This window comes from Rhizobium sp. CFBP 8762 (genome assembly GCF_014841565.1).
Lineage (GTDB): Bacteria > Pseudomonadota > Alphaproteobacteria > Rhizobiales > Rhizobiaceae > CFBP-8762.
This window is the reverse complement of sequence record NZ_JACYUD010000009.1, coordinates 171,006-222,202: the sequence shown is the minus strand read 5'-3', so window position 1 is coordinate 222,202 and position 51,197 is coordinate 171,006. Positions and strand designations below refer to the sequence as shown.

Annotated in this window: 53 protein-coding genes and 1 tRNA gene (1 of these 54 only partly in view); 33 read left to right on the top strand and 21 right to left on the bottom strand. The window is 57.3% G+C overall.

From position 1 onward, the window contains the following. Positions 1-158: 158 nt before the first annotated feature. From IFT84_RS19385 to IFT84_RS19370, 4 genes are all read right to left on the bottom strand, one after another. Positions 159-692 (bottom strand): DUF4142 domain-containing protein, encoded by a 534-nt coding sequence (locus IFT84_RS19385; protein ID WP_192122250.1) that lies wholly within the window; start codon positions 690-692, stop codon positions 159-161. 37 nt (positions 693-729) lie between these two features. After that, positions 730-1,947 carry an alpha/beta hydrolase gene (locus tag IFT84_RS19380; protein ID WP_197975606.1) on the bottom strand — a complete coding sequence of 406 codons (1,218 nt, stop codon included), beginning with the start codon at positions 1,945-1,947 and terminating at the stop codon, positions 730-732. An 80-nt stretch (positions 1,948-2,027) separates the two neighbouring features. Next, positions 2,028-2,822: an SDR family NAD(P)-dependent oxidoreductase gene (locus IFT84_RS19375; protein WP_192122249.1), complete on the bottom strand. Its 795-nt coding sequence runs from the start codon at positions 2,820-2,822 to the stop codon at positions 2,028-2,030. Positions 2,823-2,891: 69 nt separating this feature from the next. After that, positions 2,892-3,893: an LLM class flavin-dependent oxidoreductase gene (locus tag IFT84_RS19370; RefSeq protein ID WP_192122248.1), complete on the bottom strand. Its 1,002-nt coding sequence runs from the start codon at positions 3,891-3,893 to the stop codon at positions 2,892-2,894. A 146-nt stretch (positions 3,894-4,039) separates the two neighbouring features. Between IFT84_RS19370 and ruvC the strand changes: the two genes are divergently transcribed. From ruvC to IFT84_RS19345, 5 genes are all read left to right on the top strand, one after another. Further along, complete coding sequence (ruvC, locus tag IFT84_RS19365; protein ID WP_192122247.1) at positions 4,040-4,552, top strand: crossover junction endodeoxyribonuclease RuvC; 513 nt, start codon at positions 4,040-4,042, stop codon at positions 4,550-4,552. A 1-nt stretch (position 4,553) separates the two neighbouring features. Continuing rightward, positions 4,554-5,174, top strand: coding sequence for a Holliday junction branch migration protein RuvA (gene ruvA / locus IFT84_RS19360; protein WP_192122246.1), 621 nt, complete (start codon positions 4,554-4,556; stop codon positions 5,172-5,174). After that, the gene (gene ruvB, locus IFT84_RS19355) at positions 5,171-6,211 is read left to right on the top strand and encodes a Holliday junction branch migration DNA helicase RuvB (RefSeq protein ID WP_192122245.1); all 1,041 of its coding nucleotides are present in this window, start codon (positions 5,171-5,173) and stop codon (positions 6,209-6,211) included. Before ruvA ends, ruvB begins: the two co-directional genes overlap by 4 nt. 106 nt (positions 6,212-6,317) lie before the next feature. Further along, positions 6,318-6,536, top strand: a complete 219-nt coding sequence (locus IFT84_RS19350; RefSeq protein WP_192122244.1) for a DUF2945 domain-containing protein — start codon at positions 6,318-6,320, stop codon at positions 6,534-6,536. Continuing rightward, positions 6,533-6,865 (top strand): hypothetical protein, encoded by a 333-nt coding sequence (locus tag IFT84_RS19345; protein WP_192122243.1) that lies wholly within the window; start codon positions 6,533-6,535, stop codon positions 6,863-6,865. The genes IFT84_RS19350 and IFT84_RS19345 overlap by 4 nt, the downstream gene beginning before the upstream one ends. A gap of 16 nt (positions 6,866-6,881) precedes the next feature. Here the strand turns inward: IFT84_RS19345 and IFT84_RS19340 are convergent, their stop codons facing one another. The 3 genes from IFT84_RS19340 to IFT84_RS19330 are packed head-to-tail and all read right to left on the bottom strand — an operon-like array spanning position 6,882 to position 9,807. Then, a complete protein-coding gene (locus IFT84_RS19340) occupies positions 6,882-7,772 on the bottom strand; it encodes an NAD-dependent epimerase/dehydratase family protein (RefSeq protein ID WP_192122242.1) in 891 nt (296 codons plus the stop codon). Beyond that, positions 7,769-8,590, bottom strand: a complete 822-nt coding sequence (locus IFT84_RS19335; RefSeq protein WP_192122241.1) for a glycosyltransferase — start codon at positions 8,588-8,590, stop codon at positions 7,769-7,771. Before IFT84_RS19335 ends, IFT84_RS19340 begins: the two co-directional genes overlap by 4 nt. Beyond that, positions 8,587-9,807: an NAD-dependent epimerase/dehydratase family protein gene (locus tag IFT84_RS19330; RefSeq protein WP_192122240.1), complete on the bottom strand. Its 1,221-nt coding sequence runs from the start codon at positions 9,805-9,807 to the stop codon at positions 8,587-8,589. The genes IFT84_RS19335 and IFT84_RS19330 overlap by 4 nt, the downstream gene beginning before the upstream one ends. Before the next feature lie 90 nt (positions 9,808-9,897). On the opposite strand from IFT84_RS19330, the gene ybgC reads away from it, so the two are divergent. Continuing rightward, positions 9,898-10,344: a tol-pal system-associated acyl-CoA thioesterase gene (ybgC, locus tag IFT84_RS19325; protein ID WP_192122239.1), complete on the top strand. Its 447-nt coding sequence runs from the start codon at positions 9,898-9,900 to the stop codon at positions 10,342-10,344. Here ybgC and ligD read toward each other — a convergent pair. After that, positions 10,331-12,910: a DNA ligase D gene (gene ligD / locus IFT84_RS19320; protein WP_192122238.1), complete on the bottom strand. Its 2,580-nt coding sequence runs from the start codon at positions 12,908-12,910 to the stop codon at positions 10,331-10,333. The two genes, ybgC and ligD, sit on opposite strands and share 14 nt — an antisense overlap. 299 nt (positions 12,911-13,209) lie before the next feature. Here ligD and tolQ point away from each other — a divergent pair, with 299 nt between their 5' ends. The 16 genes from tolQ to IFT84_RS21360 all read left to right on the top strand — a co-directional run bounded on the left by tolQ (position 13,210) and on the right by IFT84_RS21360 (position 32,828). Continuing rightward, positions 13,210-13,929, top strand: a complete 720-nt coding sequence (gene tolQ, locus IFT84_RS19315; protein ID WP_192122237.1) for a protein TolQ — start codon at positions 13,210-13,212, stop codon at positions 13,927-13,929. 32 nt (positions 13,930-13,961) lie between these two features. Then, complete coding sequence (tolR, locus tag IFT84_RS19310) at positions 13,962-14,408, top strand: protein TolR (RefSeq protein WP_192122236.1); 447 nt, start codon at positions 13,962-13,964, stop codon at positions 14,406-14,408. 11 nt (positions 14,409-14,419) lie between these two features. Further along, on the top strand, positions 14,420-15,502 hold the full coding sequence (locus IFT84_RS19305; RefSeq protein ID WP_192122270.1) for a hypothetical protein: 1,083 nt from the start codon (positions 14,420-14,422) through the stop codon (positions 15,500-15,502). A gap of 58 nt (positions 15,503-15,560) precedes the next feature. Next, on the top strand, positions 15,561-16,862 hold the full coding sequence (tolB, locus tag IFT84_RS19300) for a Tol-Pal system beta propeller repeat protein TolB (protein WP_192122235.1): 1,302 nt from the start codon (positions 15,561-15,563) through the stop codon (positions 16,860-16,862). Positions 16,863-17,019: 157 nt separating this feature from the next. Continuing rightward, the gene (pal, locus tag IFT84_RS19295) at positions 17,020-17,559 is read left to right on the top strand and encodes a peptidoglycan-associated lipoprotein Pal (RefSeq protein ID WP_192122234.1); all 540 of its coding nucleotides are present in this window, start codon (positions 17,020-17,022) and stop codon (positions 17,557-17,559) included. Positions 17,560-17,703: 144 nt separating this feature from the next. Continuing rightward, positions 17,704-18,684 (top strand): tol-pal system protein YbgF, encoded by a 981-nt coding sequence (gene ybgF, locus IFT84_RS19290; protein ID WP_192122233.1) that lies wholly within the window; start codon positions 17,704-17,706, stop codon positions 18,682-18,684. Next, the gene (gene tilS, locus IFT84_RS19285) at positions 18,659-19,999 is read left to right on the top strand and encodes a tRNA lysidine(34) synthetase TilS (protein ID WP_342212894.1); all 1,341 of its coding nucleotides are present in this window, start codon (positions 18,659-18,661) and stop codon (positions 19,997-19,999) included. The genes ybgF and tilS overlap by 26 nt, the downstream gene beginning before the upstream one ends. Before the next feature lie 110 nt (positions 20,000-20,109). After that, complete coding sequence (ftsH, locus tag IFT84_RS19280) at positions 20,110-22,044, top strand: ATP-dependent zinc metalloprotease FtsH (RefSeq protein WP_192122232.1); 1,935 nt, start codon at positions 20,110-20,112, stop codon at positions 22,042-22,044. Positions 22,045-22,269: 225 nt separating this feature from the next. After that, positions 22,270-23,622: a phosphoglucosamine mutase gene (glmM, locus tag IFT84_RS19275; protein WP_192122231.1), complete on the top strand. Its 1,353-nt coding sequence runs from the start codon at positions 22,270-22,272 to the stop codon at positions 23,620-23,622. Between the two features lie 118 nt (positions 23,623-23,740). Continuing rightward, positions 23,741-24,583 carry an outer membrane protein gene (locus IFT84_RS19270; RefSeq protein ID WP_192122230.1) on the top strand — a complete coding sequence of 281 codons (843 nt, stop codon included), beginning with the start codon at positions 23,741-23,743 and terminating at the stop codon, positions 24,581-24,583. Between the two features lie 139 nt (positions 24,584-24,722). Continuing rightward, entirely contained in the window at positions 24,723-25,457 is a 735-nt protein-coding gene (locus IFT84_RS19265; protein WP_244651296.1) for an outer membrane protein, read from the top strand. A gap of 80 nt (positions 25,458-25,537) precedes the next feature. Further along, complete coding sequence (locus tag IFT84_RS19260) at positions 25,538-26,125, top strand: LysE family translocator (RefSeq protein WP_192122229.1); 588 nt, start codon at positions 25,538-25,540, stop codon at positions 26,123-26,125. Between the two features lie 136 nt (positions 26,126-26,261). Continuing rightward, complete coding sequence (locus IFT84_RS19255; protein ID WP_192122228.1) at positions 26,262-27,440, top strand: phosphoserine transaminase; 1,179 nt, start codon at positions 26,262-26,264, stop codon at positions 27,438-27,440. A gap of 74 nt (positions 27,441-27,514) precedes the next feature. Then, positions 27,515-29,110 carry a phosphoglycerate dehydrogenase gene (serA, locus tag IFT84_RS19250; RefSeq protein ID WP_192122227.1) on the top strand — a complete coding sequence of 532 codons (1,596 nt, stop codon included), beginning with the start codon at positions 27,515-27,517 and terminating at the stop codon, positions 29,108-29,110. Between the two features lie 235 nt (positions 29,111-29,345). Continuing rightward, the gene (locus IFT84_RS19245) at positions 29,346-30,656 is read left to right on the top strand and encodes an adenylosuccinate synthase (RefSeq protein ID WP_192122226.1); all 1,311 of its coding nucleotides are present in this window, start codon (positions 29,346-29,348) and stop codon (positions 30,654-30,656) included. A 57-nt stretch (positions 30,657-30,713) separates the two neighbouring features. Continuing rightward, positions 30,714-32,828, top strand: a complete 2,115-nt coding sequence (locus IFT84_RS21360; protein ID WP_197975605.1) for a hypothetical protein — start codon at positions 30,714-30,716, stop codon at positions 32,826-32,828. Between the two features lie 162 nt (positions 32,829-32,990). On the opposite strand, the gene rpoH is transcribed toward IFT84_RS21360, so the two are convergent. After that, positions 32,991-33,896, bottom strand: coding sequence for an RNA polymerase sigma factor RpoH (gene rpoH, locus IFT84_RS19235; RefSeq protein ID WP_192122225.1), 906 nt, complete (start codon positions 33,894-33,896; stop codon positions 32,991-32,993). Positions 33,897-34,109: 213 nt separating this feature from the next. Beyond that, complete coding sequence (locus IFT84_RS19230) at positions 34,110-35,141, bottom strand: RluA family pseudouridine synthase (protein WP_192122224.1); 1,032 nt, start codon at positions 35,139-35,141, stop codon at positions 34,110-34,112. Positions 35,142-35,184: 43 nt separating this feature from the next. Here IFT84_RS19230 and IFT84_RS19225 point away from each other — a divergent pair, with 43 nt between their 5' ends. Next, positions 35,185-35,586 carry a hypothetical protein gene (locus IFT84_RS19225; RefSeq protein ID WP_192122223.1) on the top strand — a complete coding sequence of 134 codons (402 nt, stop codon included), beginning with the start codon at positions 35,185-35,187 and terminating at the stop codon, positions 35,584-35,586. Continuing rightward, entirely contained in the window at positions 35,583-36,407 is an 825-nt protein-coding gene (locus IFT84_RS19220; protein ID WP_192122222.1) for an RNA methyltransferase, read from the top strand. Before IFT84_RS19225 ends, IFT84_RS19220 begins: the two co-directional genes overlap by 4 nt. Positions 36,408-36,505: 98 nt before the next feature. Here the strand turns inward: IFT84_RS19220 and IFT84_RS19215 are convergent, their stop codons facing one another. Both IFT84_RS19215 and IFT84_RS19210 read right to left on the bottom strand, forming a co-directional pair. After that, entirely contained in the window at positions 36,506-37,681 is a 1,176-nt protein-coding gene (locus IFT84_RS19215; protein ID WP_206757421.1) for a hypothetical protein, read from the bottom strand. A gap of 56 nt (positions 37,682-37,737) precedes the next feature. Then, complete coding sequence (locus tag IFT84_RS19210) at positions 37,738-38,328, bottom strand: DUF1134 domain-containing protein (protein WP_192122220.1); 591 nt, start codon at positions 38,326-38,328, stop codon at positions 37,738-37,740. Positions 38,329-38,566: 238 nt separating this feature from the next. Here IFT84_RS19210 and chpT point away from each other — a divergent pair, with 238 nt between their 5' ends. After that, the gene (gene chpT / locus IFT84_RS19205) at positions 38,567-39,211 is read left to right on the top strand and encodes a histidine phosphotransferase ChpT (RefSeq protein ID WP_192122219.1); all 645 of its coding nucleotides are present in this window, start codon (positions 38,567-38,569) and stop codon (positions 39,209-39,211) included. A 98-nt stretch (positions 39,212-39,309) separates the two neighbouring features. Then, entirely contained in the window at positions 39,310-39,672 is a 363-nt protein-coding gene (locus tag IFT84_RS19200) for a response regulator (RefSeq protein WP_192122218.1), read from the top strand. Between the two features lie 323 nt (positions 39,673-39,995). Here IFT84_RS19200 and ctrA read toward each other — a convergent pair whose 3' ends face one another. Beyond that, the gene (gene ctrA, locus IFT84_RS19195) at positions 39,996-40,694 is read right to left on the bottom strand and encodes a response regulator transcription factor CtrA (RefSeq protein WP_192122217.1); all 699 of its coding nucleotides are present in this window, start codon (positions 40,692-40,694) and stop codon (positions 39,996-39,998) included. Positions 40,695-41,133: 439 nt separating this feature from the next. Here ctrA and IFT84_RS19190 point away from each other — a divergent pair, with 439 nt between their 5' ends. After that, the gene (locus IFT84_RS19190) at positions 41,134-41,484 is read left to right on the top strand and encodes a flagellar export protein FliJ (protein ID WP_192122216.1); all 351 of its coding nucleotides are present in this window, start codon (positions 41,134-41,136) and stop codon (positions 41,482-41,484) included. 309 nt (positions 41,485-41,793) lie between these two features. Here the strand turns inward: IFT84_RS19190 and sciP are convergent, their stop codons facing one another. After that, entirely contained in the window at positions 41,794-42,069 is a 276-nt protein-coding gene (sciP, locus tag IFT84_RS19185) for a CtrA inhibitor SciP (protein WP_192122215.1), read from the bottom strand. A gap of 350 nt (positions 42,070-42,419) precedes the next feature. Between sciP and IFT84_RS19180 the strand changes: the two genes are divergently transcribed. From IFT84_RS19180 to IFT84_RS19170, 3 genes are all read left to right on the top strand, one after another. Continuing rightward, positions 42,420-43,133 carry a helix-turn-helix transcriptional regulator gene (locus IFT84_RS19180; protein ID WP_192122214.1) on the top strand — a complete coding sequence of 238 codons (714 nt, stop codon included), beginning with the start codon at positions 42,420-42,422 and terminating at the stop codon, positions 43,131-43,133. A gap of 129 nt (positions 43,134-43,262) precedes the next feature. Continuing rightward, on the top strand, positions 43,263-44,459 hold the full coding sequence (gene mnmA / locus IFT84_RS19175; RefSeq protein WP_192122213.1) for a tRNA 2-thiouridine(34) synthase MnmA: 1,197 nt from the start codon (positions 43,263-43,265) through the stop codon (positions 44,457-44,459). A gap of 217 nt (positions 44,460-44,676) precedes the next feature. Next, positions 44,677-44,753, top strand: a tRNA-Met gene (locus IFT84_RS19170). An 11-nt stretch (positions 44,754-44,764) separates the two neighbouring features. Here IFT84_RS19170 and IFT84_RS19165 read toward each other — a convergent pair. Both IFT84_RS19165 and IFT84_RS19160 read right to left on the bottom strand, forming a co-directional pair. Further along, a complete protein-coding gene (locus IFT84_RS19165) occupies positions 44,765-44,953 on the bottom strand; it encodes a hypothetical protein (RefSeq protein WP_192122212.1) in 189 nt (62 codons plus the stop codon). A 94-nt stretch (positions 44,954-45,047) separates the two neighbouring features. Continuing rightward, positions 45,048-45,311: a hypothetical protein gene (locus tag IFT84_RS19160; protein ID WP_192122211.1), complete on the bottom strand. Its 264-nt coding sequence runs from the start codon at positions 45,309-45,311 to the stop codon at positions 45,048-45,050. Positions 45,312-45,434: 123 nt separating this feature from the next. Between IFT84_RS19160 and IFT84_RS19155 the strand changes: the two genes are divergently transcribed. Together IFT84_RS19155 and IFT84_RS19150 are read left to right on the top strand one after the other, a co-directional pair. Continuing rightward, positions 45,435-45,653 (top strand): hypothetical protein, encoded by a 219-nt coding sequence (locus IFT84_RS19155; protein WP_192122210.1) that lies wholly within the window; start codon positions 45,435-45,437, stop codon positions 45,651-45,653. A gap of 270 nt (positions 45,654-45,923) precedes the next feature. Next, positions 45,924-46,883: a sensor histidine kinase gene (locus IFT84_RS19150; RefSeq protein ID WP_192122209.1), complete on the top strand. Its 960-nt coding sequence runs from the start codon at positions 45,924-45,926 to the stop codon at positions 46,881-46,883. On the opposite strand, the gene IFT84_RS19145 is transcribed toward IFT84_RS19150, so the two are convergent. Then, positions 46,822-47,421 (bottom strand): DNA-3-methyladenine glycosylase, encoded by a 600-nt coding sequence (locus IFT84_RS19145; RefSeq protein WP_192122208.1) that lies wholly within the window; start codon positions 47,419-47,421, stop codon positions 46,822-46,824. The two genes, IFT84_RS19150 and IFT84_RS19145, sit on opposite strands and share 62 nt — an antisense overlap. Positions 47,422-47,484: 63 nt before the next feature. Here IFT84_RS19145 and IFT84_RS19140 point away from each other — a divergent pair, with 63 nt between their 5' ends. Then, entirely contained in the window at positions 47,485-48,789 is a 1,305-nt protein-coding gene (locus IFT84_RS19140) for a glucoamylase family protein (protein ID WP_244651294.1), read from the top strand. 34 nt (positions 48,790-48,823) lie between these two features. On the opposite strand, the gene IFT84_RS19135 is transcribed toward IFT84_RS19140, so the two are convergent. The 4 genes from IFT84_RS19135 to IFT84_RS19120 form a co-directional block, all read right to left on the bottom strand. Then, a complete protein-coding gene (locus IFT84_RS19135; protein ID WP_197975604.1) occupies positions 48,824-49,063 on the bottom strand; it encodes a hypothetical protein in 240 nt (79 codons plus the stop codon). Between the two features lie 117 nt (positions 49,064-49,180). Next, on the bottom strand, positions 49,181-50,104 hold the full coding sequence (locus IFT84_RS19130) for a hypothetical protein (RefSeq protein ID WP_192122206.1): 924 nt from the start codon (positions 50,102-50,104) through the stop codon (positions 49,181-49,183). Between the two features lie 246 nt (positions 50,105-50,350). Further along, entirely contained in the window at positions 50,351-50,725 is a 375-nt protein-coding gene (locus IFT84_RS19125; RefSeq protein WP_192122205.1) for a hypothetical protein, read from the bottom strand. Beyond that, positions 50,722-51,197, bottom strand: the end of a protein-coding gene (locus tag IFT84_RS19120) for a cbb3-type cytochrome c oxidase subunit I (protein ID WP_342212893.1). The gene runs 1,606 nt beyond the window's last position; the window shows 476 of its 2,082 coding nt (coding positions 1,607-2,082); its start codon lies off the right edge, out of view; its stop codon occupies positions 50,722-50,724. The genes IFT84_RS19125 and IFT84_RS19120 overlap by 4 nt, the downstream gene beginning before the upstream one ends.

The window sequence follows — 51,197 nt, the reverse complement described above, 5'->3', positions numbered from 1 at the left end:
CATGTCGATCGGTCGACGCAAATGGGCGCAAGGGTTCTGATCAATGACGGTTGGTATTAGAGCATATTCCGACCGGAGTGAAACGAAGATCGACAAGAATATGCACCAATATCATGATGTTAAAGCGCCGATCTGATACAATCAGATCGGGAAAAGCTCTAATGTTTCGCAACGAGTTCCGTTACATGCTTCATGTGGATTTCCAGCGAGGGTAGGGTCTTCTTGGCGAAGGCGACAACCTGCTTGTCATCTCCGGAAGCGATATAGGTGCGGAACAGGGCAACAGCTTCCATGTGGGCCTGTGCCTGCATGTCAATATAGAGGGCATCGAAATCAGCACCGTCAACGGCTTCAAGCTGTTTGATCATGGCGTCGTGCTTGGGGGCCAGCATTGGCGCTGGCGCATCCATCTTCGACGCGCTCAACGCCGTCTTGAGGTCGGCATCGGCCTTGGTGTGGTCCTTGATCATCTGATCTGCGAACATCTTAACGTCATCCAGCGATGACTTCTGCTTGGCAAGTTCGCTGGATTTGATCTCGAACGCATTCGAGCTCATCACAGTTTTTGCGAAGTCTGCCGTGTCCACTTTCATCATGGCCTTGGCGGAATCAGCGGGCTTGGCATCCTTGGCCTGCACAGCGCCGGACATAAGGGCGGCTGCCAGCAAAGCGGGGGCGATTACTTTATACATGAGGGTCTATCCTTGTGTGTTCAATTGCTTGCCGGTTTTACTTTGCAAAAGCAGCCTTGAGATCGGCAACAGCCGCATCTGTTGCGGTTTTTGCTTCCTGCACAACCTTGCCCATGCCGAAGAACTCATGCGTGACGCCCGCATAATTGATGGCATTGACGGTAACGCCTGCGGCCTTCAGCTTGTCAGCGTAAGCCTGACCTTCGGAGCGAAGCGGATCGATTTGCGCCGTGATGACAGTTGCCGGTGCTACGCCCGCAAGATCATCACGACCGACGAGGTCGATGCGAGGATCCGATGTTTCGTCCTTCGAGGCAAAAACATGGGAGATGAACCACTCCATATCCTTCTTGCCCAGAGGTGCCGCATCGGCATTCTCGACATAGGAAGGGGTGTTGGTGTCATTGCCTGCAATCGGGTAAACCAGCAACTGGTGGACCGGCTCGGTCGCCTTCAGCTTTTTCGCCATCAGAGCTACGTTTGCAGCAAGGTTGCCACCGGCGCTTTCACCGGCAACGGCAATCTTCTTTGCATCGCCATTCATAGAGTGGATGTTTTCAACGATCCACGCGTAGGCACTCCAGGCATCTTCATGCTGGGCCGGGAACTTGTGCTCCGGTGCGTGACGATAATCGACCGATACGACGATGGCATTGGCACCGAGCGACAGGGCGCGCGGCGTGGAGTCATACACGTTGATATCGGCCACAACCCAGCCGCCGCCGTGGTAGTAAACAACGACGGGGAACGGACCCTTGCCTTCGGGCATGTAAACGCGAGCCGGAACGCCACCGGACTTTGTCGGAATGGTAACATCCTTGGTCGCGACCTTGGACTCAGGTGCGGCAGGAATCTTTCTGTCACGCTGCACGCCACGGGCGGCATCGGCAGGGGATGCCTGGTTGCGGGCTTCCGGTACGGTCAGCGTGTTGAAGGGCTTTGAACCGAGCGAATTCAGCTTGTCGAGCACAGCCTGCATATCGGCGTTCGGCTTGACATCCATGGCTGCGTCGGAGGCAGGGGTCTGGGCCGCTGGGGTGGTGGAAGCGGCAGGCGCTGTTGGCTCCGCGGCGGGGGCTGGTGTCGTTGGTGCCGGGGTGTTGTCAGCGGGCGCTGCCGGGGTCTGCATTTCGGTTGGTGCCGGAGCGGTGGTTGCCGGGGCTGTTTCCTGCGCAAACGCGGGCATAACAGCGAGCGATAACGGCACGACGGTTGCAATGAGGTAGGCAGTGCGGCGGGAGACTTTACCAGTCATTTCAATGTCCTCTAAAGGTGATGTGTGGCCTTCAAACCCGCCGGATTCGTCTTTGTTCCGGCAGGTTGTGCGCGTAAAAATTATTTGTCACCGGAACCGGGCTCGGACATTTTGCGGTGCTGCTCTGCCAGCACGCCGGACGGCGTAACATTGGCAAGCGTGGTCATGACCTTGTTTTTCCAGCCGCTGACGACATCGCCTTCACCGTTCAGCATGGCCTCGAATCCGGCCTTGGCGACATCTGCGGGGTCGTCCTTCTTGTCCTGTGCCACCTTGGTGTCGAGCATGTCTGCGCGCTCAAAAAACTTTGTGTCGGTAGCACCGGGCATCAGGCAAGTGACAGTCACATCGGTTTCTTCCAGCTCATTGCGAAGGGCGAACGAGAAACTGTTCAAAAAAGCCTTGGATGCGTTGTAGACCGCTTGAAACGTGCCGGGCATCAACCCTGCGATAGAGCCTGTGATGAGAATGCGTCCCGCGTTTCGTGCGCGCATGTCGTTGCCGATCTTGTGGATCAACGCGATCGTGCCGACGATGTTGGTGTCGATCACATGTTTGGCCTGCGTCAAATCCTGATCCAGAAAACCATGACCCAGACCATGACCGGCATTGGCCATCAGCACATCCACAGGCCGGTCGATATCGGTCACGAAGTCATAGAAGGATTCGACCCCTTCCAGCGTCGAAAGGTCGGTCTGCATGGCCTCGACACTGGCGCCGAGTGCGCGAAAGTCATCGACAGCCTGCTTTATGTCGGGGTCGTCGGCGGCCAAAATTAAATCATAGCCTCGCTCGGCGCTGATTTTAGCAAGCTGGTAGCCGATGCCGGAGGAAGCGCCGGTGATAACGGCGAGGGGGCGTTCTAAACTGTCCACGGGGTGAAATCTCCGATTGAATGAATCGGAGTTTTAAGCCGTGAGCAGTCTTTAAGTTCCCGGTCTGTTTTAGGCCGCCTTCGACAATTGTTGCTGTGCCTGCGCAAACAACTGCACCGACCGCAGCCGTGCCTCCAGATCGTAGATCGGCATGGAGATGATCAGTTCATCGGCCTGTGTTTCCGCCAGAAAGCCATCGAGCTTTTCGGACACAGTGGCTGCGGAGCCAACCATGGCGTAGCTCATGGCGTGGTCCACAAATCCCTTCTCCATCTCGGTCCAAAGCCCGATCATGGTTTCGACAGGGCGTGGAAACTGTCCGCGTGCGTTGCGTCGCAGCGCGACGAAAGACTGCTGCATGGAGGTAAACTGGTGCTCGGCTTCCGCGTCTGTATCGGCGGCGACGCCCATCACGCCTACCATGGCGTAGGGTTCTGGCAGATACTGCGAGGGGGTAAACCGCTCCCGGTAAATGTCCAGCGCGCTCATCAACATATCCGGCGCAAAATGCGATGCGAAGGCAAAGGGCAGGCCCAGCATACCAGCAAGCTGTGCGCTGTAATGAGAGGAGCCAAGCAACCAGATCGGGATATGCGTATCAGCACCCGGAACTGCAATCAGTGTCTGCCCCGGCTGCGTGCTGCCGAGAAGCATTTGCAACTCAACAACATCATTCGGGAAATGCTCGGCACCGGCTTCCATATTGCGGCGCAGTGCCTGTGCGGTGCGCATGTCCGTGCCGGGTGCGCGGCCAAGACCAAGGTCGATTCGGCCCGGATACAGCGCTTCCAGCGTACCGAACTGTTCGGCAATTACCAGCGGCGAGTGGTTGGGCAGCATGATGCCGCCGGAGCCGACACGAATGGACTGCGTGCCCGCAGCCGCGTGCGAAATCACCAGCGATGTTGCCGCACTGGCAATACCTTTCATGCCGTGGTGCTCGGCCAGCCAGAACCGGTTATAGCCGTTGGCCTCCGCTTCCTGCGCCAACCGGCGTGATTCATTCATGGCTTGTCCAGGCGTGCCGCCGTCGACAATATGAGACAAATCGAGAATTGAAAACGGAACCATAGCGAAGCCTGACATTATACGTTCGGGGTTGGCTCTATGTAATCACGCGGAACTCGAATCCAACCCGTGAGAGAAAACTTGGTTCCTGTTTTTGTTTTGTTCACTTTTCACTGGCAGCTTCCGGTCAACAGCACTAATCTGAAGGCATGTCTAATATGATTCGCATCATCGGTATTGATCCGGGGCTTCGTCGCACTGGCTGGGGCGTGATCGAGAGTCTCGGCAATTCGCTGCGGTTTGTTGCTTCGGGCACGGTCACGTCCGATGGTGAGATGGATCTGGCCTCGCGCCTCTGCCAGTTGCATGATGGGCTGGCCGACGTAATCCACGCGCACCAGCCGCATGAGGCGGCCGTAGAGCAGACCTTCGTCAACAAGGATGCCGTGGCGACGCTGAAACTTGGACAGGCCCGGGGTATCGCCATGCTGGTTCCGGCCCGCGCTGGTCTGCTGGTGGCGGAATATGCGCCGAATGCGGTGAAGAAAGCTGTGATCGGCGTTGGTCATGGCGACAAGACGCAGATACACATGATGTTGAAGGTGCTGATGCCGAAAGCCACCTTCAAAGGAAATGATGCGGCGGACGCATTGGCCATTGCCATTTGCCATGCGCATAACAGGCAGGGGCTGGCAGGCCGTCTGGCAAAACTGGCAGGGTAACATGATCGGAAAACTCAAAGGCACCATCGATGAGATCGGCGAGGACCATGTGGTTCTGGATGTGCACGGCGTGGGCTATGTCGCCTACTGCTCATCGCGCACGCTCGGCAAACTCGGGCAGGCGGGCGAGGCGGCGGTGCTGTTCATCGAGACCTATGTGCGGGAAGACCAGTTCCGCCTGTTCGGGTTTTTGAGCGCGCTGGAGCGTGAGTGGTTTCGCCTGCTGCAAAGTGTGCAGGGTGTGGGTGCCAAGGTGGCGCTTGCGGTTTTGTCCACGCTGACGCCGGGTGAACTGGCCAATGCGATTGCACTGCAGGACAAAACCATGGTGTCGCGCGCACCGGGCGTTGGCCCAAAGGTTGCCATTCGCATCGTTACAGAACTGAAAAACAAGGCCCCCGCCTTTGCCGGAGAGCATAGCGCTAGCATTGGTCTGAAGCAGGAACTGGGCGAGGGCGTAGCATCCGCACCGGTCGCCGATGCGGTTTCGGCCTTGACCAATCTCGGCTATTCCAGAGATCAGGCGGCCAACGCCATTGCGGCTGCGCTGAAAAATGGCGGAGAAAATGCGGATAGCGCCCGGCTGATCCGACTGGGCCTCAAGGAACTGTCCAACGTATGAGTGACGAAAACAGACTGATTGCGCCGGAAAAGCGCGGCGAAGACATGGATATGACGCTGCGCCCGCAGACGCTGGATGATTTTACCGGCCAGGCGGAGGCGCGCGCCAACCTCAAGATTTTCATCGAGGCTGCGAAAAATCGCGGCGAGGCGCTGGACCATGTGCTGTTCGTCGGCCCGCCGGGTTTGGGTAAAACCACGCTGGCGCAAATCATGGCAAAGGAGTTGGGTGTTAATTTCCGCTCCACCTCTGGCCCGGTAATTGCCAAGGCGGGCGATCTTGCAGCGCTTCTCACCAATCTGGAGGAGCGTGATGTTCTTTTTATCGATGAAATTCATCGGTTGAACCCGGCGGTGGAGGAAATTCTCTACCCCGCCATGGAGGATTTTCAGCTTGATCTGATTATCGGCGAGGGACCGGCAGCACGTTCGGTCAAGATCGACCTGTCAAAATTTACTCTCGTAGCCGCCACCACCCGCCTTGGGCTATTGACGACGCCTCTGCGTGACCGGTTCGGCATTCCCGTCCGGCTGAATTTCTATACGGTCGAGGAGCTGGAATTCATCGTGCGGCGCGGGGCGCGGCTGATGGGGCTGGGCATGACGGACGATGGCGCGCGTGAAATTGCGCGCCGTGCGCGTGGCACACCGCGTATCGCCGGACGTCTGCTGCGCCGTGTGCGGGATTTTGCCGAAGTCGCCCGCGCCGAAGCGGTAACGAAAACCATAGCGGATGATGCCCTGACGCGGCTGCTGGTGGACGGCATGGGTCTCGATCAGCTTGACCGGCGTTACCTGTCGATGATCGCCCATAATTTCGGCGGCGGCCCGGTCGGCATTGAAACCATCGCAGCCGGACTGTCCGAGCCGCGTGATGCGATTGAAGATATTATCGAGCCCTATCTCATTCAGCAGGGTTTCATCCAGCGCACACCGCGCGGGCGTATGTTGACCGCCAATGCCTGGAAGCATATGGGCCTGGCCGTGCCAAAGGATTTGGAGGCCACGCAGTTTCGTCTGTTTCAGGAGGAGGACTGACGCATTTTCAAGCGAAGTGGATACCGGTCGCGTTCAGAAAATGCGCAAAAGGAAGTCGGAACACGACGATGCTTTCTGCATTAGTCATGACAGCCGAGGAGTGATCATGACGAAATTTGCCAAGGGTACACAGGTTGAATGGAAATGGGGCAAAGGCACTGGCACCGGCAAGGTGGCGGAAAGCTTTACCGAAGACGTCGAGCGCACCATTAAGGGCGAAAAAATCAAGCGGAAGGCCAGTTCGGATGAGCCTGCTTACCTGATCGAGCAGGAGGATGGCGGCAAGGTTCTGAAAAGCCACTCCGAGCTGGAGAAGGCGACATGAGCCCGGACGACACGAAAAACGACAACACACCCCCACAGGCCGTGGCCGAAGCTGCGGAAAAAGGGCTGGAACTTCGCGGCAAATTCAAGCGCGGTGGAACCGAGATCGGTGTTGCCCGCGCCCGTGATTTGAAAAACCGGAAAGCGCTTTCTGACGATACGATCAAGCGGATGGTGAGCTACTTCAAGCGCCACAATGTCGATAAGCGGGCCAAGAATTTTGGCGATGACGAGAACCCGTCAGCAGGCTACATCGCATGGCTTCTTTGGGGCGGGGATGCCGGAAGGGACTGGGCGGACCAGCGCAAGGCCGCGCAGGAGCCGACATAATTTCGTCATGGCAATGTTAACCGTTCGGAGATGCAATCATGTCTCTGATGGCTTTCCACAACAGATTTTCGCCGCCCGGTGTCCAGCCGGTTGCAGCAAGGCTTGAGGTGTCCATCGGGTTATAAGCCTGTTTATCGCCCGTATCAGGCAGTGGATGTATGCATCCGGTTAGGCGGTTCACTTCGGCCAGAATGTCACGCGTATCGACCAGCACATCCGAAACATTATAGACCGGTTCCGGTTGCGCCAGACGCATGACGATTGCAACGGCTTGGCCGACGTCCATGCCGTGCACCTCGGTTCCGACGCGAGCGGCGACTGCTTTTCCGGCGAGATAATCGAATATCAAGGTTTCCCATTTGTGCGGGCTTCCCGGTTGCCTCTGGCCGTAGACGCCGGTAACGCGCAGTGAAATGCCCTTGAAACCGTCAGCGCACATCGCCTGCAACGCGGCTTCTGCTTGCAGTTTTACCGTGCCGTAAAGTGTGTCGGGGTTGCAGGGCGTGGTTTCGGTCAGCGCGGTGCCAGGGTCTTGCGTGCCATATACGGCCCGACTGGACAGAAACAGAATGCGTTTGACCCCTTTGGCGCGCGCCTCCCGAAAGAGGCGCACGGTTCCATCCAAATTGGCCTGGCGGAAGCCTTCGGGGTCAGCCCCTTCGCCGCCGCGATAGCGGCCAGCGACATGTTGGAACGCGCCATGGACGAAGATATCGACACCATCGAACAGCGCCGACTGGTCGCGGTCCGGGTCCAGTGTCATGGCGCGGAAGTCCACAGGAGCGGAGAAAGCGTTGGGCTCGTGTGCGGTCCGACCGGCATTCACAACGGTGTGGCCTTCGGCGACCGTGCTTTCGACAATGAAGCCGCCAACATAACCGCTGCCGCCCGATACCAGAACCTTCATGGCGATGGGTCCGGCAGACGGGCAATGTCCGGGATGGTGTCTCCCCGCGCAAACGCCCACCACAGATCGATCAGCGGCTTCAGCGTGTCGGCTTTGGGATGGTCGTGCTCCCATGGCTTTTCATACTGGAAGTGCAGCACGGAAATGGATGGCCAGTGCCAGAGTTCCGGCATGGTGAACCACACATATTGCAGCATATTCATGGTGACCGGCAGCCCATGCCAGTCCGGGAAGAAGCCTTGTAGAAGGGTCTGGTCCGTGCGCGGCCAGAAGGCGTCCGGTTGATCGAGCGCCGTCAGCATGGCCGCAAAGGTCTCAGTGCTGGGTTTGGCGACGAACACACCGGAGTTTAGCCGGTGAAAATCCTTGAGGCTTTCATAGACATTCGGCGCGGCTGAAAATTCCGGATATCCGAAGTAACGGTCAATATTTTTCAGCACCAGCGTGTCGGCATCGAGGAAAATACAGCGATCATACGCGGTCAATTCCCACAGTCGAAGCTTACAAAAATTATCGAGCGGCGAATGAAATGCCGGTTTTCGGCCCTTGGTGAAAGGAGCCTGTTCATGCACATTGCGACGCGCATGACGCTCGTTGAAGGCATCCGACAGCGGGAGCAGATCAACGGGATGCAGTCGGCATCCTATCTCAAGCAGCGGAGCCAACGCCCCTGCCGATACCCCGCCTGTGTGCAGAACCACAATATCTGCCAGTGTGCCGCTGTGGCGCAGCGACCGGGCAAGCGCAAATGCGCCGAGCGCGTAATCCTCATTGGTCACGAGCGTGACATAGGCGTGCGCCCGGGCGTCCAGTGTCATGATACCGATTTCAGCCTGCGGCCTTCCGGGTCGTGATCGACCTTTGCGGCAATGTCCTTGGTCCAGGCGGACACGGCCGGCACGCGGGAGCGATCCACGCGATAGGCATATTTTTTGGCGATATCGACGATCTCTGACAGAAGACCGTTTTCCAGCGTGATCGGGTCCAGACCCAACAGCTTGAATTTCTCGTTGCGCACGATCAGGTCATTTTCAGCGGCTTCCTTGCGGGGATTGGGCAGGAAGATGACTTCGGAGCCGGTCATGCCCGCAATCATCTGCGCCAGATCGCGCACGCGGTGCGTTTGCGTCATCTGGTTGAAGATTTCCACCCGGCTACCCCGCTGGGGCGGGTTTTTCAGCGCCAGTTCTATGCAGCGCACCGAGTCCTGAATGTGGATAAAGGCCCGCGTCTGGCCGCCGGTGCCGTGGACTGTCAGCGGGTAGCCGATGGCGGCCTGAATAAGAAAGCGGTTGAGAACCGTGCCATAGTCGCCATCATAATCGAAGCGGTTGACGAGCTGCTCATGGCGGCGGGTCTGCTCCGTATGGGTGCCCCAGACAATACCCTGATGCAGATCGGTGATGCGAAGTCCATCATTCTTCGCGTAGAACTGGAACAGCAACTGATCCAGACACTTGGTCATATGGTAGATGGATCCGGGGTTGGCCGGATAGAGAATGTCCTGCGAAACCGTATCGCCCGCAACGGTCTCGATACCGACAGGCAGATAGCCCTCCGGGATCGCTGCGCCTACGGTCGAGTAGCCGTAAACACCCATGGTGCCGAGATGCACGAGGTGGGCGTCCAGGTCCAGTTCCACGAGCGCATTGAGCAGATTGTGGGTGGCGTTGACATTGTTGTTGACCGTGTAGTTCTTATGCCGGTCGGTCTTCATGGAGTAGGGGGCAGCCCGCTGCTCGGCAAAATGCACCACCGCATCGGGCCGGTTGTCTGCCAGCCAGTTCTTCAACAGCTCGTAGTCACGCGCCAGATCGATCAGATGAAAATGAATGCGGCGACCGGTTTGGGCATGCCAGATGCGCGTGCGCTCCTGAATGGAATCCATGGGCGTAAGCGATTGCACGCCCAGCTCCGTATCAATCCAGCGGCGGCTGAGATTGTCGAGGATATGAATCTCATGGCCCGCATCCGACAGATGCAGTGCCGTCGGCCAGCCTACAAATCCATCGCCGCCCAGAACTGCAATTTTCATCGGAATCTCTCCTGCTTAGCTTGCTTCTAGCTTTAAAACGCAATTATGACAGCTTTACAAGGGCTGCTCAATTGACAGGAATCCGTGACCATGACCGAAGCTGACCACCATCTTTCTGGCGCCCTAACGCCAAGCGGACATACGTTGGTGAGCCGTGTTTATTATGAGGATACGGATTTTTCCGGCTTCGTCTATCATGCCCGCTATCTGCATTTCATGGAACGGGCGCGCACCGATTATCTGCGTCTGCTGGGTGTTGAGCAGGGCAATCTTGCGGCTTCTGACGATGAGGGGCTGCTGTTCGTCGTCCACCGCATGGAAATTGATTTCAAACGCCCCGCCCGCATGGATGATATTTTGTCCATTCACACCCACACCGAAAAGGCTGGAGGGGCCAAAATGGTGCTGGCGCAAGAGGTAAGGCGTGGCGATACGCTGCTGATCGCGGCCAAGGTCATCATCGCCGTCATCAATGCACAGGGCCGCCCCCGGCGTCTGCCTGAATCTCTTGCCGACAAATTTCTTACAGCGATTTGATCATCTTTTGAGTCAGCGACTGCTTCCAGTTCGAGGAGTCGCCCCACGGATCCGGCTGGTCCAGCCGGGCCAGCACGTCGGGGATGCGGAAGAGATTGGCGGCCTTGAGATCGGCCAGTTCCTCCCACGACACCGGCGTTGCCACCGGTCCGCCATCGCGCGCCCGCACGGAGTAGGGCGCAATGGCCGTTGAGCCGCGATCATTTCGCAGCCAGTCCACGAAGATGCGCCCCTTTCGCTTGGCCTTGGACATGGTGGCGATGAAATCCTCCGGGCGCTCTTGGGCCAAATGCTGCGCCACGGCCTTGGTGAAGGGTTTTACCATGTCCCAATCGGCGCGCCGGGACAGGGGAACGATGACATGCACACCCTTGCCGCCGGTGACCATGGGAACGGATTTCAGGCCAATGTCAGCGAGCATATCGCGCAGCTCAACGGCGGCAGTTTTCACCGTTTCAAACGTTACGCTCGGATCAGGATCAAGGTCGAAAATCATCCGGTCCGGCTTGTCGAGATTGTCGATGGTTGAGCCCCAGATGTGGAACTCTGTTGTGCTCATCTGCACGCTGGCAACAAGCCCCTCGGCATCCCTCACATACAGATAGTTCTCCACGTCCCCGTTGGATTCGGCAATCGGAACCTGCCGAATTGCCTCCGGGAAGCCATCGCTGGCATGTTTCTGGTAGAAGCATTTCTTTTGCGGGCCGTCCGGGCAGCGCACCAGCGACAGAGGATGGTTGGCGGCAAAAGCCAGCATCTTGGGCGCTGCCACGGCGTAGTAGCGGGCGAGATCAACCTTGGTGATGTCCGGGTCGGTGAACAGCATCCGTTCGGGATGCGTGATGGAAATGCCGAGCACATCCTCCGGCTTTGTCCCTCGGCGCGGGGCGTATTTCTTCGCTGCGGGCTTTTGTGGTTCCTTATCCGGCGCAGTTTCCGGTGTTTCAAGGGTCACGGCATCGGCCTCCTTGTCTTCGCGAAGGCCAAGGAATGCGCCGTGGCGCACCTGACCGTCATCGGTGAACTCGGCATAATCTACCTCGGCAATCAGCACGGGATCGATCCAGACGGCATCACGCTTGATCGGGCGTGGTACGGTTACAAAAGGCATGGTCTTTTGCGTCAGTGGTCTGAACCGGGCAGCGAGATCAGCCATAGTGTCATGGTCAAAGCCGGTGCCGACCCGGCCCTGATAGGTCAACTTGCCATCCTGAAAGGTGCCGATCAGCAGAGACGCGAAGGGGCGCCCCGCCTTGTCGGATTTGGAATAGCCCCCGATCACAAATTCCTGCCGCTTGGTGCATTTGATTTTGAGCCAGGAGCCGGAGCGCCGATTTTCATAAGTCGCATCGGCGCGCTTGGCGATGATACCCTCCTGCCCATGGCCACACATTTGCGAAAACACCTCCGGCCCGTGACCCACAACATGGTCACTGTATTTGATCGGGCTGTCGGCGGGCAGGGCGGCCAAAAGGGTCTGTAAGATTTCCTTGCGCTCCAGCAAGGGTCGCGCTTTCAGGCTTTTGCCGTTCAGTTCCAGAAGGTCGAAGGCATAAAACTCAATCGGACCGCCGTCCTTCAAGGCTTTTTGCAGGGCGGAAAACTGTGATCCGCCGCCATGCGCCACCGCCTCGCCATCAATCAGCGCCGACTGGCATTCGACCTCATCCATAGCCTCAGCAATATCGGGGAACTTGGCCGTCCAGTCGAGGCCTGTGCGGGTGTAGCAGGTAGTCCCATCTTTGCCGAGCGCCACAAGCAGGCGATAGCCATCAAATTTGACCTCGTTCAGCCATTCCTCGCCATCCGGCGCTTTACTGACCAGAGTTGCCAGTTGCGGCGGCTGAAAAGCCGGGGCAGGGCCGCGCGCAGGTGCTTTGGCTTTTGTTTGGGGTTGTGTTCTGACTGGCGTTTTCGCAACGCTCGCTTTCGCCGGAGATTGCTTGGCGGCCTTTGCCTTGTGAGTGGCTTTCGCCGGCGGACTGCCTGCGGCGATGTCTTCCATGGTGCGGCCCGTTTTCACGCTGGTCAATTCGTCGCGGACCAGCCGCTCGCCATCGTCTTCTGCGGCTTCGTCGCGGGCCTTCATTAGCAGCCAGTTTTCACGCTTCTCTCCGCTGCGCGGCTTCATGCGCACCAGTATCCATTCACCGTGCATCCGCTCGCCATGGGCTATGAAGTGGAGCTTGCCCTCCGGCAATGTCTTGTCCGGGTCGTCCACCGGCTCCCACCAGCCCGTGTCCCACAGCATGACCGTGCCGCCGCCATATTCCTTTTTGGGAATCATGCCTTCAAAGTCGCCATAGTCGAACGGGTGGTCTTCCGTGCGCACCGCCAGCCGTTTGTCATCGGGCGATACACTTGGGCCGCGCGTGACGGCCCAGCTTTTCAACACACCGCCCCATTCCAGCCGTAGGTCGTAATGCAGCCGGGTAGCCGCGTGCTTTTGCACGGCAAACAACAGCTTATCCGGTGCCGTGTCGTTGGCTTTTCCTTCCGGCTCGGCCGTTTTGGAAAAGTCACGTTTGCGGTTGTATTCCAGCAGTTGATCGTCGGACGAAGCCATGGGTCACCTCACGGCATTCAAACTCTTGAGGGCAAGCCTCGGTTCCCGTGACAGTCTGTGCCGGATCAGTAACGGAGTTTTAACCTTAATGATGTCCTACTGCTTTTGTCGGCATTTGTTCCGGGCATGTCATGCTTTGACCAAATTTGACGGCAAGAAGGCGCTGGAGATGCTTTGTCTTCTCTCGCAAAAGCTGTAGCGATTGCGATCACGCGGCTGGCGCAATCTTGTAAACAGTATCATTGAGCCTCCCGGTTGTGCTTGGCGCGCCGGGTATTGGGATTCGGGGACGTACAGGTATGGAACAGGCAGGACTGGCCGCAGCAACGACAGATGTATCTCTCTGGTCGCTGTTCATGCAGGCAGGCTTCATCGTCAAGCTGGTGATGGTTGGTCTTCTGGGCGCCTCGGTGTGGACCTGGGCCATCATGATCAACAAGACCATGATGTTTAAAAAGTTTCGCAACCAGATGGACGCGTTCGAGCAGGTGTTCTGGTCGGGCCAGTCGCTGGAAGAGCTGTACCGCACGCTCTCGGACCGACCAACCTCCGGCATGAGCGCCATTTTCGTATCCGCGATGCGGGAGTGGAAAAAGTCGTTTGAACGCGGTGCCCGCTCCCCGATCGGTTTGCAGATGCGCATCGATCGCGCCATGGACGTGACGCTGTCGCGCGAGGCCGAAGTGCTGGAAGCCAAGCTTGGATCGCTCGCCACGATCGGCTCGGCTGGTCCGTTCATCGGTCTGTTCGGCACCGTGGTCGGTATCATGACATCGTTTCAGGCGATTGCCGGTTCCAAGTCCACCAACCTTGCCGTTGTGGCCCCCGGTATTGCCGAGGCGCTGCTGGCAACGGCCATCGGCCTTGTTGCCGCAATTCCGGCGGTTATCGCCTATAATAAATTTACCGCCGATGCGGGCAAGCTGTCCTCGCGGATGGAAGGATTTGCCGACGAGTTCTCCGGTATTTTGTCCCGCCAGATCGATGAGAAGCTTCAGCCGCGTCAGGCCGCCCAGTAAATCGCTGGTACTTTAGGTAAGGGGTTAAGTCCATGGGCATGGCAATGGGTGGCAACAAGGCCGGAGGCGGTCGCCGCAGACGCGGTGGGCGCAAGGGGCCGATTGGCGAGATCAACGTCACACCACTGGTGGACGTCATGCTCGTGCTGCTCATCATTTTCATGGTGGCAGCGCCAATGATGACCGTCGGCGTGCCAATCGATCTACCGGACACGCAGGCCAAGGCGCTGAATTCCGAAACGCAACCCATCACCATTTCGGTCAAGGCAACCGGCGAGGTTTTCCTGCAGGAAACGCCTCTTCCTGCGGAAGAAATTGCCGCCAAGCTGCAGGCTATCGCCACCACCGGTTACAATGAGCGTATTTTCGTGCGTGGTGATTCCACCGCACCTTACGGCGTGATTGCCGATGTCATGGCTCGTATCCAGTCGGCAGGCTATAAGAACGTGGGTCTTGTGACCCAGCAGAAACAGGATTGATTGCAAGCAACATGAAGGGCAGCATTGTCACATCCGCAATTGTGCACGCGACCTTGCTTGCCGCCGCTTTGGTGACGCTTGGCGCGCCAAAGCCGTTGGATGTTGGCGATTCTGAATCGTTGCCGGTTGATCTCGTCTCCATTGAAGAATTGACGCAAATCCAGCAGGGCGACAAAAACGCGCCCAAGGCCGAAAAGGCAGCACCCGTTCCCACCACGAAGCCCAACCCCGTGGAAAATGCACAGGAAGTTGGCGATAACAATGTGGACATGAAGGCGGCCCCCACGCCCTCTGAAAAGCCGGTGGAGATCGAGGCGAACGCGCCCCCGAAGCCCTCCGAAATTCCGCTGCCGCAGAATGATTCCAAGCCCAACGATGTCAAGGATATCGTGAAGGAAGAGACCGCGCCGCCGGAAGAGGTTGCAGCCCTGCCGCAGCCAAAGGAAGAGACGCCGCCGGAACCGACGCCAGAGCCGCCAAAGCCGGAAGCCGAGGCGCTGCCGGACAACGTGCCGCTGCCCACGGTAAAGCCGAAGCCGACCGAGAAACCGGCTGAAAAGCCGCCGGAGCAGAAAACCGAGCAGGCGAAGGCTGCGGAAAAGCCATCTGAGGCCAAGAAGGCCGAGAAGAAGCAGGAGACTGCCAAGGCTTCGTCCTCCAAGGAAACCGATTTCAATGCTGACGAAGTAGCGGCCCTCCTCAACAAGCAGAAGCCATCGGGTGGGGGTGCAAAACGCTCAACCGATCAGGCGGCGCTTGGCGGCAAGAAAACCACCGTTGGCAACACGCTGTCGCTCAGCGAAATGGATGGGCTGAAAGGCCAGATCCAGAAGAATTGGTCGATCATTGCCGGTATTGAGGGTGCCGAGGGCGTCATCATTACCGTGACGATGAAGCTGGACCAAAATGGGGGGATTATCGGCAGACCTGAAGTCAAGGCATCGGGCGGCTCGGATTCGGCCCGCCGGACCTTGGAAGGCAGTGCGCTGAGAGCCGTCATGAGATCCCAGCCATTCACGAATTTGCCACCCGACAAATACGATTCGTGGAGTGACGTTGTCGTCAACTTCGATACGAGTTCGATGAATCTATGACCGACGAATATCAAGTCCTGCGCTTTGAAAAATGCAAGAAGCTGAAAGGCTCAAAACCATGCTGAAACGTACGTTTCTCCGTTTCGTAATTGTCTTCGCCACTGTTGCGAGCGTTCTGTCACCTGCCCATGCGGTGGTGGAAATCAACATCAACAAGGGTAATGTCGAGCCATTGCCGATTGCCGTCACGGATTTTCTGTCCGGTGAACTGGGCGCCAAAATCTCCGACGTCGTTGCCGCCGATTTGAAGCGCTCCGGCCTGTTTGCACCAATTTCCAAGGGTGCGTTCATTGAAAAAATCACCAATCCCGATGCGCCACCGCGTTTTGAAGACTGGAAGGTCATCAATGCACAGGCGCTGGTGACTGGCCGCGTGACACAGGAAGCCGATGGCCGCCTGAAAGCCGAGTTCCGTCTGTGGGATAGTTTTGCCGGTCAGCAAATGGCGGGTCAGCAGTTCTTTACCGAGCCGAAGAACTGGCGTCGCGTTGCTCATATCATTGCCGATGCGATCTATGAGCGCATTACCGGTGAAAAGGGTTACTTCGACACCCGCGTTGTCTACGTGGCCGAAAGCGGTCCGAAAACCGCCCGCAAGCGTCAGCTTTCGATCATGGATCAGGACGGTGCGAATGCCCGCGCAATCACCAATTCCAACGATATCGTGCTGACACCGCGCTTCTCGCCCAACCGGCAGGAAGTGACATATATGTCGTTTGAAGGCGACCAGCCACGGGTTTATCTGCTGCAACTGGAAAGCGGCCGCCGTGAAGTTGTCGGCAATTTCCCCGGCATGACCTTCTCGCCGCGTTTCTCGCCCGATGGACAGCGCGTCATCATGAGCTTGCAGCAGGACGGCAACGCCAACATCTATACGATGGACCTGCGCTCGCGCACCACCACGCGGCTGACCTCCACCGCCGCCATTGATACGGCTCCGTCCTATGCGCCGGATGGCAACCGGATCGTGTTTGAAAGCGACCGTGGCGGACGCCAGCAGCTTTACGTCATGGGTGCCGACGGCTCCGGCCAGAACCGTATTTCATTCGGGGATGGCTCATACTCCACCCCGGTCTGGTCTCCGCGCGGTGATCTCATCGCGTTTACCAAGCAGTCCGGCGGCAAGTTCTCCATCGGCGTGATGAAGCCCGATGGCTCAGGCGAGCGCATTTTGACCAGCGGCTTCCACAATGAAGGTCCGACATGGGCACCCAATGGCCGCGTGTTGATGTTCTTCCGCCAGAATGCCGGTGCCGGTGGTCCGCAGCTCTACTCCATCGACCTGACCGGTTATAACGAGCAACAGGTGCCAACGGCCGGTTATGCATCCGATCCTGCCTGGTCCCCGCTCCTGGAATAGGTTTTGTTGAATTTTAGCAGGCGGTTGGATAAAATTAACCGCCTGTTAACCATAAGTATTGAATCACGGTTAACTGCTTCCAGTTACACTCTGGCAACCCTGAAATTTTAAAATTTACGCTATCGACACCCCGCGTACAACACCAAGGAGACCGGCCATGAGCCGACTTAATACCCCGGCATCAAGCCGCATGCAGTCCCTCGCCAGAAACCCCGTCATGGTTGCCCTGTTTCTGACACTGACTGTGGCCGGTTGCGCCTCCAAGAAGAATTTGCCCAACAATGCCGGTGATCTTGGTCTGGGCGGGGCAGGCGGTGCCGGTGGTGCGGCAACGCCCGGCTCGCAGCAGGACTTCACCGTTAACGTTGGCGACCGTATCTTCTTCGATACGGATTCCACATCCATCCGCGCCGATGCGGCAGCGACGCTGGATCGTCAGGCACAGTGGTTGCAGCAGTACCCCAACTACTCCATCACCGTCGAAGGCCATGCCGACGAGCGCGGCACGCGCGAGTACAACCTGGCGCTCGGCGCACGCCGTGCGTCGTCCACCCGCGAATATCTGGCCGGTCGTGGCATTCCGGCAAACCGCATCCGCACGATTTCTTATGGTAAGGAAAAGCCGGTTGCCGTCTGCGACGATATCTCCTGCTGGTCGCAGAACCGCCGCGCTGTCACCGTGCTTGGCGGCCGCTAATCAGGCGAAGTGGAAACAACAAAAGGCGGCCCATTGGTCGCCTTTTTCCATTTTATTCATAGTTTAGCCGAACTCCATTGCTTTTAAGGGTTAAGACGATGCGTGTTCGGCCATGCAAATGGGATCATCAACAGGAACAAAGACATGAAACATCTTGTCGTGGCTGCAGCGATCAGTGTCGCTTCTCTGGCAGGGTTCTGCCAGAGTGCACAGGCTTTTCCCGTTTCCGGGTTTTCAGCGCCGAACGCAGCATCCGAACAATTTATCCGGGTTCAGGGCAATGAAGCTGGCCGCGTTGGCCAGTTGGAAGAGCAGGTCCGCTCCCTCAATGGTCGTATCGAGGAAATGAGCTTTCAGCTTTTGCAGATGCAGGAGCAGATCCGCAAATTCCAGGAGGACAATGAATTCCGCTTTCAGGATCTGGAAAGTGGCAAGTCCGGCGGACAGAAGAAAAGTTCACTTGAAACCCCAACCGGTGGCGCTCCCGCCACCGGTCAGGCCCAATCTCCCGCAACGGCCCCCAATCCGTCCGTGTCGAGCCAGACGGCAACCAACACGGCTCCTCCGGCAGCGCAGACTGCCGTGCCCCCCACAACGCTCGGCTCTATCGAGTTTGACCAGAATGGCAAGCCGAAGGGCGCGACCCGCAACCCAGATACGGCGACCACTACGTCATCGCTGCCAGGCATCGATCCCGATTCGGCGGCGTCACCCGATCCGGCCCGCCAGACAGCGGCTTTGGACAATCCCGATGATCTTTACCGCATGGCGTACTCGCATGTATTGATGGGCGATTATGCGCAGGCTGAAACCGGTTTTCGCGATTATATCGACGCATTTCCGACAGGCGAAAAACTGGCGGACGCCAATTTCTGGATGGGCGAAGCCCAATATTCGCAAGGTAAATTCAGCGATGCGGCCAAGACGTTTCTGAACGCGCATCAGACCTATTCAAAATCCCCGAAAGCCCCGGAAATGCTGCTGAAACTCGGCATGTCGCTGTCGGCTCTTGATAACAACGATACCGCCTGCGCCACGCTGAAAGAAGTGACCAAGCGTTACCCCAATGCATCCCAAGCCGTGAAGACGAAAGTGACCAGTGAACGCAGCCGCCTTTCCTGCTGAGGCAGATGTGGCCGGGGATGTGTCAGCAGTCCGCTCCGCGATCGACCGATTTTTGAATTCCTTTGATAAGCCCGCCCGTTTGCTGGTGGCTGTATCTGGCGGAAGTGATTCCAAGGGCCTGTTGTTGGCCCTGGCACAGGCGCTGCCCGCTTTTCCCACAATTTCTCTCGTTGCCTGTACCGTTGACCATGGCTTGAGACCGGAAGCTGCCGATGAGGCGCTGGAGGTCGAGCAGTTTTGCGCTCGAATCCATGTGCCACATATCATTCAGCGCTGGAACGGCAAGAAACCGCGCGCGGGTATACAAGCTGCGGCCCGTGCCGCCCGTTACGGACTTCTAGCGGACGCGGCGGATAGGTTTGATGCCACCGCAATCGTGACCGGCCATAGCCGGGACGATCAACTGGAAACGATTGCCATGCGCCAGACACGCTCTGCTCCGGATGCCATAGGTCTGGCGGGCATGGCGGGTGCGGTTCTTTACGATACCCATCTTTGGATTCTGCGCCCGCTACTCACCGTTAGCCGCGAGGATATTCGCCAGTTTCTACGTGGGCAGGGTGAGGGGTGGATCGATGACCCCAGCAATGACGATCTGCATTATGAACGCGTGCGTATCCGTCAAAGACCACAGGCTGATTCTGTTGCTTTGCCACGCAGGCTGGAGTCGTCTTATGATGCTACACGATACCTTGATCGCACCGTACGCATTCACCTCGGCCTTGTGGCCGAAGTCAGCCATGAGCTGTGCCAGCACTTGCGCGATGCAAACGCCGTTCGTGCCCTGGCGGTGCTCACTGCTGTGATGGGAGGGCGCACTTTTCCTTTCGGGTCTGAAACGAAGGAACGCCTCCTGCAGTTTTTGCAGGACGGCAAACCGGGGCGCCTGACAGCGGGGCGCGTGGTGTTCGATTTGCGGCGCGATGCTGTCTACCTGTACCGTGAAGCCCGCGGGTTGAACGCTGTTGCAATCGCGGATGATGACCAGATGCAATGGGATAATCGGCTTTTGGTAACCAACCATACGGGCGGCCCCATTCAGGTCGCTCCCGGTGGGGACAACTGGACCGAGCGTCTTGTTTCCAGCGGTGTTGCGCTGGCAGTGGCCAAACGCGCATCCCCTGCCGGATGGCGAATCATGGGACAACCGGGCAATGATATTGCGCTGACCTCGGGTGTGACAACGCGCCGCGCAATCGCGCTTTACGACACGTTTCTGCCTTGTTTTGATCTGCCGCTGGCCAACCAGCTTGCCAAAATGCTGAACCGCGCCGCCTATCCGTTAACGCCGGTTCATAATGTTTGCGCAAATTAGGTGTCTGGCGAATGGTTTGCCTTGGCAAGGCGGTAGCGCAACCCTATGTTAGGGACCAAGCGATGTGACGGGCACACAGGCCTGTTGCCGACATGACTCCGGGGAGTTCGATGAACCCTAATTTTAGAAATTTCGCCCTTTGGGCAATTATAGCTCTTCTTTTGGTCGCGCTCTTCAGCATGTTCCAGCAGCCGTCCGAACGGTCGGGCTCCCGCGAGATTCCGTTCTCGCAGTTCCTGAAGGATGTCGATACAGGCCGCGTCAAGGAAGTTGTCATCACCGGTCCCCGGGTGGTGGGTAGCTATAATGAACCATCCAGCACCTTCCAGACCTACGCGCCAGCCGTGGATACGGCCTTGGCCGAGCGGCTGGAAGCTAAGAACGTGGTCGTAACTGTGCGTCCGGAAAGTGACGGCTCCTCCGGTTTCCTGAGCTATGTCGGCACACTGCTGCCGATGCTGCTGATTCTCGGTGTGTGGTTGTTCTTCATGCGCCAGATGCAGGGTGGCTCGCGTGGCGCAATGGGTTTCGGCAAGTCCAAAGCAAAGCTGCTGACGGAAGCCCATGGCCGCGTCACGTTTGACGATGTGGCCGGTGTAGACGAAGCCAAGCAGGATCTGGAAGAAATTGTAGAATTCTTGCGTGATCCGCAGAAGTTCCAGCGTCTCGGCGGTCGTATTCCGCGCGGCGTGCTGCTCGTCGGTCCTCCCGGTACGGGTAAAACCCTTTTGGCCCGCTCTGTTGCCGGTGAAGCCAATGTGCCGTTCTTTACGATTTCCGGTTCGGACTTCGTTGAAATGTTCGTTGGCGTCGGCGCGTCGCGTGTCCGCGACATGTTCGAGCAGGCCAAGAAAAATGCGCCCTGCATTATCTTCATCGACGAAATCGACGCCGTTGGCCGTCACCGCGGCGCGGGCCTTGGCGGTGGTAATGATGAGCGTGAGCAGACATTGAACCAGCTTCTGGTGGAGATGGATGGTTTTGAGGCGAATGAGGGAATCATTCTGATTGCCGCAACCAACCGTCCGGATGTTCTCGATCCTGCATTGCTGCGTCCAGGTCGTTTCGACCGTCAGGTTGTTGTTCCAAACCCTGATATCAATGGTCGTGAGCGCATCCTTAAGGTTCACATCAAGAACGTACCGCTGGCTCCCAATGTCGATTTGAAGACCCTTGCCCGTGGCACACCCGGCTTCTCCGGTGCGGACCTTATGAACCTCGTCAACGAGGGCGCGCTTCTGGCTGCCCGACGCAACAAGCGTGTTGTGACGATGCAGGAGTTTGAAGACGCCAAGGATAAGATCATGATGGGTGCGGAACGCCGTAACTCCGCCATGACCGAGGCCGAAAAGAAGCTGACAGCTTACCATGAAGCGGGCCACGCCATTGTTGCCCTGAATGTGCCTGCTGCCGACCCGCTCCACAAGGCGACGATTATTCCCCGTGGCCGTGCGCTGGGCATGGTCATGCAGTTGCCGGAAGGTGACCGCTACTCCATGAGCTACACATGGATGGTGTCGCGTCTGGCGATCATGATGGGTGGACGCGTTGCGGAAGAACTGACCTTTGGCAAGGAGAACATTACTTCGGGTGCGTCTTCGGATATTGAGCAGGCCACCAAGCTTGCCCGCGCCATGGTGACGCAGTGGGGCTTCTCCGACCAGCTGGGTCAGGTTGCCTACGGCGAAAACCAGCAGGAAGTCTTCCTTGGCCATTCCGTTGCACAGCAGAAGAATGTGTCCGAAGCGACCGCGCAGAAGATCGACAACGAAATTCGCCGCTTGATCGACGAAGCCTATGTTGAAGCCAAGCGCATCATGACGGACAACAATCACGAGTTCGTTGCTCTGGCGGAAGGGCTTTTGGAATACGAAACTCTGACGGGTGAAGAAATCAAGGCGCTGATCCGTGGCGAAAAGCCATCGCGCGATCAGGGCGATGACAGCACACCGCATCGTGGCTCTGCCGTACCCACGGCTGGTGTCAAGAAAGACACCAAGAAGGGCGATGAACCGGAAGGTGGCTTTGAGCCGCAGCCGCAATAGGTTTTTGGAATAACGCGCAAAAGCCGCCAGCCCGTTCGCTGGCGGCTTTTCTGCGCGCTTTTACCAAATCCAGTTACAAGCTGTAATGATTTCTGATGATGCCGATGCTGTGGTTTGCCGTAATTTGTGGCAATGAAAAAGCAAGGGTATACCGCTATTATAGCCGTGCGCCCATGATCGCGCGCCGAAACGCAAGCGCGAAAATAGAAGCAGGATGAGACTGATATGAAACGTCGCTATTTTGGCACCGATGGCATTCGCGGACAATCCAACGTTTTTCCCATGACCCCGGATCTGGCCATGCGGGTCGGTATTGCCGTGGGCACCATCCTGCGACGCGGCTCACATCGCCATCGGGTGGTGATCGGCAAGGATACGCGCCTGTCGGGCTATATGCTGGAAAATGCGCTCGTTGCCGGCTTTACGGCGGCAGGTGTTGACGCGTTTGTTCTTGGCCCCATTCCCACGCCTGCGGTTGCCATGCTCACCCGGTCGCTGCGCGCTGATATCGGAGTCATGATCTCAGCATCACACAATCCCTACCGTGATAATGGCATCAAGCTGTTTGGTCCTGATGGCTACAAGCTTTCCGACGAGATCGAACAACAGATCGAGGATTTGCTGGATCAGGATATCTACGCCCAGCTTGCGAAGTCCGACGAGATCGGGCGCGCAACGCGTATCGATGGTGTGCATGACCGCTATATTGAATTTGCCAAGCGCACCTTGCCGCGTGATGTAACGCTGCAGGGCCTGCGGATTGCAATCGATTGCGCCAATGGCGCGGCTTATAAGGTGGCTCCGGCAGTGCTGTGGGAACTGGGTGCGGATGTTGTGAGCATCGGCACGGAACCAAATGGTATGAACATCAACCTTGATTGCGGCTCCACCCATCCGGTGGCGCTGTCGCGCAAGGTGCATGAAGTGCGGGCCGATATCGGCATCGCACTGGATGGCGACGCCGACCGTGTGCTGATCGTCGATGAAAATGGCAGCATTATCGACGGCGACCAGTTGATGGCCGTTATTGCCGAAAGCTGGGCTGCGGAAGGCCGCCTGCAAGGCAATGGCGTGGTTGCGACAGTCATGTCGAACCTGGGTCTGGAACGCTATCTTAAGACCAGGAAGCTGGACTTGCACCGCACCAAGGTGGGAGACCGTTACGTGGTGGAGCATATGCGCCAGCACGATTTCAACGTGGGCGGGGAGCAGTCCGGCCATATCGTGCTTTCGGATTTCGGCACAACGGGCGATGGTCTTGTGGCTGCACTTCAGGTTCTGGCCTGCGTTAAACGACAGGGCAAGACCGTGAGTGACGTCTGCAACCGCTTTGAACCCGTGCCGCAAATTTTGAAGAATGTTCGCTATTCCGGCGGCCGTCCTCTGGAAGAACCCCACGTCGTTGCCGCTATCGCCGATGCGGAAGCGGAACTGGCGAAGAATGGACGCCTGTTGATCCGGGCTTCGGGGACAGAGCCCTTGATCCGTGTTATGGCGGAAGGCGATGACCGGACCCAGATCGAGCGAATTGTCGACGGATTGATCGGCGTTATTGGCGGTGCAAGACAGGCTGCCTGATCGTACTTCGGACTGACTGCATCCCTTTAAGCCAAACTTAACCATGCCATCCTATGGTTCATGCAAGACAGCGCCGCCCTTATGGTGGCGCTTCGAGCGGTTTGGGCGGGATAGCACCATGAAATCGGTTTTAAGCAGCATCGCAGTTTTGCTGGCCACAACAGGGGCCAGCCTTGCCGCCGACCCGACACCTGTTGCTTATGAAACGGTGGTTGAGACGGTGTCGCCGGTATCACAGTCCAGCGGCTGGTATCTGCGCGGCGATGCCGGATACTCTGCCAACAAAATTCGCGGCGCACATTTTTTCCAGGGCGGGAGCGCGGCGTTTGATCGTGACTTCGATAGCGCCAAGATGAAATCCTCCTTCGGGCTGGGTGGCGGTGTCGGCTACCAGATCAACGAGGTTCTGCGCACCGACGCCACGCTCGACTACCTCTTCAAATCCGACTTCCGGGGCTCGACCACCGGCGGCTGCGGTGTTTTGCCAAACGGTCCCTGCACATCGCGCGATATTTCATCGATGACCGCGTGGAGCCTGATGGCGAATGCCTATGTGGATTTTGGTACCTGGTATTCCATCACGCCTTATGTCGGTGCGGGTATCGGCGGAACGCGAATCAACTGGAAAGGTCTCACCAACACGTCCTGCGAAACGGGGAACCCATTGAACTGCGATGCGTCGGTGGATCACGGCGGTAAGAAAAGCTGGCGCTTTACCTATGCGTTGATGGCGGGCGCGTCCGTCGATTTACGGTGTGATCTAAAGGCCGACATTGGCTATCGTTACCGCCGTGTCACCAAGGGCGATATGTTTGCCTATGACCGCGTCGGCGGCGGACCGGGTTTTGATCGCGGCTTTAATATTCATGAGGGCAGGGTGGGCTTGCGTTATCTCTTCAATGCCTGCGAATACCAAGCCTACGCCGAGCCGCTGCCGGTGGAAATGCCGGTCTACAAGTAAGACGAAGCCGCCGTTTCAGGCGGCTTTTTTGTGCGCACTGCAAAAATCCTAACGCTAGCTTAAGCGCTATGGTTAACCGGGAGTTAACTTCTGCCTGCGATTCTGCCGCCAGAATCGAATGCGGCGAAGGGCATCCATCATGCGGCACACTCAACACATCGGTCTGGCACTGTGTGCCGGCCTTCTGGCCGCAGGCCCTTTGACAAGTTTTATGACAAAACAGGCCTCGGCCAGCGACCTGATGGATGCGCCAGAGGTGCAGATATCTCAACCCGCTGATGAAAATGGCTGGTACGTGCGCGGTGATGTCGGCTACTCCGTTCATACCAGCGCCGATGCGCCGTCCTACAGCGTAAACGGTGTCAGTGGTCGTTTTGATGGAGACCGGTTCTCAAAGCCCGTCTCCGGCAGCGTGGGCCTGGGCTACCAGATCACCGATGTCTGGCGTGCCGATTTGACAGGTGACTGGTTTGAGGGCCGGTTTTCTGGAACCATAAATCCAGGTTCACCTGTCCGCGCCGATTACCGGGCCATTTCGCTGCTGGCTAACGTCTATGCGGATCTCGGCACCATTATGGGCGTGACACCCTATGTCGGCGCGGGTCTCGGCTCGACCAACCTGCGGTGGGATACGGTGGAGACGGCTTTCGGCGCCTATGAGGGCGACCAAAGCTGGCGTCTGGCCTTTGCGATGATGACAGGCTTCTCCTATGATCTGTCTGAGAAAACCAAACTGGACCTCGGCTATCGCTACTCCCGCATTGCCGGTGGGGACATGTTTGCTGTCAATGCTTCAGATGCGGGCTCTCTGGTTGGTGATGACCATAGCCTTTCCCGCCATGAAATCCGCGCGGGCCTGCGCTTTTCGTTCTAAGCGCTGGGCGGGTTGACCGTAATCAAGACAGTCTCCGTTTTCGCCGCTATAGTTGGGCATCGAAAACGCCGGGATAGATCATGACGCCTCTTGTGGAATTTATCGCTGCGGTGCTGCTGCTGCTGCTCACACCCGGTCCCACCAACACGCTTCTGTCTCTGTCCGGGGCGTCGGTTGGTTTTGTCCGATCTCTCCGGCTGATTATTGGTGAAGTGGCGGGCTATCTTGTCATCGTCTTTTCGGTTGCTACGCTAGCCGCGCCGTTTCTGGCGCAACATCCGGCGGCAGCATTGGTCATGAAGACACTGGCAGCCATCTGGATCGTGCGGATGGCGTTTCATCTCTGGCGTAACAACGCCGATGTCGCAGCAGCGAATGTGGTGACGCCGCTTCAGGTGTTCACCACAACGCTTTTAAATCCCAAGGCGTTGATCATCGGTCTTGTCATCATGCCTCACGGCACGGTGACCACTGTTGCACCGTGGCTGATGTTGCTGACCGGGCTGATTGTAACCGCCGCCTGTCTGTGGATAACCATCGGCAGCATCATCGGGCGCAGTTCATCCGCGCGCCTTTCACCACGCGTCATAGAGCAGGTGGCTGCCTGCCTTCTCATTGTGTTCTCCGCACTGCTGGTGAGCAATGTCGCAACCAGCGTTCTGTCATAACGGCGTCGCCTCGTTGTCCTGAAAAGAATCAACCGGCATTTGCAATTTTGTGTTGCGCGGTACGGTTGTTTTCGATAAACACCGCGGCAGGACACCTCTCCCTAACGAGAGGCGCCTATCTGAGAGGATAGCTACAATGATGAACACTGCGAAACCGGACCTGCGTCCGGCGAATCCTAATTTCTCGTCCGGCCCATGCGCAAAGCGCCCCGGCTGGTCTCTTGAAGCTCTGTCCGATGCCCCCTTGGGCCGTTCGCACCGCGCGAAGATCGGCAAAGCCAAACTCAAGCAAGCCATTGATTTGACCCGTGAGGTGCTTCAAGTGCCTGCGGATTATCGTATCGGCATCGTTCCGGCGTCGGATACCGGCGCTGTCGAGATGGCCATGTGGTCGCTTCTGGGTGCGCGCGGTGTGGACATGGTTGCGTGGGAAAGCTTCGGCTCCGGTTGGGTTTCCGATGTTGCCAAGGAATTGAAGCTCACAGATATGCGAAAGATCGTCGCTGGCTACGGTCAACTGCCTGATCTGGCCTCCATCGATTTTAACCGCGATGTCGTTTTCACCTGGAACGGTACAACCTCCGGTGTGCGTGTTCCGAATGCCGATTTCATTCCAGCGGACCGTGAAGGCCTGACGATTTGCGACGCCACGTCGGCTGCTTTCGCGCAAGACATGGATTTCTCCAAGCTGGATGTCGTGACCTTCTCGTTCCAGAAAGTTCTGGGCGGCGAGGGCGCGCACGGCGTTATCATTCTCAGCCCCCGCGCTGTCGAGCGGTTGGAAACCTACACGCCCGCTTGGCCCATGCCGAAGATTTTTCGTATGACCAAGGGCAACAAGCTGATTGAAGGCATCTTCACCGGCGAGACGATCAATACGCCGTCCATGCTTGTCATCGAGGATTATATCGATGCGTTGAACTGGGCCCAGTCCATCGGTGGACTGGGCGGTCTGATGAAGCGCGCCGACGCCAATGCGCAGGTTATTTTCGACTTCGTCGAGCAGAATGGCTGGATTGCCAATCTGGCTGTTGATCCTGCCACGCGCTCCAACACATCGGTGTGCCTGACGATTGTCGACCCGGCCATTGTTGCGCTGGATGCGGATGCACAGGCAACATTCGCCAAGAATCTGGTTGCCCTTCTCGACAAGGAGGGCGTTGCTAGGGATATCGGTGCTTACCGTGATGCCCCCTCCGGTCTTCGGATCTGGGCCGGCGCGACGGTCGAGACCGCTGACCTGCAAGCCCTGATGCCATGGCTGACATGGGCATTCGAGACGCAAAAGGCGTCGCTGGCTCAGGCGGCTGCCTGATCCACTTTTGTGGCTTCGCCAGTGCGGCGAAGCCAACGTTCCCGATAGAATTGAACCCTTCAAGGAGGCCACTCATGGCACCTCGCGTTCTCGTATCCGATAGCCTGTCTGAAACCGCCGTCCAGATTTTCCGCGACCGTGGCGTTGACGTTGATTTTCTGCCCAACGTTGGCAAAGACAAGGAAAAGCTGCTGGAGATCATCGGCCAGTACGATGGTCTGGCGATCCGCTCTGCCACCAAGGTGACTGAAAAGGTCATCGAAGCCGCAACGAACCTGCGCGTCGTTGGCCGTGCTGGTATCGGCGTCGACAATGTCGATATTCCAGCGGCATCGCGTCGCGGTATCATCGTTATGAACACGCCGTTCGGCAACTCCATCACCACGGCGGAACACGCCATTGCGCTGATGTTTGCCGTTGCCCGCCAGCTTCCGGCGGCCGATGCGTCTACGCAGGGCGGCAAGTGGGAAAAAACGAAATTTATGGGTGTTGAAATCACCGGCAAGACGCTTGGCGTCATTGGCGCCGGTAACATCGGCTCCATCGTTTGCGCCCGCGCCATTGGCCTGAAAATGCATGTCGTTGCCTACGACCCCTTCCTCTCCAAGGAGCGGGCAGAAGAAATGGGCGTTGAAAAGGTCGAACTGGACGAACTGTTTGCCAAGGCCGACTTCATTACCATGCACGTGCCCCTGACGGACAAGACCCGCAACATCATCAACGCAGACGCGATTGCCAAGATGAAGAAGGGTGTGCGCATCATTAACTGCGCCCGTGGCGGCCTTGTCGTGGAAGCGGATCTGGCGCAAGCGCTGAAGTCCGGCCAAGTGGCTGGTGCCGGTTTCGACGTGTTTGAGGTTGAGCCCGCGACCGAAAGCCCGCTGTTCGGTCTGCCGAATGTGGTGTGCACGCCGCATCTGGGTGCGTCCACCACGGAAGCGCAGGAAAACGTCGCGCTGCAGGTTGCCGAACAGATGGCCGATTATCTGGTCAAGGGCGCCGTTTCCAACGCCATCAACATGCCCTCCATTACGGCGGAAGAAGCGCCGCGCCTGAAGCCTTTCGTCCGGCTTGCCGATGTCATGGGTGCCTTTGTCGGGCAGGTGACGGAAAGCGCCATCAAGGAAGTTGAAATCCTGTATGATGGCGCAACGGCCAACATGAACACACGAGCCTTGACCAGCGCCGTGCTGGCCGGTCTCATCCGCGCGCAGGTATCGGACGTCAACATGGTTTCCGCCCCGATCATGATCAAGGAAAAGGGCGTTGTCCTGTCCGAAGTCAAGCGCGACAAGACCGGTGTTTATGATGGCTACATCAAGCTGACGGTAACGACTGCCAACCAGACCCGTTCGGTTGCGGGCACGGTGTTTTCCGATGGCAAGCCGCGTTTCATCCAGATCAAGAACATCAATCTCGATGCCGATGTGGGTAACCACATGGTCTACATCACCAACACCGACGTGCCGGGGATGATTGGCTTCATCGGCACCACGCTGGGTGCGGCTGGCGTCAACATCGCCAACTTCCAGCTCGGCCGTGACACGGAAGGCGGCGATGCCATTGCGCTTCTCTATGTCGATGGTCCCGTATCGGAAACGGTGCTGGATCAATTGCGCGCCAATGCGGCCATCAAGTCCGCCAAGCCACTGGTGTTCAACGTCGAATAACCTGCCCCAATCCAGACACAGATATGAAGAGAATGCGCCGGTTTCCGGCGCATTTTTCGTTTAAACGTTCGTCAGCCTCTGTTTTTTGCGCCGCTCGCATCTATCTAACCCCGCCAAAACACGGGTAAAAAGGCAAAAAACCCGTTGATAACGCAATAGCTTTCGCAGCGTTAACACAGTATAGATGCGCGGGTTTTGAAGAGCGCAAGACGGCGCGTTGCACAGGAAAGCTGACATGACGAATGTGGTGGTAGTCGGATCGCAGTGGGGTGACGAAGGCAAGGGCAAGATTGTCGACTGGCTGTCCGAACGCGCCGACATCGTTGTGCGCTTTCAGGGCGGTCACAATGCAGGCCATACCCTTGTGATAGACGGCACCAGCTACAAGCTGTCTCTGCTTCCCTCCGGCGTCGTGCGGCCCGGCAAAAAGGCCGTGATTGGGAATGGCGTGGTGATTGATCCACACGCCTTGTGCGCGGAAATCGATAAGCTGGCCAAGCAGGGTGTGGTTATCACGCCGGAGAACCTGCGCATTGCCGACAATGCAACGTTGATCCTGTCGCTTCACCGTGAACTCGACGGCATCCGCGAAGATGCTGCGTCTGCCCATGGGGCAAACAGCGGAACGAAGATTGGCACCACCCGCCGTGGCATCGGTCCGGCCTATGAGGACAAGGTTGGCCGCCGCGCCATCCGCGTTATGGACCTTGCCAATCTCGATGATCTGTCGGCCAAGGTCGACCGTCTTTTGACACACCACAACGCGCTGCGTCGCGGCTTGGGCGAAGCGGAAATCAGCCACGCAACGATCATGGACGAACTGTCTTCCGTTGCCGAGCGGGTTCTGCCCTACATGGATACGATCTGGTCGCTGCTGGACCGGGAGCGTCGTCAGGGTTCGCGCATCCTGTTTGAGGGCGCGCAGGGCACGCTGCTTGATATCGACCACGGAACCTACCCGTTTGTGACCTCATCCAATACTGTTGCCGGTCAGGCGGCAGCCGGTTCGGGCATGGGGCCAGGGTCGTTGGGGTATATTCTGGGCATCACCAAGGCCTATACGACCCGCGTGGGTGAGGGGCCTTTCCCAACGGAATTGCACGATGAAATCGGCCAGTTTCTGGGTGAAAAGGGCCACGAGTTCGGCACGGTTACGGGCCGCAAGCGTCGGTGCGGCTGGTTTGATGCGGCGCTGGTGCGCCAGTCGGTTGCCGTCAATGGCATTACGGGTATCGCCTTGACGAAGCTCGATGTGCTGGACGGTCTGGACGAACTCAAAATCTGCGTCGGCTACAAGCTTGATGGCGAGACGCTGGACCATCTCCCAGCGAGCCAGGCGCAGCAGGCGCGGGTAGAGCCGGTCTACATCACGCTGGAAGGCTGGAAAGAATCGACCGTTGGCGCACGCAAATGGGCCGACCTTCCTGCACAAGCCATCAAATATGTGCGTCAGGTAGAAGAACTAATTGGCGCACCGGTGGCTCTGTTGTCCACCAGCCCGGAACGTGACGATACCATACTTGTTACGGACCCGTTTGAAGACTAATCTTTTGGAAACAATGATCTCAGGTGCGCATACACCGGACAAGACGAGAAAGTTCCGATGGCCGATTTTGTAGCAGTTATTCGAAGAGCCGTTGATGGCTTGTCGGACAATAATCCCGACATGCGGGATAAGGTCTACGAAAAGGCCAGAGGCGCTGTACGCCGACAGCTTGAAAACATGAAGCCCCAGCCGCCGGAGGATATGATCCAGCGGCAGATGTCCAAGCTGGAGGCGGCCATCACCGAGGTGGAGGGTGAATACGCCGAAGCCCTGCCAGCGCTTGAGGAAGATGACGTTGCAGCGCCTGTTGCCAGCGATGCCATCGCTGAGCCATATACTCCCGAGCCCGAGCCCGAGCCCGAGCCCGAGCCCGAGCCCGAGCCCGAGCCCGAGCCCACAGTTGTGGAGCCAGTAGAACCGGAACCCGTGTACGAAGCACCTGCTGACGAGCCGGAGCCGTTGGTGTACGAGGCTGCACCCGACAAGCAGGACGAGGTCGTAGAGGAGGACGTTCCGTCCGATCACGGCTATAGCGACTGGCCTGATACAGGCGACGATTCCGACGACGATGCACCCACCGAAGAGATTGAGCAGCCGGCGCAGCCGGTCGTTGATGTGCCGGCCGAAGACCCAAGTGCCAAGCCTGAAACGCTGCCGGACTATCATCTGCAAAGCAGCGCCGCGGATGTACCCGTATCGGCGCATCTGGGCGACGCGCCGGAAACACGCGACTGGGAAGAATCGGAATGGAATGCGCCGGATGTGGACGGCGATCTGGCAGCGCCAGCCAGTGGTGACGTGCCCGCAAGTTCCATCCATTTCGACGAGACAAAAGCATTTGAGGATTACGGTGACCTGACGGTTCAGGCCGCGGACGATGCGCAGCCGCTGACAGGGCAATCACAGCAGCCATCTTTTGACGATACCCTTCCGGCCCAAACGCGAAACGCGGATGCGGTTTCAACCGATAGTTTGGATGAAGTCTGGGCATGGCCGGTCGATAAAAGTGACGCAAACGGAAATAGCAAAACCGGTTGGGATGAGTTTGACGAGGTTCTGAATGCCCCGCGCGGGGATGAGCGGTCTCTGACAGCTGATACAGAACCGAGTGCCACTGAAATGGCCACCCGGCTTGGCCCTATTCCCCTGTCACCGGAACCAAGGCGGTCCCGCAAGGGACTGATCGCAGGTTTGATTGTGCTGTTGCTGGTTGGCGGCGTGGCTGGCCTCGGCTACGCCTATTGGGACAGGCGCGATGAACTGAATACCATGGTAACAGGTCTGTTTGCGCCGTCATCCGATACGCCGGCGGAAACAACACCGGCGGCTACGACACCTACCGAAACGGGTAGTAATCTTGGCTCCGAAGACCATAATGCGCCGGCTGGTGTCACCGGTAAATTCAATCAACGGCTACAGCCGGACGGAACGGAGATCGATCCGGGTCCGGCGACCGGCACGGTTGAAGTGGCGGAAGGCAAGTCTGTCGCAGCACAAAATGAATCCGGTACGGTGCCGCCACCAGCGCAGGGCGTTGCTCCTGCCGGGGAGCCTGCTGCCGGGCAGCCTGCCACACCCGCCGAACAAATACCGGCGACAACGCAGGCTCTTCCGACAGGTGGCCAGAAAATGTTTCTGTATGAGGAAAAGCTGGGCCAGGCTGCACCTTTGGCACTGGAGGGCAGAGTTGTCTGGACGCTGGAGAACGAGGTCCCCGATGAGGGCGGCCCTGCCGAGCCAGTGATCAAGGCACAGGCAAGCGTACCGGATCGCGGGGTCACAGCGCTCATCACCATCAAACGCAACACCGACTCTACATTGCCTGCAAGCCATATCATCGAGTTTGGTTTCTCCCTGCCGCAGAACTTTGAAGGTGGTGGCGTTGAAACCGTGCAGCGTGTTGCGATGAAGCGCACGGAGCAAGATCGCGGTGATCCTTTGATCGGAATTCCCGCAAAAATCACCGAGGACTTCCACATGATTGCGCTGAACGATCTACCGGAAGCGGTGCGGACCAATCTGGACCTGCTGAAAAACCGGTCGTGGATCGATATTCCCGTGATCTACCGCAATGGTCGGCGCGCATTGCTCACGCTGGAGAAGGGACAGTCCGGTACGGACGCGTTCAACAAGGCTATCCAGGCATGGCCAGCCGCACCGGCGGCACAGTAAAAGCTAGAGCATAATCCGACCGGAGTGAAACGAGGATCGACAAGATTATGCTTTCAGTCAAAGGAATCAGAGCGCCGATCTGATTCAATTAGATCGAACAGCGCTCTAGATATCAAAAACCCCGGCATGACCGGGGTTTTTCTTGCGTAAGGCTCTTTCTTATCAGGCGTCTTCAACGACCCGGAGCGCCTGCGCTCTGGCTAGTGCCTCTTTGCGAACCGAGTCCTGAACTTTTTCAAACGCGCGAACCTCGATCTGGCGAACACGCTCGCGGCTGATATCAAATTCGCTGGACAGGTCTTCCAAAGTAATCGGCTCTTCCGACAAGCGGCGTGCGGTAAAGATGCGACGTTCGCGGTCGTTCAGTACACCCATGGCGTTGGTCAGCAACGAGCGGCGGTTTTCCATCTCGTCTTGTTCTATCAGAACCGCTTCCTGGCTTTCAGAATCATCCACCAGCCAATCCTGCCACTGGCCGGATTCGCCTTCGCTGGCCTTGATCGGCGCGTTCAGGGACGCATCACCGGACAGGCGGCGGTTCATCGAAATGACCTCTTCCTCCGATACCTTCAGCGTGGTTGCAATTTCAGCCACTTGTTCGGGCTTGAGATCACCTTCTTCGAGCGCCTGAATACGACCTTTGAGCCGACGCAGGTTGAAGAACAGACGCTTTTGGTTGGCGGTCGTACCCATTTTTACGAGCGACCATGAGCGCAGGATATATTCCTGAATGGAAGCCTTGATCCACCACATGGCATAGGTGGCGAGACGGAAGCCGCGCTCAGGGTCAAACTTCTTCACGGCCTGCATCAGGCCAACATTGCCTTCGGACACAACTTCGCCGATGGGCAGGCCGTAGCCGCGATAGCCCATGGCAATCTTGGCTACGAGACGCAAATGGCTGGTAACGAGGCGGTGCGCTGCCTTGCGGTCATCATGCTCTTGGTAGCGCTTGGCGAGCATATACTCTTCCTGCGGCTCCAGCATGGGGAACTTGCGAATTTCGTCCAGATAACGATTCAGACCGCCTTCACCGGCGGTAATCGAAGGTAGGTAACTACGGGCCATGAAGCACCCTTTCTCAGCTCTTGCCGTCCCCCATCATTGGCAGGCGGCAGCACGGGAAGTCTCCCATGGAGGTCTAAGATAAGAATGTTGCGGGCATGATTCAAGGAATCCGGTTTCACGTTCCTGTGAAATCGAACCCGAGTTGTGCGTCTGTTTTCTGTCCTAGAAGTGTAGATGCGCTTGCTTGCTTTCAAGAGGCGGCGCAGTACGCGCTCACAGCCTGGCCTTCTGCAGCGCTTTGACAAGCTCTTCCATATCCTGTGGCATGGGCGATTCGAAGTGCATGACCTCGCCAGTGGAGGGATGCTCGAACTGCAACATGAACGCATGGAGCGCCTGACGGGGGAACTGGCTGACGACCACCTTGGCAGGATCCGGCAGCAGATTGGCCTTTGTGCGGAATGCCGCGCCATATTCCGGGTCGCCGATCAGCGGGTGGCCGATATGGGCCATATGCACGCGAATCTGGTGCGTGCGCCCGGTTTCCAGATGGCATTCGATGGTGGAGGCCAGTGCCGTGCCATCGGGTTTTTCTACATGGCGCTCCACCACGGTGTAATGGGTAATGGCTTCGCGTGCGTCGTCGGCATCTTCGCGTTTCACGGCGCGTTTCGTGCGGTCTCCGGCGCGGCCAAGTGGTGCGTCGATTGTACCCTTGAGCTGGCGCGGGCGGCCCCAGACGACCGCCTTGTAGGCGCGCTCCAGCGGTCCGGTGCGGCCGTGATCGGCGAACTGATCGGAGAGGTGGCGATGGGCGGCATCGTTCTTGGCGGCAACCATGACGCCGCTGGTTTCCTTGTCCAGCCGGTGGACGATGCCGGGGCGTTTGACGCCACCGATCCCGGACAAGGTTGCCCCACAATGGTGGATGAGTGCGTTGACGAGGGTGCCGGTCCAGTTGCCCGCGCCCGGATGCACCACCAGCCCCGCAGGCTTGACCAGAACAATCAGGTCATCATCCTCGTAGAGCACGTCGAGAGGAATATCTTCGCCTTTTGGTTCCGGGTCTTCGGGCTCCGGCATGTCGATGACGATCTCGTCACCCGGCTGCACCTTGCGCTTGGGCTCGCTCACCACCTTGCCGTTGATGGTAACCGCGTTCTGCTCAATCAGGCTTTTGATGCGGTTGCGGGAGAATTCTCCCTCCAGCGCTGCCGTCAGGAACGAATCAAGCCGACCCTCGGCGTCCTCATCCGCAGTCAGGACTTTTCTATTGGCCGAAGCTTGTTTAAAGGGGTCGTTCATATCGTCAGCATCCCATCGCCGTCATTTTAGAAAAAGGCCCGTCATGTCAAATCTGCAACCAGACGAACAGGAAGATAAGCCGCTGGACCCGGCCATTGAAAATGTTCGCCGACGGATGGTGCGCCTACAGCTCATTTCTGCCAGCATCATGATTATCAGCCTTATGGCTGTCCTTGGCGCAATTGTCTACAAGGTGACTGCACCCGGACGTGCAGCCGCTACCCAAGCCTTGGCGACCCAAGCCTTGAAAACCGAGGGGTCGGCGGCGCCGCTGCCGCCGCAGGCGCTGGCTGCCCTGCCAGCGGGTTTTACGGTGAGCGATGTCTCGTTATCCGGCAGCCAGATCCTGTTTTACGGCACGGCACCGGCGGGCACACGGCAGGCCATCGTGTTTGATATTGTGACGCAGCGTATTCTGACGACCGTGACGCTGGGTGAACGGTGAGCGGACTCATCCGCATCTCAGACCCTGACGACCCGCGGATCGCTGCCTTCCGCAGCATACGTGAGCGGGATCTGACGGGCCGGGACGGGCTCTTTATCGCGGAAGGCAAAGTGGTACTGCGCATGTTGGTGGATGCGCATGCGGCTGGCACGGGCTTCACCACCCGGTCCGTGTTGCTGCTGGAAAACCGCGTTGACGGTCTTCGTGATATTCTGGACCATCTGTCTGCGGATATTCCGGTCTATGTGGCAAGCGGCACGGTGTTCGATGAAATTGCCGGGTTTCATATGCACCGGGGTATTCTGGCTCTTGGCAGTTCTGCACATAGGCCGGGTCGGGCGGATATGCTTGATTCCTTGCCAGCGTCCAGCCTTGTGCTGGTCGCCTGCGGCCTTTCCAACCACGACAACATCGGTTCGCTGTTTCGCAACGCGGCAGCCTTCGGTGCCGATGGCGTTCTGCTGGATGAAACCTGCTGCGATCCCCTATATCGCAAAGCGATCCGCGTGTCCGTGGGCGCGGTGTTGAAGGTGCCCTTTGCACGGGGTAGCGCGATTGCGGATATCCTCCAAGACTTGACCGGTCAGGGATTTGAGCTCTGGGGTCTGTCGCCAAGGGGCGCGGTGGATATTCGCGATATTCCTGCAACCCCGCGCATCGCGCTGGTGATGGGAACCGAGGGCGAGGGGCTTCCCGAGGCGGTGATGCAAACCATTCAAACGGCGCGCATACGGCAAAGGCCGGGTCTTGACAGTTTGAACGTTGCAACGGCGACCGGAATCGCCCTGCATGAAGTGGCCCGCCTCAAAGGGCTGGTTTAGAGCGTTTTCCGATCTGACCGGATCAGATCGGCGCTCTAACATCCTGTTTGAAAAGCATTTTATTTTCGATCCTCGCTTCGCTCCGGTCGAAATATGCTCTAAACTTTTTCCGTTTGATTGAGGACGTCTTCGGCCCGCGCGGCAAGCGTTTTGCCCTTGCGTTTTCTGTTCTGATTGCGGGTGCGCAGCAGCGGGCGGATCGGGCTGTCTGCTCCTTCCTTGGCAGCGGTCAGCGCAATCATGCGGGCAGCAATTTCCGCCACCTCGTTTCGCAAGGCTGCATCATCTTTAGGTGTGCCCTGCGTCAGTGTTTCGCTCAAGGCGGCCGCGCGGTCGCGCGCATCGTCTGCCAGTTGCTTCAAATCAAGCTTTTTCATTCTGTCCTCTGACGTATACTGCCCGCTGGCACCGTCAGCCAGAGGCGGCGCGTCGTGTATTGTGCTGCGTGCGTCTTTGATTTGGGCTTGGGTTTCGGCTTGGGATTCAGCTTGTGCTTGCAGACCGTTCAACGCGTCCAGACGGGCGCGCAACCGAGCAATGTCCTGAGCCTGTCGTTCAAGCGCGGTTTCCCGGTCAGCTGCTGCCGCCATGTCGGCGGACAGCTTTTCCTGCAAGGCCAGTGCCTTCTGCTCGTCACGCGCAAGCCGAACGTCGGCTGCCCGCAGGCGTTCGTTCAACGCCTTCGTATCACGGCGCAGGCCCTCACGTTCTTCGCGCAGCGCCGAGATGCGGGTATACAGCGTCTGTATTTCGCTGTCGCGCAGGGCGACATCCGCATTTGCGGATTCGAGCCGCATGCTTGCGGTTTCCACCCGTTTCGTCAGGGTTTCAATTTCATCGCGCTTGACGATATTATCGTCTTCAGCGGCAGTTAGAGCCTCTTTCAGGCGTTCGTGATGTTGCTCTGCCTGACGCATTGAAGCGCGAAGGCTGCTAATTTCATCGGTCAGCTCTGTTGCGTGCGCCGTTAAATCCGCGTTGTTTGCGTCCAGTTCCGACATGCGTTTGTTGAGCGATATGGCTTCCAGAGTGAGAGCGGTGCGTTTATCGCGTTCTACCCTCAGCGCAATGGTGGCCTTGGCCGTTTCTGCGGCATAGTTGGCGCGGGCCATATCGATCTCGCCGCGCACTTCCTGTGCTTTCAGCGGCGTTGTTTCCCGCAGCCGGTCTTCGGCAAAGCGGACGATGCGGCGGTAGACAGCGGGTGCCAGCAGCAGCCCGAGAAGGGCGGCGGTCAGAAATCCCAAAGCAAACAGAAGAGCCAACTGTATCAAAATCGTACCAATTCAGGTTTGCAATTTGGGTGTGAGGTAAGTATCGAGACGTTCCGTCAGAAGGGATTCCATGTCGGTTTCGGCGTCATTTTCAGATAGCCGATATTCACGCCCAGACGCGCGCCGACACCGGTGCGAATGGGAACGATGACGACGTTGTTGTAGGTCAGCACCGTCATGCCAACGCCCGCCACCACATAGGCCGAGCCGGAGACGCCGCCGAACCGCGAATAGATGCTGTTGACGTGCGGCAGGTTGTAGACCAGCATCATGGTGCGGCTACCCTGTCCGCCCCAGTCGAAACCGAGCGACGGGCCTTGCCAGTAGACGGGCAGGCGACCCGCATTTTTCGTATTCAGCCGGCCTTCGCCGTAGGTTGCGCCGGCAAAGAACGAACCGGAGCCCTCTTGCCCCAGAATATAGCCGTTGGGCAGGCCGTATTGCGAGAAGGCGCGCTCGACAACCTTGGCCAGATCGCCGGACGCGCTGCCAAAGAACGAATTTCCCTCGTCCACGATTTCCCGCATCGAGTAGGTGGAGTTGTTAGCCTGCTGTGCATGGCCTGTCGTTGCCAGCGAGAGCACACAGGATAATATCAAAGCCAGACCCGCAAGAGCGCGCTTACCACAGTTCGATAGCTGAGCCATATTATCCTCCGTAGCGAAAAGACCGTGAGCGAACCTGCTGCAAAGCTGGAATCACATCGGACATGCGTATTCCTGCCGTTCATCACAATTTGACGCTATCATCTTAACAATCGGTTTACCAAATGTGGTGTCATTATGGTTCAGACGCGGGCTTTGGGTCCCGGGCCGCTGCCAGGCATGACGGACGCGCATCGCGATGCCCAATCTGACGCCGGACGAAGACACTGAAGGAAAGACCATGGGTAAAAATCCAAACCTGACACTGACCGGGCCGGACCTTGCTGCCCTTCTGTGCAGCCGCGTATGTCACGATATTATTTCGCCGGTCGGCGCTATCAACAACGGTCTTGAACTTCTGGATGAGGGCGGTGCCGACGAGGATGCCATGGACCTCATCCGTAGTAGCGCACTCAATGCCTCCGTGCGGCTGAAATTTGCCCGTCTTGCCTTCGGTGCATCCGGGTCGGTCGGCGCGTCCATCGACACGGGCGAAGCGGAAAAAGCCGCAAAGGATTTCGCTGCGGCCGAGAAGAAAACCGAGGTCATCTGGAATGGCCCACGCGCGATTATTCCTAAAAACCGCGTCAAGCTGCTCCTCAACCTGTTTCTGATTGCCTATGGCGCTATTCCGCGCGGTGGCATCCTGGATATTACCCTGCAAAATCCAGAGCAGGATGCCGAATTTACCATCGTTGCCACAGGCAAGATGATGCGTGTGCCACCTCGCTTCGTGGAGTTGCTGCGCACCCAGCTGGAAGAAGCTGTCGATGCCCATACCATTCAGCCCTACTACACGGTGCTGCTGGCCGATGAAGCCGGGATGGCGCTGGATGTGACCTCCACGCCCGAGGAAATCCGGTTTTCGGCACGAATGGCCGCCTGAAGATAATACGAGAGTCTGCTAAGGTATGGTTTGCTAAAACGCGTTTGGATTGTTAGTGTCATTACTTACGCGTTCGGGATGAGTTGAAGGAGGCAAGCATGCGACGGTTGATGATTGCTGATGATTCGGACGTCGTCCGCAAAGTCGGCATGAGAATTTTGTCCGGCATGGGGTTTCTGGTATCGGATGCCGCAAATGGGCTGGAAGCGCTGGCGCGGTGCGAGGCGGAACTTGCCGATATTCTGATCGTCGACGCAGGCATGGACGGTGCGCTGGACCTGATTGCCAATATCCGGCGTCTTCCCAATGGCAAATCGGTGCGTATCTACTATTGCGTGATCGAGGCTGACCTTAAAAAGATGATGATGGGAAAGCGGGCAGGGGCCGACGATTTTCTGCTCAAGCCATTCGACCGCAAAATTCTGGAAAACGTATTTTCTGGTCTGGCTCTCGCCGCGTAAGCGTCATGTGGCTGCTTCTGCGCAGACATATCGATTTCGTCGTCGCAGTCGTGGGTTGCCCCGCGCTTGTCGCTATCCTGACTTTGGTTTTCCAAAGGATCTGGATATTTGAATACGACTCAGTCGAGCACAATGTGATAATCGCTATGACTGTAGTTCTAGGTGTCTTGAGTTCAAACGCGCTCGCGCGTTATTTGTACAAACGGTTATACCGTGACGAAAATGAAGGCGGCGGGTAATCCTGCCGTTTTTTTGTTCCAGGCCGTGCACTCACAAAAAACCCGCCGGTGAGGCGGGTTCAATTCAGGCAACGGGCAGGCCAATCAGGCGCTTTCGGCGAAATCGCTTTCAGGCTCGCGCAGCACATAGCCACGGCCCCAGACGGTCTCGATATAGTTTGCGCCACCGGCGGCATTGGCCAGTTTTTTGCGCAGTTTGCAGATAAACACGTCGATGATTTTCAGTTCAGGCTCGTCCATGCCGCCGTAGAGGTGGTTCAGGAACATTTCCTTGGTGAGCGTCGTGCCCTTGCGGAGCGAAAGAAGCTCCAGCATCTGATATTCTTTGCCGGTGAGGTGCACACGCTGGCCGCCGACTTCAACGGTCTTGGCATCGAGGTTCACAATCAGTTCGCCGGTGGAGATGACCGACTGGGCGTGACCCTTGGAACGGCGAACGATGGCATGAATGCGGGCAACAAGCTCATCCTTGTGGAAAGGCTTGGTCATGTAATCGTCAGCGCCGAAGCCCAGACCACGCACCTTGTCTTCAATACCCGCCATGCCCGACAGAATCAGGATGGGCGTTTTGACCTTGGACAGGCGCAGCGTTCTCAAAACTTCATATCCGGACATGTCCGGCAGGTTCAGGTCCAGCAGAATGATGTCGTAATCATACAGCTTGCCGAGATCGACACCTTCTTCACCCAAATCGGTGGTGTAGACGTTAAAACTTTCCGACTTGAGCATCAATTCGATGCTCTGCGCTGTCGCGCTGTCGTCTTCAATCAATAAAACCCGCATAATTATCCCCTTTTCCGCCGCTTAAGGTATCGATGGCCCCCTACGCGATACGGATCCAGTCGTTGCCTGATTTGGAGGCTGCCATGGAATGGTTAACAAATTCTGATTCACTCTGGCAAGGTGTATCGAACAAGTTAAAAATTTAAGGCATTCTCCTGTTTTTACATAATAATCACGGGCGCGTCTTCTCAAGCAGAACCTTAACTGGTGTGGTTAAGGGATTCTGCGGACTCATCAAATCCGAAGTCTGTTATTTGGCGTCCGTCATTTACTTACCCTTAAAAGATCGTCTCTATGATTAACGATGCCCGTAAACGAAAGGTTACCAAGGAGCGGTATTTGTTAATACCGTGGTAATTTTTCCGGTCCGACACCCAGAGGTCGGTTGGTCGGGCCGAATTCCGGTAACCGGGATCTCGCTATCCACGGAGTATTGCGTATGAAGTCACGTGAGAGCCTTGTTCGCCTGAAAGAATTTCAGGTGAGAGAAAAGCAACGTCAACTGGGGCAACTTCAGGTGATGATGTCTGAGTTCGAGCGGATGGCGAAAGAGTTGGAAAACCAGATTGTCTTTGAAGAAAAGAAATCCGGCATTACCGATGTGAACCACTTCGCCTATCCGACATTCGCAAAGGCAGCCAGACAGCGTGCTGATAACTTGCAGGTTTCCATCCGGGAACTGAAGGTTCAACAGGATGCTGCCGAACTCGCCCTTGAAGATGTGCAGTCCGAGTTCGCCAAGGCATCCGCCCTTGAAGAGCGGGATGTTACCGTTCGTTTGCGGGCTTGAATAAGCGCTTTGTCCTGGGCCGGAAACGATCCAGGACGTTGCGGCTACTTCGGGTGCCGGAGCGTGCAGGGTGGTGTCGCCTCCGTTGAACGCTTGGCGTTTTCTCTTCAAACGTAAACAACCGCTGTGATGAGTATCACATCGGTTATTTTTTCTGACTATTGCATAATTGCTTAAATCGGAATCAATTTAAGCAGTTGTTACAGCGACCTTTGCGCATCATGTTTGGCGCCCGTCGCTGTAATCACTCGCATCATCACGCTGCAGCATCAGGAGCGATAAGCGGTTTCACCCCTATGCGCGATAGGCTTAGTGGCGATACTGCTGAATGCGCGTCGTGCGCAGACCGGCCAGACCATGATCATTGATTGAGGATTGCCATGACAGGAATTCTTCCACTGTCAGCGTATAACGCGCACAGGCTTCTTCAAGGCTCAGCAACCCGCCGCGTACGGCGGCAACGACTTCAGCCTTTCGACGGATAACCCATCGCCGCGTATTGGACGGTGGCAGGTCGGCTATCGTTAACGGGCTGCCATCGGGGCCGATGACATATTTTACGCGGGGTCGTACTAACTCGGTCATTGGACTCTCTACACACACTCAAGACCACATGCAGGCACCCTAGCGTGCCACATTTAATAATTGCCTAAGCCCCAAGTAACATTTCGCTAATAATTTGAGAGACTTCGCTGGCAATCTTGATAAATGCGATTCAATGTCACGTTTCAATTGCTGAAAAGACAGCGGCACAAAGCCTGCAATCAGAAGGATGTGCGTGTATCAAACACGCCTTTCAAACCCGGCAGTCAGCGGTGTTTTCCGTTCATGAATGAGCAATAAAAAACCCTATTTTTTCTTTCGGCCCTCGACGGTAACTCTCATATTGATGATAAGACGCTTTTTCGAGTTCATGACCGGTGCGCAGTTCGACGATGACGGACGTTCAAAAATTTGGTTCGGCCATAAAAGGCGCTGTCGAGAGCGGCAGCGGCCATATGAATTACGCAGTGTTGCATCAGTTGCGAACCGTAGCGCTGCAGTTTGATTTTTCCTGGTTCGTCATTGCGCGCTTTGCGGGCGGCGACCATCAACATTTTGCCCAGCAAGTGATGGTCTGCAACTGGCCCGGCGATCTGGTCCGCGAATACAACGCCACCGGTGCGTTTGGTGCTTGTGAACTGGTGCAGGCGGTTCGCCACACAGGTCTTCCGGTCTTCATGCCATCGTCTTTGCTGGCGATACCCGGCTTCAACGAACACATCGATCGGCGGTTTCGGGCTGCCGATTTTGTCAATACACTGGCGGCGCGGCTGCACGGGGTGGATGGTAACCCCTATTTTCTGGCGCTTTCGGGCGGGCGTGGGCCGCTGCATCATGATGATATGGCGCATCTGTATTATGCGCTTGTCGAAATTTTCGATGGCTTCGACACAAACGACAGCGAAGGTCTGAAAGAGCGGCTGAGCAGCCGCGAACTGGAGTGCCTGCGGTGGGCGGCAGCGGGAAAGAGCAGCGATGAAATCGCGATCATTCTGGGAATTTCCAGCAACACCGTCAGCTCGTATTTCAAAAGTGCCGTTCGCAAGCTCGAATCGGTCAATCGCATGCAGGCCATCGCGCGGGCCATGCGGCTGAAACTGATTTAAAAGCGATTCGCGTTTTTCTTGCTCTGCGGCTGACAAGTTTCTATATACAGCCCAACCCGTGTGCCGGTTTCAGACTGCGCCACGCTTGGCACCTATGTGCGCTTTGCTTGAAAATGGCGGTAGAGACTCGTGAACAGCCTCGATTTTGATCGTAAGCCAGAAGATACCCGCGTTGTCGTTGCCATGTCCGGCGGCGTTGATTCCTCCGTTGTGGCTGGTATCCTGAAACGGGAAGGCTATGATGTTCTCGGCATCACCCTGCAACTCTACGATCACGGGGCTGCGGTGCACCGCGCCGGTTCGTGCTGTGCGGGGCAAGATATTGATGATGCGCGCCGTGTCTGCGAAGTGATCGGCATTCCCCATTATGTGCTGGATTATGAAAAGCGGTTTCGCGAGACGGTCATCAATCCCTTCATGGATAGCTACGTCGCAGGCGAAACGCCGATTCCGTGCGTGACCTGCAACCAGACAGTTAAATTTGCCGATTTGCTGACAACGGCGCGGGAATTGGGCGCGGATGCCCTGGCCACTGGCCATTATATTCGCTCGCGGCCCAATCCCTTGCCGGGCGAGCCCGGTCGGCGGGGCCTGTACCGGCCCGTGGATGCGGATCGGGACCAGAGCTATTTTCTGTTTGCGACCACGCAGGAGCAGATCGATTATCTGCGCTTTCCGCTCGGTGGCCTGTCCAAGGCTCGCACGCGTGAACTGGCAGAGGAGATGGGTCTGGTTGTTGCCAAGAAAGCCGACAGTCAGGATATCTGCTTTGTGCCGCAAGGCAAATATACCGATATCATCACCAAATTGAAGCCGAATGCATCGCTCAAGGGCGATATCGTGCACATGGATGGCCGGGTGCTGGGCGGCCATGACGGGATTGTCCACTACACGATCGGTCAGCGGCGCGGCATTGGTGTGGCGACTGGTGAGCCTCTTTACGTCGTCTATCTGGATGCCCGTAGCCGCCGCGTGATCGTTGGTCCAAAAGAGGCGCTGGAGACGCGCAAGGTCTATTTGCGCGACATCAACTGGCTCGGCGATGCCGACCTCATGGAGACCGCCAAAGCGGGCTTTCAGTGCTATGCCAAGGTGCGCTCCACCCGCCCGCCAAAGCCTTCGCTGCTGGGCATGGATGAAGGCGGTATCTTCGTTGAACTGCTGGATGGTGAAGCCGGTGTGGCGCCTGGTCAAGCCTGCGCGCTCTACTCCGGCGAGGGGGAAGATGCCCGCATTTACGGCGGTGGCTTTGTGCAGCGTTCGGAACGTGAAGCAAGTGCTGAAGAAGCCTTACGCCAGCTTTTGGACAAGCCAGTTGCAGCTTGAATGTAAGCATGCCGCGCAAAAGTGTGCAGCGGTTTTGCGTGAACGGCATGCGACCAAATAAGGACCTAAAGCGTAGGAGCAAATCTGAAAGATTTCTACACGCTTGAGGAGTCTCACGCGTTACATTTTTAAAAAACGCGTGAGCCTTCGCTTGACAGGAACATGGGCCGCATCTTATAAGCCGCCCCACTGACGCGGACATCAAAATGTTCGTTTTGGCGGAGTAGCTCAGTTGGTTAGAGCAGAGGAATCATAATCCTTGTGTCGGCGGTTCAAATCCGTCCTTCGCTACCACTTTTCTTAAATTATGCCATTCCAGCCGGGTCACCAACGGGTATCAATGTTGGGTCATTCGGGTTTTTTGTGTCACTGGTCGGTGCAATCACCGGCGGTGTCGGTGAACTCTCTTGTTCGCGGTCGGGTATGCCCGGGGTAACGGACGGACCACGCGGTGTAGTGGCATCGGGCTGGGGCAGGGGATCACGGTTAGGCATAACGTTTCTCCTCGTTTAAATTCTGAAGGAAAAACGGGTGAGGTAGGGCATTGTTCCGCCCACCACACAATGGCCTTAAACGGACACCCCCCATTTAGTGTAGGAGCGTAACTGGCTCCTCCAGAAATGCCCTTATGCCGTCGCGTTCGATGGTTGCCAGAAACTCTTCATAGGCATCTCGGTCGGTTGCAAACGGTTCGTCCCAGACTGTGGTTGCACCGGTTTCGTCCACCACTTCCAGCGTCCAGTCACCATTGGTGCCGGCGGGCCGGTAAATATCGAGACGCAGAACGATATCGTCCTCCACGAACTCGCCAGCGTAATCGGAATGCTCGAATGGGTCATTTTTCTCGGTCATGGCCATAATATAACGATAAAGCGCAGGAAAAAGAAGGGTGCGCGGGTAAGCCGCGTCGAAAAGGAACAAATGTCGACGCTCTCGAGTTTTTGTGGCGTTCGACAACCGAAGAGGAGACACGCAATGCGGACACTTCTATTGGCAACTATGGGTGCATCTCTGCTCACACTTGCAGCGTGCAGCGATTCCAACGACAAGCAGCCAACCCAAGCCACTCCGCCAGCGGGCACCGAATCAGGACAGACAGCACCGACGGAAAGTTCGCCGACGCCTCAGACCGGAACAGGTGGCGCATCGCAAACCACCACACCAAGCGGCACGCAGAATACGCAGCAGCCGTAATCTGTTTGGCAACATCCATCGACATCCTGGAACGCACCGGCGACGCCGGTGCGTATTTTTTTACCCATTAATTCTTGTAGGCGAATTATAACGATTGGCAGTTGTATTTTTCGCCACTACGCTGACTGCGGGCAACCAATCTGTTTGCTGAGCGCGCCTGATACGGTGCTAGAGCGGTACGGGAAGGCAGTGATGGGGTCTGCGGGGGTACGTCGGCAACACAGTTTGCTGGTGGGTTTATGTGCTGTCGCGACATGTGGCATCATTGCTTTGGACGCGTTTGCTACTCGTTCAGCGCTGGTCGCGGCCTTGGGCCCGCATTCGTCTCTTGCGGTCAACGCGATGGTCATCCGCCATGTGGTGATGAGCCTGCTGGTGCTGGCGACCCTGTGGTTGGCGATATCCGGTTTGTCTCGCCAACGGCACGAGGGGCGGGTTGGTGATCTCATACAAAAGCTGGAGGGCTGGGAGGCAAAAGATCCCGGTGCTTTTGCTGGCGACCGTGTGGATGACGGTGAACTCGGCCGACTGGGCGGTGCGGTTGATGCACTGATGGACCGCTTGGCCGAAGCGCAGGCCAGGCAGGTGGAGCAGGATCACCATCACGATCTTCTGGTACGGGAGCTCGATCACCGGGTTAAAAATCTTCTGTCCACCGTTCAGGCCATTGCGCGGCAAACCTTCAAGTCGAATATACCTGCTGCTGAAGCGTCAGCGATCTTTTCGCATCGCCTGATTGCGCTCACGAACGCACATGCTCTTTTAACGCAGCGCTGGCAGGGGGCGGCCCTTTGTGCCACTGTTGATACCGCCATCAAGCCATTCCAGGATGAAGGCTCGCCTAAGCTGACCGCGCAGGGTCCGGATTTGCAAATTCGGGCAAACGCCGCGCTATCGCTCAGCATGTCGCTGCATGAACTGTGCACCAATGCGGTCAAATATGGGGCACTGAGCACCGATGCGGGTCATGTCGAGGTGCGCTGGGCTGTAGAGGAGCATCCGCAAGGCGGTGTTCTGGTTCTGCACTGGAAGGAATTTGGCGGCCCGCCGGTCGAGCCGCCGTCGCGGCAGGGGTTTGGTTCAGCGATGATCCAGCGTGTGCTCGTCCATGAACTGGGTGCCGAGACAGACCTTGATTACAAACCCACTGGCTTGGCCTGCCGCATGGTTATTCCGCTGAAGGCGCTCCTTGCCTGTGATCAGGCCTCGTCGGAACAAGAGGTTTACTGAGGAAAGCGGAGCCTTCCAGCCCAAACCGCCAGGGCTGGCCCACGTTTTTGGTGATGCCGATCCGGGGGCCACTCACAACTTTGCCAGCGGTCACACCATGCCATAACGCAAATGGAGGCTGGTTAATTGCTTGTCCGTTGAGTGAAAGGTCCACATGCAGGGCGGCGCAAAGGCGGCCCGGACCGGAGCACAGCAAACGAAGCGCGTCCATGCCACGTCGTTGCTGCATTACGTCCACACCCAGCAAGGGTTCCAATGCGCGGATCAGCACGGCACTGCCGTGCCCCGTGGTGACATTCAGGCACCAGTGGATGCCATAGGAGCGATAGACATAGGCACAGCCTGCCGGGCCAAACATCGCTGCGTTGCGGGCCGTTTCGCCGCGAAAACTGTGCGAAGCTTCATCCTCGCGATGGTAGGCTTCCGTTTCAACGATACGCCCACCGATGCCGTTCACGGTCAGCTTACACCCGACCAGTGCGCGCGCCACATCAACGACGTCCCGCTCAAAGAATGCTTTTGTCAAGGAGATGGTCATGGGGCTCTCGTAAGCTCGGCTGGCATTGCCATATACTGAATGCCCCTGCTGAAATGGACTGTTATGGTGAATCTCGATACAGACCGACGTCAACAACTAGACATAATACAACACGACGCTTTCCGCTACTTTCTGGATTTCAGCGACCCGGATACCGGCCTTGTTGCCGATACATCGCTCCCGGGATCGCCCTGCAGCATTGCCGTCGTTGGCTTCTGGCTGTCGTGCATACCCATCGGCGTGGAGCGCGGATGGATGACCCGGAATGACGCCGTAGCGCGCACCCGGCGCCTACTGGATTTCTTCCTGAATTCGGAGCAGAGCGATGCGCCAGACGCAACCGGCTATCGCGGCTTCTATTATCATTTTCTGGATATGAAGACCGGGCAACGAACGTGGGACAGCGAACTCTCCTCCATTGATACCGCTTTTCTGATCGCGGGAATGATTACCGCCAGCGCCTATTTTCAGGGTGACGCGCAGAGTGAGCGCGATATCCGTCGCGTTGTGACCCTGTTGTATGAACGGGTGGATTGGCGCTTCATGGAGAATGAAAGCGCGATGGTGTTTATGGGCTGGAAACCCGAGACCGGGTTTCTGCCACATGTCTGGCAGGGCTATAGTGAGGCGATTATCCTGTTCGTCCTCGGTCTGGCATCGCCCACATTTGCTTTGTCAAAGGACAGCTACGCACAGTTCGCCAAGAGCTACACCTATCTCGGCGAAGGAGCGATGCGGTATCTCCATGCAGGTCCACTGTTTATCCATCTGTTTTCGCACAGCTGGATCGATTTCCGGGGGTTGCAGGATGGCCAACTTAATCTAGACGGCGCCGATTATTTTCAAAACACGCAGCGCGCCATCACGGCACAACAGGCCTATGCAGAGCAGAATCCCAATCGGTTTACCGGATACGGAGCAGGTAGCTGGGGCCTGTCGGCCTGCGGCGGGCCAAAGGGTCCGCGCGTATTGCGTGACGGCAGGCGGATGACCATGCTGGGATACAGTGCTCGCGCAGTTCCGTTCGGGCCTGACGACGGCACCTTGATTCCCTGGGCGGGACTGGCCTGCCTACCGTTCAACGCGGATGTGGCGTGGCAACATTTTGACCACCTGATGCAAACCTACCCAGCTTTGCTGAACCACGGACGTTTTCCTGACAGCTTCAATCCGAGCTTGCGCGGGCGGAGTAGGGGACCGGAAGGTTGGGTGGCGCGTCGATGCTCCGGGCTGGATCAAGGGTTGTTGGTCATGATGATCGAGAATTATCGCACCGGCCAGCCGTGGGCCTTGATACGCGCGACCGATCTGGTTCGCCGTGGGCTTGACCTTGCCGGCTTTACCGGTGGCTGGCTGGAGTGCCTATAAAAAAACCGGAGCGATTTCGCTCCGGCACTGCACTTTAAAGACTTGAGGCGCCCTCAGGGCGGCTGCCCTGCCCAAGCTTTTTCAGCGCCTTTTCAATGATGCGCAGATCGGCGTACCAGCCGTCATCGTCTACCATCGCGCTCTCGGAGCCTGCGCGTTGCAGTCCACGGGCATCTTCTTCCAGCAATTTCAATTTGGCTATCTTCTGGTCCCGGATCAGCGAAACATTTTCCAGAATATCCTGAACCTTCAGTTCCGTTGTACTTACCACCATGACAGCACCCTCTGTTGCTAGGAACACTGTAAGGAACGGTTTAGTGGAAAAATCGTTCCAAAAAAGAAAAAGCCCGGACAAGCCGGGCTTTCGTATCATACCTTATACGACCAGCGATTAGCTGTTGTAAGGATGCTTGATTTCGAACTCGTCGCGGTGACGACCACCGAATGCAGCTGCCCAAGAAGCAACGAAAGCACCGATGAGAAGCGTTGCGAAGATCAGAAGCGAAGCAGTGATGGCACCTTTACGGGCAGTATCAGCGGCCTGCTTGGCTGTTTCGGCAGCTTGCTTGGTTTCAGCAACAACCTGATCAATGCGGGCTTCAGCTTCCTGTTGAGTGATGCCCGATTCGCGGGAGATCATCTGAGCGAGGTACGTGCGGTCACCGGCAGCAACTTCACCGTTCAAGGCACTGCGGGCGAGAATACGCGATGCTTCGCCGCGAACCTGCGCAGGATCAGCCGTTGCAGCATTTGGAGCAGCGGTCTCAGGAGCACGGAACAGTGTGTCCAGGAAGTAACCGTTCGGGTCCATGTTGCTCATTTCGCCATTGTTGGCAGCAACTGCCGCAGCACCACCGGCGGCTGTCGCAGCACCGGACGCAACGGAACCGACTGCCGATGCACCACCGCTGACGATGGAAGAAATCGCCGAGCTGGCAACCGTGATGGCAAGAAGGGTAGCAAGTGCCCAGGACAAGAAGCCATGTGCTGTATCGCGGAAATAGACTTCGTCGTTATGAACGCTTGTCCAGCGCGTACGCAGACGGCCAGTCAGATAACCGCCGACGCCAGCGGAAATTGCCTGAACCACAACCAGCCAGATGAAGGCAGAAATTGCCACTGTCGTTGCGACCGTACCAGCGGTCGACCAAGGCGACACGATGGTCAAGCCAAGCCCGGCACCAAGAATCATCAGCATAATGCTGAGGATCGTCGCGGCCACTGCGCCAGCGATAACCGGACCCCAGTTGATTGCGGAAATTGCGGATTCACGACCGCCTGAAGTCGTCGTCGAATTTGGTGAAACGATCGCCATATCTCTAGTCCCCTATCGGAAAAATAATGCAAGAAGAATGATGATTGGAATCGGAACGCCCAACAACCACAACAGAATTCCACGCCCCATGGTGAAGTCTCCCTCTCAAGGAAATTGATGAATACTAATAAAGAACACATCAATGGCCGATTGGTTCCACGCTTTCGCCGCATTTGGGCGAAATTCGTGAAAAATAATAATGGCCTACAGAATTTTATGGGTGTTGAGAGGGCTAATCTCCGATTTCTAATGGCAAGTGGTGAGCGTTGTGACGGGCAGAAAGGTGGCAATCGTGCAGCCTAAGGCAGCTAAAGCACCGTAAAAGCCAACGGCATTCAAGAAGCCCTGAAGCGATGCGGTATCGTGCGAAACGCGCTGTCGTATTTTCCATGCGGTAATCAGCACAGCCGCATTGGCAGCAACGGCGAGCAGAAACAGTATGATCTGTATCGAGCGTTGCAGGTCCAATCCGGCAATGCCGGGGGCAGAGGTCCAACCCAATGCGCAACCAACCGTCAACATCATATAGAGCGCCAGAAATGCCGCGGCCCAAACGCCGAAGCCGCTGACCAGAACCAGAAGCGGTCGGCCTCCGCCAACTATCCCACGACTTTCCATCATGGTGCCAGCCCTTCTGTCATGGCGACCAGTTTCGGCATGATCAGCACAAGGCCGACACCGGCAAGGCTCGCCAGTCCGGTGTAATCGTGCAGGCGGCTGCCGATGCGCAAATCCAGTGTGCGCTTTGCCGACAGAAAACCGTCATGCCAGCGCCAGAGACCAAATACGGCAAAGATCAGCCCAAGCGCGTTGTGAAGCGCGCAGTACGCCAGCACGACGAAGCTGGTGGCAGCATAGGCATGGCTTGTCGGGTCGGGCAGAGCAGTGGAGACCAGCCATATCGTTGCGCCGAGTGCTGTGAGGTGGGCGATGGTTGCGCCTAGCAGCGCAGGAACGGGGGAGCGACTGTCGCGGAGAGCCCGCACCGCCCTGCGTGCCAGCCCGGCGGCAAGCAGGCTTGCGGTGACGGCCAGTGCGGGCACAGCCAGTCCGGTTTCAATCAGTTCACGCGGGGGCCAGTTCGGTGCCACCA

What these genes read in the sequence shown, in the direction of transcription:
- IFT84_RS19385 (WP_192122250.1), bottom strand. Translation starts at nt 692, where the DNA reads ATGTATAAAGTAATCGCCCCCGCTTTGCTGGCAGCCGCCCTTATGTCC.
- IFT84_RS19380 (WP_197975606.1), bottom strand. Translation starts at nt 1,947, where the DNA reads ATGACTGGTAAAGTCTCCCGCCGCACTGCCTACCTCATTGCAACCGTC.
- IFT84_RS19370 (WP_192122248.1), bottom strand. Translation starts at nt 3,893, where the DNA reads ATGGTTCCGTTTTCAATTCTCGATTTGTCTCATATTGTCGACGGCGGC.
- ruvC (WP_192122247.1), top strand. Translation starts at nt 4,040, where the DNA reads ATGTCTAATATGATTCGCATCATCGGTATTGATCCGGGGCTTCGTCGC.
- ruvA (WP_192122246.1), top strand. Translation starts at nt 4,554, where the DNA reads ATGATCGGAAAACTCAAAGGCACCATCGATGAGATCGGCGAGGACCAT.
- ruvB (WP_192122245.1), top strand. Translation starts at nt 5,171, where the DNA reads ATGAGTGACGAAAACAGACTGATTGCGCCGGAAAAGCGCGGCGAAGAC.
- IFT84_RS19350 (WP_192122244.1), top strand. Translation starts at nt 6,318, where the DNA reads ATGACGAAATTTGCCAAGGGTACACAGGTTGAATGGAAATGGGGCAAA.
- IFT84_RS19345 (WP_192122243.1), top strand. Translation starts at nt 6,533, where the DNA reads ATGAGCCCGGACGACACGAAAAACGACAACACACCCCCACAGGCCGTG.
- IFT84_RS19340 (WP_192122242.1), bottom strand. Translation starts at nt 7,772, where the DNA reads ATGAAGGTTCTGGTATCGGGCGGCAGCGGTTATGTTGGCGGCTTCATT.
- IFT84_RS19335 (WP_192122241.1), bottom strand. Translation starts at nt 8,590, where the DNA reads ATGACACTGGACGCCCGGGCGCACGCCTATGTCACGCTCGTGACCAAT.
- IFT84_RS19330 (WP_192122240.1), bottom strand. Translation starts at nt 9,807, where the DNA reads ATGAAAATTGCAGTTCTGGGCGGCGATGGATTTGTAGGCTGGCCGACG.
- ybgC (WP_192122239.1), top strand. Translation starts at nt 9,898, where the DNA reads ATGACCGAAGCTGACCACCATCTTTCTGGCGCCCTAACGCCAAGCGGA.
- ligD (WP_192122238.1), bottom strand. Translation starts at nt 12,910, where the DNA reads ATGGCTTCGTCCGACGATCAACTGCTGGAATACAACCGCAAACGTGAC.
- tolQ (WP_192122237.1), top strand. Translation starts at nt 13,210, where the DNA reads ATGGAACAGGCAGGACTGGCCGCAGCAACGACAGATGTATCTCTCTGG.
- tolR (WP_192122236.1), top strand. Translation starts at nt 13,962, where the DNA reads ATGGGCATGGCAATGGGTGGCAACAAGGCCGGAGGCGGTCGCCGCAGA.
- IFT84_RS19305 (WP_192122270.1), top strand. Translation starts at nt 14,420, where the DNA reads ATGAAGGGCAGCATTGTCACATCCGCAATTGTGCACGCGACCTTGCTT.
- tolB (WP_192122235.1), top strand. Translation starts at nt 15,561, where the DNA reads ATGCTGAAACGTACGTTTCTCCGTTTCGTAATTGTCTTCGCCACTGTT.
- pal (WP_192122234.1), top strand. Translation starts at nt 17,020, where the DNA reads ATGAGCCGACTTAATACCCCGGCATCAAGCCGCATGCAGTCCCTCGCC.
- ybgF (WP_192122233.1), top strand. Translation starts at nt 17,704, where the DNA reads ATGAAACATCTTGTCGTGGCTGCAGCGATCAGTGTCGCTTCTCTGGCA.
- ftsH (WP_192122232.1), top strand. Translation starts at nt 20,110, where the DNA reads ATGAACCCTAATTTTAGAAATTTCGCCCTTTGGGCAATTATAGCTCTT.
- glmM (WP_192122231.1), top strand. Translation starts at nt 22,270, where the DNA reads ATGAAACGTCGCTATTTTGGCACCGATGGCATTCGCGGACAATCCAAC.
- IFT84_RS19270 (WP_192122230.1), top strand. Translation starts at nt 23,741, where the DNA reads ATGAAATCGGTTTTAAGCAGCATCGCAGTTTTGCTGGCCACAACAGGG.
- IFT84_RS19265 (WP_244651296.1), top strand. Translation starts at nt 24,723, where the DNA reads ATGCGGCACACTCAACACATCGGTCTGGCACTGTGTGCCGGCCTTCTG.
- IFT84_RS19260 (WP_192122229.1), top strand. Translation starts at nt 25,538, where the DNA reads ATGACGCCTCTTGTGGAATTTATCGCTGCGGTGCTGCTGCTGCTGCTC.
- IFT84_RS19255 (WP_192122228.1), top strand. Translation starts at nt 26,262, where the DNA reads ATGATGAACACTGCGAAACCGGACCTGCGTCCGGCGAATCCTAATTTC.
- serA (WP_192122227.1), top strand. Translation starts at nt 27,515, where the DNA reads ATGGCACCTCGCGTTCTCGTATCCGATAGCCTGTCTGAAACCGCCGTC.
- IFT84_RS19245 (WP_192122226.1), top strand. Translation starts at nt 29,346, where the DNA reads ATGACGAATGTGGTGGTAGTCGGATCGCAGTGGGGTGACGAAGGCAAG.
- IFT84_RS21360 (WP_197975605.1), top strand. Translation starts at nt 30,714, where the DNA reads ATGGCCGATTTTGTAGCAGTTATTCGAAGAGCCGTTGATGGCTTGTCG.
- rpoH (WP_192122225.1), bottom strand. Translation starts at nt 33,896, where the DNA reads ATGGCCCGTAGTTACCTACCTTCGATTACCGCCGGTGAAGGCGGTCTG.
- IFT84_RS19230 (WP_192122224.1), bottom strand. Translation starts at nt 35,141, where the DNA reads ATGAACGACCCCTTTAAACAAGCTTCGGCCAATAGAAAAGTCCTGACT.
- IFT84_RS19225 (WP_192122223.1), top strand. Translation starts at nt 35,185, where the DNA reads ATGTCAAATCTGCAACCAGACGAACAGGAAGATAAGCCGCTGGACCCG.
- IFT84_RS19210 (WP_192122220.1), bottom strand. Translation starts at nt 38,328, where the DNA reads ATGGCTCAGCTATCGAACTGTGGTAAGCGCGCTCTTGCGGGTCTGGCT.
- chpT (WP_192122219.1), top strand. Translation starts at nt 38,567, where the DNA reads ATGGGTAAAAATCCAAACCTGACACTGACCGGGCCGGACCTTGCTGCC.
- IFT84_RS19200 (WP_192122218.1), top strand. Translation starts at nt 39,310, where the DNA reads ATGCGACGGTTGATGATTGCTGATGATTCGGACGTCGTCCGCAAAGTC.
- ctrA (WP_192122217.1), bottom strand. Translation starts at nt 40,694, where the DNA reads ATGCGGGTTTTATTGATTGAAGACGACAGCGCGACAGCGCAGAGCATC.
- IFT84_RS19190 (WP_192122216.1), top strand. Translation starts at nt 41,134, where the DNA reads ATGAAGTCACGTGAGAGCCTTGTTCGCCTGAAAGAATTTCAGGTGAGA.
- sciP (WP_192122215.1), bottom strand. Translation starts at nt 42,069, where the DNA reads ATGACCGAGTTAGTACGACCCCGCGTAAAATATGTCATCGGCCCCGAT.
- IFT84_RS19180 (WP_192122214.1), top strand. Translation starts at nt 42,420, where the DNA reads ATGACGGACGTTCAAAAATTTGGTTCGGCCATAAAAGGCGCTGTCGAG.
- IFT84_RS19165 (WP_192122212.1), bottom strand. Translation starts at nt 44,953, where the DNA reads ATGCCTAACCGTGATCCCCTGCCCCAGCCCGATGCCACTACACCGCGT.
- IFT84_RS19160 (WP_192122211.1), bottom strand. Translation starts at nt 45,311, where the DNA reads ATGACCGAGAAAAATGACCCATTCGAGCATTCCGATTACGCTGGCGAG.
- IFT84_RS19155 (WP_192122210.1), top strand. Translation starts at nt 45,435, where the DNA reads ATGCGGACACTTCTATTGGCAACTATGGGTGCATCTCTGCTCACACTT.
- IFT84_RS19145 (WP_192122208.1), bottom strand. Translation starts at nt 47,421, where the DNA reads ATGACCATCTCCTTGACAAAAGCATTCTTTGAGCGGGACGTCGTTGAT.
- IFT84_RS19140 (WP_244651294.1), top strand. Translation starts at nt 47,485, where the DNA reads ATGGTGAATCTCGATACAGACCGACGTCAACAACTAGACATAATACAA.
- IFT84_RS19135 (WP_197975604.1), bottom strand. Translation starts at nt 49,063, where the DNA reads ATGGTGGTAAGTACAACGGAACTGAAGGTTCAGGATATTCTGGAAAAT.
- IFT84_RS19130 (WP_192122206.1), bottom strand. Translation starts at nt 50,104, where the DNA reads ATGGCGATCGTTTCACCAAATTCGACGACGACTTCAGGCGGTCGTGAA.
- IFT84_RS19125 (WP_192122205.1), bottom strand. Translation starts at nt 50,725, where the DNA reads ATGATGGAAAGTCGTGGGATAGTTGGCGGAGGCCGACCGCTTCTGGTT.